Here is a 43,118-nt window from a genome sequence, read left to right on the forward strand (position 1 = left end):
CCCGGAAAGCTGTCCATGCCCGCCGCACGCGTGGCGCGGATGACGTCGGCGTCGCAATTGGGCGACAGCACCATCCGCCCGCCCGCATCGACCACCGATTGCACCTGCGCAGGCGTCAGCACCGTGCCCGCACCGATGGTCGCGACATCGCCGAAGTCGCGTGCCAGCAGGGCGATGCTGTCCAAGGGATCGGGCGAGTTCAGCGGAACCTCGATGCGGGTAATGCCGGCCTCGATCAGGGCATGGGCGATGGCGGGGGCCTCGGGCGGGGTCAGGCCGCGCAGGATGGCGATCAGGGGGCGGGACATGGCGGGGCCTTTCGGTCAGTTTGACTTGAAGTGCTGATATGCGGCGGCAAGACCGGCAAGGGTCGCATCCTCGACCGACATCATGGCGGCTGGCACGCCCTGCGCCCTCAGCGCCTGTTCATAGAGCGAGGACAGCGCCGGCGCGCCGATGATAGTAACGTCGCAGCCCAGCCACCAAGGCTTGGCCGCGGCCAGTTCCCACCCGATCAGCGTGCCCGACAGACGGGCACGGGCGACCGCTGGCGCCAACCCCTGCAGCAGCGATTCCGCGCGCAGCTGGAACAACCCGCCATAGCCGCGTTCGGGGCGGGCCATCGCGTCGGACAGTGCGGCGATGAAGGCGTCTTGGTCGCAGTCTTCGCCGCCGACCGAATGGCGCAGCACAGATTGGCCCGCGATCAGGGCGAACAGTTCGCCGGTCATAAGGCTTTTGAAGTTGCAGATCTCGCCCGCCGAGATGCGCACCCATTTCGTATGGGTGCCGGGCAGGCAGGCGATGCCGTCGAAATCGGGTGTCATCGCCAGAAGACCCGCGATCTGCGTCTCCTCGCCGCGCATCACGTCGGCGGGGCTGTCCTGACGGATGCCGCAGACGATGCGGACGGGCCGCCCGCCCGGATCGCCGGGGACGGCGACCATGCGAGGCGTTGCGGGGCAGGGGACGGGGGCATAGGGCGCCTCGACCCATCCCTGGCGCGAACCGACCATGCCGCTGGCGACGACGGGGACAGCGGGCCAGCCTTGGGTCGCCTGGTCAAGCACGGTGGCGAAATCGTCAGGCCCCAGCACGCCCATCCCCCGGTCCGAGGTCCGTCGTTCCACCACCTTGCGGCCCGACATGGCCCAGAGGCGCAGGTTCGTCGTGCCCCAATCGGCGGCAATCCAGTCTATCTCGGCAGTCACAAACGCATTCCTTCAATCACGGCGACGGTCTGCGGGAAGGCGGGCGGCAGGGCAACCCCCTGCGCCATCAGCGCCGCGCCGGTCAGTGTCACATCGCCCCGGCTGATCGCCGTATGGGACGTATGATGCCCAATCGGCTTTTCAATCATCCGCAGCCGGTAGCGCGCCTTGGGATCAAGCCCCGTCAGGCGCAGCGCAGGCGGCTGGAGGGCCGCGGGGCTTTCCAAGGTCGCGGCAAAGATCACCAGCCGCGATCCATCCGCCGCCATCTGCATCTCGGCCAGCGCCCCTTGGGGCCGGTCCAGCCGCCAGATGTCGCCCGCCAGCATCCAGTCGCGGTTGGCCTTCCACCAAGTCGTGACGCGGGTCAGGGTCTGGGCCTCTGGCTCGGTCAGTTCGCGGGGGTCCATCTCGAAGCCCATGTGCCGTTGGGCGGCGGTCCAGGCACGCAGCGCCATCGGCAGCACCCGCCCCGAGGTGTGGCATTCGCGCGGCCCCACATGGCTGCCCGTGGCGATCGCGGGCAGGAAGCACGCCGCCTGATGCTGGATGCGCAGGCGTTCCAGCGCGTCGTTGCTGTCGGACAGCCAGACCCGCGGGCAGCGGGCCAGGATGCCCGCGTCGATACGCCCCCCGCCCGAGGCGCAGCTTTCGATCTCGACCTGCGGATGGGCGGCACGCAGCCGGTCCAGCAGGTCATAGACGCCGCGCGTCTGACCCGCATCGGGGAAGGGCGTCAGGCGGTTGTGGTCCCATTTGACATAGTCGATGTCCCAATCGCGCAGGATCGCGTTCAACCGCGCGAACAAGTGGTCGCGCACATCGTCGCGCGTCATGTCCAGATGCAGCTGGTTGCGGCCCCGGATCTGATCGGCAGGTCCCAGCACCCAATCGGGATGGGCGCGATAAAGGTCGCTGTCCTCGTTGATCATCTCGGGCTCGACCCAGAGGCCGAAGCGCATGCCCAGTTCCTGTACCCGGTCGATCAGCGGCTGGAAGCCATGGGGATGCTTGCGCGGATCGATCTGCCAATCGCCAAGCGAGGTCGTGTCATCGTCGCGCCGCCCGAACCAGCCGTCGTCCAGCACGAAGCGTTCCGCCCCAAGCGCCGCCGCGCGGGCGGCGATTTCGGCCAGTTCTTCGGCGTCGTGGCGGAAATAGATCGCCTCCCACCCGTTGTAATGGACGGGGCGGGGCTGGCGGGCATGGGGCAGGCGGTCGCGGATGGCGCGCTGGAACGGGATGGACACGCTGTTCAGCCCCGCATCGCCTCGCGCCAGCAGCATCTCGGCGCTGTCGAAGCGGGTGGCGGCGGCGCGTTCCGACCCCGAGGCATAGCCCAGCTGGATCTGGCGGCGCCCCTCGGGCAGGGCCTCGACCACCATGCGGTGACCGCCCGACCAGCCGTAATGCAGGGCCATCACGTCGCCCCGCGTATGGGTCGTGCCATGGGTGGCCAGCCACAGATGCGGGGGGTGTTCATGCCCCGACCGGCCCGTCCGGGCGTCGCGGATGCGGGTGCCGTGGTCCAGATCGCTGGTCACGGGCTGGAATTCGCGCGTCCATCGGCCCGCCAGCTCGGTCAGCTGGTCCATATGCGGCGGGACGGGCAGGGCGGCAGCGGCCAGCCAATGCAGGCGGATCGGGCGATCGGCGGTCAGGCTGGCGGTGATGGCGACCAATCCGTGCGGTTGCGGTCGGATGCGGTGGGTCAGGGTCAGCCCGTCTGCCGCGTGAACCAGTGTCAGCCCATCGTCCTGATCGGCGGATTGCAGCGCCCATGCGGGTTCCAGGGGCGTGCCATCGGTGTCGAACGCCACCAGCCCCGGCTGGCCCGGAAAGCTGCGCCGCTCCTCGGGCAGCAGCGAGAGGGGCGGCAGTTCGTCCAGCATGCCGCCAGTGATGCCACCCGCACCCGCCGCCACCAGATCGCCCGGATCCTGATCGGCGGGCAGGGGCGCGCCCCAGTAATGGCAGCAGGCCATCCCACCATCGCTGCCAAAGACCAGGGTCTGGGCGTCGGTGTCGATGCGCCAAACCCTCATTTCACCGCACCCAAGGTCAGACCGGCGATGAAATGGCGCTGCATCAGGAAGAACATCAGGACCGGAGGCATGGCGGCCAGGATCGACCCCGCCGAGACCAGATGCCAGGCCGCGACCCATTGGCCGTTCAGGCTGTTCAGGCCTGCGGTAATGGGCTGCGTCTCGGCGCCCGTGGTCAGCACCATCGCCCAGAAGTAATCGTTCCAGATGAAGGTGAAGACAAGCACCGACAGCGCCGCGATGGCCGGGCGGACCAGCGGCAGGACGATGTGCCAGAAGATCTGCCATTCGTTGACGCCCTCGACACGCGCAGCCTCGATCAGCTCGCGCGGCAGGGCCTTGATGAAGTTGCGCATGAACAGCGTGCAGAACCCCGTCTGAAAGGCGATATGGAACAGCGCCAGCCCGGTGACGGTGTTGTAGAGACCCATGTTCACCGTCAGGTCGCGCACCGGCACCATCAGGATCTGGAAGGGCACGAAGTTGCCCGCCACGAACATGAAGAACACCACCAGCGACAGCCGGAACTTGTAGACCGCCAGCGCATAGCCCGTCAGGCAGGACAGGCCGACCGCGCCGATCACCGTGGGAATGGTGATGCGGAAGCTGTTCAGCAGGTATTGCGCGATGGGCGAATTGCGGAAGACGTCGGCATAATTCTCGAAGGCGATGCGGGACGGGATGCCGAAGTAATTGCCGGCGGCCAGATCGCCCGAGGGACGCAGCGAGGTCAGCGCCACCCCCAGCAGGGGCAGAAGCCACAGCACAAGCATGATCGGCAGTGCGATCTTGTAGCTGCGCTGAAAGGCGGGGGACATGGTCTGGATGGGACGGGGGAACATCGGATCAAAGCCCTCTCTCGTCGCGCCACATCTTCCAGATGAAGCCCGTGATGAAGATCATCATGATGGCGAACAGCACCACGGCAATGGCCGCGCCGTAACCCATGCGATAGCCGTATTCCGACAGCGCCTGTTCGTACATGTAATAGGACAGCACGCGGCTGGACCCGAAGGGCCCGCCCGAGGTCATGATGCTGACCAGGTCGAAGCTGCGCAGCGCGCCGATGACGGTGACGACCACCGCGATGAAGGTCGCGGGGCGCAGTTGCGGCAGCACCACATGCCACAGCATCCGCCAGCCCTTGGCGCCGTCCAGACGCGCAGCCTCGATCTGGTCGGGGGCGACGGCGTTAAGACCCGTCAGATACAGGATCATGCAATAGGCGATCTGCGGCCAGAGGCCCGCCGCGATGATGCCATAGGTGACATAGCGTTCATCCGCCAGGATCGCGACACCCGTCCCCGTGACCCATTCGATCAGCACGTAAAGCAGCCCGAAGCCCGGCGCATAGAACCACGAGAAGATCAGCCCCACGACCACCTGGCTGATGACGAAGGGGAAGAAGAACAGCGACTTGTAGATGCGGATGCCCTTGACCGTCTGGTTCAGGAATAGTGCGATCAACAGCCCAAGCGGAACCGCCAGCAGATAGAGCGCCAGCCAAAGGACGTTGTTCTTCAGGCTGGTATAGAAGGCATCGTCCCACCACAGCTCGGAATAATTGGCCAAGCCGATCCAGCGCATCGGTCCCAGGCCATCCCAATCATGGAAGGATACCCAAACCGACTGGAAGATCGGGATCAGCACATAGACGGCGAACATCAGCATGCCCGGCGCAAGAAACAGCCAGGGTGTCAGGCTGTTCCGGCGACGCGCGCGCGCTTTCGGCGGGTGGATGTCGGGAAGGGCGGTCATGCGGGACCTCCGGGGCAAGCGGGTGGGTGCAAGAAGGATGCGGGCGGTTCGATGGGGACCGCCCGCCTGATGTCAGCCGGCTTCGCGCTGGCGCACGCGCTCCAGCCGTTCCAGGATGGTGTCGAGGCGTTCGGGACGGACCATGAATTCCTGGAAGCCCTCCATCCCCGCCTTGGCCATCTCGGGGGATGCGTCGCGGTCGAAGAACTGCGCGATGCCACCCTCGGCAGTGGACAACAGTTCGAACCCGGCCTGCAGGTAGGGATCGTCGCCGACGGTGCTGTCGGCATTGATCGGCAGCTGGCCAAGCGTCTCGTTCATCTTGGTCTGCACGTCTGCGCGGGCCAGATAGGCCAGGAACAGCTTGGCGTCCTCGGGGTTCTTGGCACCGGCCGGAATGTGGATCGTATCGGTCGGAGCCTCCTCGGCGCGCGGGATGTCGGGATTGATCGTCGGGAACTGCATGAACCCAAGGGTGTCATTGGTCATGCCGCCATCCTTGAACGTGGCCGCGGCAAAGTTACCCATGACGTAATTGGCGGCCTTGCCCTGCACGACATTCGACACGGCATCCTGCCAGTCGATCGCGGCATGGTTCTTCGAGGTATAGGGCAGCAGCTTTTCCCATTCGGCGAAGACGGCCTTGACCTTGTCGTCGGTCCAGGGGATCTCGCCGCGCGTCAGCTGCATGTGCCAGTCATAGCCGTTGGTACGCAGCGACAGGTAATCGAAGATCCCCGCGATGGGCCAAAGCGCCTTCGAGCCGGTGGTCACGCAGTCGATCCCGGCCTCCTGGAACTTCGCGCAATTGGCCAGAAATTCTTCCCAGTTGTCAGTAGGTTCGACGCCGACCTGCTCGTAGACATCCTTGTTGTAGTAGATGCCCCACTGGTAATAGGTATAGGGGATCCCCCACTGCTTGCCGTCGATGGTCATCGCGGATGCGGCTGAATGCAGGCTTTCGTTCAGCCCGTTCTCGGCCCAGACATCGGAGACGTCCAGGAACTGGTTGGCCTCGACGAAGGGCGCCATGCGGTTGCCCGCGTACCAATTGGCCAGATCGGGCGCATCGGCGGTCAGGAAGTTGCGGATGGCGGTCTTGTAACCCTCGTGGTCGAAAGTGTTCACCTTGACCTTGATGTCGGGATACTCGGCCTCGAAATCCGCGATCAGCTGTTCGAAGGCAGCCTTGGGCGCGGGATCGGACGCATCCGTGTTCATCACCAGTTCGCGGGTCTGTGCAAAAGCGGGTGCGGTGGTGGCCAGCAGTGCAGCCAGCAGCAGCCCTCGTTTCGTATGGACCATGGTCTCCTCCCCATTAGGTTCCAAATAGTGAAACTCAGTTTTGAATATTGAAACTATGCTGCGAATCGATTAGCCTTGTCAACAACGGCAATGCTGCGGAGAGGAGGCCATGGCATGACGACCCCGCAACGCGAGACGTCCGATGGCACCGTGGGCCGCACGCTGGCCGTGCTGGACCTGGTGGCCGAATTCGGCCGCCCCGTCCGCTTTGCCGAGATCCTGCCCAAGGCCGGCCTGCCCAAGGCGACGCTGTATCGTTTCCTGCAGACATTGGCGCGGCAGGACATGCTGGCGTTCGACGACAACCGCCAGACCTATGCACCGGGCATGCGGCTTGTGCGGCTGGCGCATTCGGCTTGGGCGCAGTCCAGCCTTGCCCCCGTCGCGCAGGACGTCATGGACCGCCTGGCGCGCGAGATCGGGCAGACCGTGCATCTGGCCCAGCTGGACAATGGCGCGGTGCTTTACGTCGACAAGCGCAATGCCCGCCAGCCGGTCGAGATGTTCGCCCAATCCGGCAAGGTCGGCCCCGCCTATTGCACCGGTGTCGGCAAGGCGATGCTGGCCCATCTGCCCGAGGATCGTCTGGCGCAGGCCATCGCGCGACAGTCCTTCCATGCCCATACCGACCGCACCTTGAGAACGCCCGAAGCCCTGCGCGACGAACTGACCCGCATCCGCGAACGCGGTTACGCCTTGGACGATGAGGAGCACGAGGTCGGCATCGCCTGCATCGCCGCCCCCATCCTGTCGGGCAATGGCCGGGTCATCGGCGCCATATCCGTGACCACCACCACCGCCACGACCAGCCGCGAACAGCTGCTGGCGCTGGCCGGTCCCGTCAAAGAAGCCGCGGCGCAGATCGCCGCAGCCGCCGACACATGGCGGTTCCCCGAACACAAGCAAGCATGAGGTTGCCATGTCCGGCGTCCAGTTGACCCGCGTCACCAAGGATTTCGGCCCCGTCAGGGTCATTCACGGCGTCGACCTGCAGGTCGACCAGGGCGAGTTCTGCGTCTTCGTCGGCCCCTCGGGCTGCGGCAAGTCGACCCTGCTGCGCATGATCGCGGGCCTCGAGGAGACGACCGACGGCCAGATCCGGATCGAGGGCGATGACGTCACCGATGCCGAACCCGCCGACCGGGGCGTCGCGATGGTGTTCCAGACCTATGCGCTTTATCCGCATATGACCGTCGCCCAGAACATGGGCTTCGGCCTGAAGATGAACGGCCACCCCAAGGCCGAGATCGCCGCCAAGGTGGCCGAGGCATCGCGCATCCTAAAGCTGGACCCGCTTTTGGATCGCAAGCCCGCGGCCCTGTCGGGCGGCCAGCGCCAGCGCGTGGCCATCGGGCGGGCCATCGTGCGCGGCCCCAAGGTGTTCCTTTTCGACGAGCCGCTGTCGAACCTGGATGCCGAACTGCGGGTCGAGATGCGCGCCGAGATCGCCCGCCTCCACCGAGAGATCAAGGCGACGATGATCTATGTGACCCATGATCAGGTCGAGGCGATGACCATGGCTGACAAGATCGTCGTCTTGCGTGCGGGCCGGATCGAACAGGTCGGCAGTCCGATGGATCTGTACGACGATCCCGACAACCGTTTCGTCGCGGGCTTCATCGGCAGTCCGGCGATGAACTTCGTGGCGGGGCAGGTTCAGGGCGGTCAGGTCGTCACCCCGGCCTTCGATGCGCCGCTGGACCGCCAATCCCCAAATCTGATGGATGGCCGCAAGGTCGAGATCGGGTTGCGCCCCGACACGCTGCAACTGACCGATCACGGCAACTTCCGCGTCGACCTGGCCGAGAACCTGGGCGGCGTGACCTATGCCCATCTGACCGCACCCTCGGGCGAAAAGCTGGTCGTGCAGACCACGCGCAGGCTTGATCCGGCGGGCGGCGGCATGGTCGGCGTGACGCTGGACCCCGCGCAGGCCTATTTCTTCGACGCCGAAACCGGAATGCGCCTGAGATGAGCGATATCGACCTTGCCCTTGTGGGCCTGGGCACCATCGCCCGCGCCCAGCATCTTCCCGCCATCGCCGCAACGCCGGGCATGACCCTGACCGCCATAGCCAGCCGCAATGCGCAGCTGGACGGGGTGGCGAATTTTACCGACGTCCAGACGCTGCTGGACGATTTGCACGACGTCCAGGCGGTCTCGCTCTGCACGCCGCCGCAGGGGCGGTTCGAACAGGCGATGGCCGTGCTGCGCGCGGATTGCCACCTGATGCTGGAAAAGCCGCCCGGTGCCACATTGTCGGAACTGCAGCTGCTGTCCACCGAGGCGCAATCCCGCAGCCTGACGATCTTCGCGACATGGCATTCGCGCGAAGCCGCCGCTGTCGATCAGGCGCGCGACTGGCTGGCCGATCGCACCATCCACGCCACCCATATCGACTGGTGCGAGGATGTCCGCAAATGGCATCCCGGCCAGGACTGGATCTGGCAGCCGGGCGGGCTCGGCGTCTTCGATCCGGGCATCAACGCCCTGTCGATCCTGACCGCCGTGCTGCCGGGTCCGGTGCGCCTGACCGGTGCCGATCTGCATATCCCCGAAAACCGCCAGACCCCCATCGCCGCCGAACTGACCATGGATGCGGGCCATCCCGTCACCGCCCGTCTGGACTGGCGCCAGCAGGGGGCCGACCTGTGGCAGATCCGCTTCGACACCGATGCGGGCACGGCGCTGCTGGATCAGGGCGGCGCGCGCTTCAGCGTCGATGGCGAGACCGTCGCGCAGGGTGAAAACGCCGAATACGCCCGCCTCTATGCCCGTTTCCGCGACCTGATCGCCAATGGCGACAGCGATCTGGACCTGTCGCCCCTGCGCCTTGTCGCGGATGCCTTTCTGACCGGCCGCCACCACGCGGCCCCCGCATTTCAGGACCAAGACCCATGAAGATCACCCAAGTCGAAACCTTCATCGTTCCTCCGCGCTGGTGCTTCGTGAAGATCAGCACCGACGAAGGGATCAGCGGTTGGGGCGAACCCGTCCTCGAAGGTCGCGCCGCCACCGTCGCCGCCTGCGTCGAGGAGCTGTCCGATTACCTGATCGGGCGCGACCCCGGGCTGATCCAGGACCATTGGACGGTCATGTATCGCGCCGGTTTCTATCGTGGCGGCGGCATCCACATGTCAGCCATCGCGGGCATCGACCAGGCGCTGTGGGACATCAAGGGCAAGGCGCTTGGCGTGCCGGTGCATTCGCTGCTGGGCGGGCAGTTGCGCGACCGCATCCGCGTCTATAGCTGGATCGGCGGCGACCGTCCGGGCGACACGGCGCGGATGGCACGCGACTGCGGCGATCGTGGCTTCACCGCCGTCAAGATGAACGGCACCGAGGAGATGCAGTTCGTCGACAGTCACGCCAAGGTCGATCAGGTGCTGGAACGCGTGCAGGCCATTCGCGAGGAGATGGGCCCCGATTTCGGCATCGGCATCGATTTCCACGGCCGCGTGCATCGCCCCATGGCCAAGGTGCTGGCGAAGGAGCTGGAGCCCTTCCGCCTGATGTTCATCGAGGAGCCGGTCCTGTCGGAACATGCCGAGGCGCTGCGCGAGATCGCCAACCATTGTTCCACCCCGATCGCGCTTGGCGAACGGCTCTACAGCCGGTGGGACTTCAAGGCGATCCTGCAGAACGGCTTTGCCGACATCATCCAGCCCGACCCCAGCCATTCGGGCGGCATCACCGAGACCTATCGCATCGCCGCCATGGCCGAGTCCTACGACGTGGCATTGGCGCTGCACTGCCCGCTTGGTCCCATCGCGCTGGCCGCGAACCTGCAGCTGGATGCCGTCTGCTACAACGCCTTCATCCAGGAACAGTCGCTTGGGATCCACTACAACAAGGGCAGCGACCTGCTGGATTACCTGGTCGATCCGTCGGTCTTCAAATACGAGGACGGCTTCGTCGCCATCCCGCAGGGCCCAGGCCTTGGCATCGAGGTCGATGAGGCCAAGGTCCGCCAAATGGCCACCGAAGGCCATCGCTGGCGCAACCCCATCTGGCGCCATGCCGACGGCAGCTTTGCAGAGTGGTGATCATGCGACAGGTTCTGAAACTCAACGACGGCTGGATCTTCTCGGACGGCTTCGACGAAGGCCATATCGGTGCCCCGCGCGAGGGCGAAACCATCACCTTGCCGCATAATGCCGTCGACCTGCCGCTGAGCTATTTCGACGAGACCAGCTATCAGCGCCCCTTCACCTATCAGCGCCATTTGACATGGGACGACGCTTGGGCGGGCAAGCGGGTGCAGCTGCAATTCGACGGCGCGATGGCCGACAGCGTGGTCTGGGTGAACGGCACGCAGGTCGTGGCGCATGCCGATGGCTATACGCCCTTCTGGGCCGATCTGACCGACCACCTGCGCCCCGGCGACAACCTGATCACGGTGCGCGTGGACGGGTCGGAAAACCCCGCGATCCCGCCCTTCGGCGCGCAGATCGACTATCTGACCTATGCGGGCATCTATCGCGATGTCTGGCTGCGGGTGCTGCCCGAACGCCATCTGGTCAATGCGCGGGTGCTGACGCCCGATGCGCTGGCCGACGCCAAGACCGTGGTGGTACGCCCCGAAACGACGGCGCCGGGTCCGGTGCGCGCGCGCCTGCTGGATGGCGACCGCGAGATCGCCGCGACCGAGGGCGAGGGCGATCTGAACTTCGCGGGCCTGACCGGCCTGCGCCTGTGGTCGATGGATGACCCCGCACTCTATATCATCGAGCTGAGCCTGCCCGACAGCGGCGATGTCACCACCCACCGCTTTGGGTTCCGCACCGCAGAATGGACGCCCGAGGGCTTTCTGCTGAACGGCCAGCCGGTCAAGCTGCGCGGACTGAATCGCCATCAAAGCTATCCCCACGCGGGCTATGCCGCCGGACGTCATGCGCAGGAACGCGACGCCGAGATCCTGAAGCGCGACCTCGGATGCAACATGGTGCGGACCTCGCATTATCCGCAAAGCCCCTGGTTCCTGGACCGCTGCGACGAACTTGGCCTGCTGGTCTTCGAGGAAATCCCCGGCTGGCAGCATATCGGCAACAAGGCCTGGCAGGATCGCAGCGTCGAAAACGTCCGCGCCATGATCCGCCGCGACTGGAACCATCCCAGCATCGTCATCTGGGGCGTGCGCATCAACGAAAGCCCCGACGACCACGACTTTTATGTCCGCACCAACGCCGCGGCGCGTGAATTGGACCCGACGCGGGGCACCGGCGGCGTCCGCTGCATCCCCGACAGCGAATTGCTGGAGGACGTCTATACGATGAACGACTTCATCCTGGACGAATCCGAGCTGCCGCTGATCCAGCGTCCGCGCACGCCCCTGCGCCCGCGTGAGGAGGTGACAGGCCTGAAGACGCCCGTTCCCTATCTGGTGACGGAATACAACGGCCACATGTTCCCCACCAAGGCGCAGGACCCCGAGCTTCGCCAGATCGAGCATGTCCTACGGCACCTGGACGTGCTGAACGCGGCCCATGGCGATCCGCAGGTCTCGGGCTCGATCGGCTGGTGCATGTTCGACTACAACACGCACAAGGACTTCGGCGCGGGAGACCGCATCTGCCACCACGGCGTCATGGACATCTGGCGCGAACCCAAGTTCGCCGCCCATGCCTATGGCAGCCAGAAACCGCCCGCTGAGGGCGTGGTGATGCAGCCCGTGACCTTCTGGGCGCGGGGTGAGCGTAATATCGGAGGCATCCTGCCCCTGATCGTCCTGACCAACTGCGACGAGGTCGAGTTTGAATGCGCGGGCGTCACGCGCCGCGTCGGTCCGGACCGCGAACGCTTTCCGCATCTGCCGCATCCGCCCGTCATCATCGACCACCGCCACATCAGCGCGGCCGAGCTGGGCGAATGGGGCATGAGCTGGCACCCCGGCCGTATCACCGGGTATCTGGACGGCAAGCCTGTTGCCCGGCGGGACTTCGTGGCCGATCCGCTGCCGACCAAGCTGCAGATCGATCCTGACATGGACCGGCTGCCGGCCGATGCGGACATCGATCTGCGGGTGATGCTGCGGGCGCTGGATCAGGCGGGCAACCGCCTGCCGTTCCTTGACGGGGCGGTGCAGGTGCAGATCGACGGCCCGGCGCGGTTGATCGGACCATCCCTGCGAATGCTGCAAGGGGGAACCACCGGCATGTGGCTGCGCCTGACGGGGCAGGCAGGTCCGGTGACCATCACTGCGCGTCTGGATCAGTTCCCAACGGCGACGGCCACCATCAGCGTCGGCTAGGCCTTGGCCAACTTGCCCTCGACCCGGCGGAAGGCGGCCTGCAATTCGCGGCTGAATTCGCCTGGCTGGAAGCTGCGCAGGCCCGAATGGGCGGCACAGAGGTGGCGCAGGTCCTGGCACTGCGCCGCCAGTTCGTCGATCCAGGCCTTCAGGTCCTGCAAAGCATGGGGTTCGGGTTTCATCGCCTCCGCCATCGTCGGATGCAGGAAGACCCTCGGCCTGGGAAAGAAGCGCTTCAGCAGGCGCGGCACTGGCATCAGGTTGATCGTGTCATCGACATGCAGCGTGCGGCTGGCCATATGCCATGCCAGCAGCGATCCGGCATGCACTTTGTCGTTGCCGTCGATGTATTCGATCCCCCTCGGCATCGAAAACTGCAGGTCGTCCGCAAACATCGCCGCGACTTCGGCGGATTCGACAGGCTGCGGCTGCCAATCCAGCTTGGGGTGCTTTTCCCAGTGGCGGCGCGAACCATAGAGCCTAGCGTCGGGAAAATCCTGCGCGATCCCGGCGCAATGCAGGGTGTGATGCGGATGCAGGTTCAGCACGGCCCTGACTGCGCGTCCCTGATCGGTCAGCTGCATCACCCGGTCGCGGATATTGCCGGTCAGCGGATAGCTGTCCAGCATGGCAAAGCCGCCGTCCGACAGGCGCACCAACCCGGCCTGCGTGCCGACGTTCAGCACGCCGCCCAGTTTCAGATCGCCGCGGATGGTCCAGAAACCCTGGCCCAGATCGTGGATCGCCTCGGTCATGGTCGTCCTTTCGGTCTATGCGCCCGGCGGGCAGGCGCTGTCCTGATTGGCGGGCTGGTGCTGGCCCGCCTTGGCGCAGATATCGCGCAGGGCGGGCTTCATGCCCTCCTCGAGCGTGGGGTGATAGAAGGGCAGGGACAGCAGATCCATGGCGGTCAGACCACGCTCGATGGCCCAGACCAGCAGATGCGACAGATGCTCGGCCCCCGGTGCGCAGAATTCGGCCCCCAGCAGGCGGCCCTGCGGATCGGCATGAACCACCATGCAGCCCATAGCACGTCCTTCGGCGCGGGCGCGGCCTTGATTGGAATAATCCGCCCGACCCATCAGCGCACTCGGCGGTGCGATCCCGACCGAGGCATGCGGCGGATCGGTGAAGATCATCGAGAATGCGGTCTTGCGTTGATCCGGCGTCACCACCGGATATTGCGCGGCATTGCTGCCCGCGATGGCCCCCTCGTCCGAGGCTTCATGCAGCAAAGGCGCATCGGCATCCGCATCCCCGGCCATGAAGACCGGCGCATCGCCACATTGCAGCGTCTGGCGGTTGAACAGCGGCGTTCCGTGATCGTCCAACGCCAGACCGGATTGATCCAGCCCCAGCCCCTCAAGGTTCGGCGGACGCCCCACCGCGATCAGCACATGCGAAAAGACCGCCTGACCGTTGTCACCACCCGACCATTCGACCATGACGCCCCCATTCACGGGCTTGGCTGAGGTGTCGCAGCCAAGGCGCAGGGTCATGTCGTCTTCGACCGCGTGCTGCAAAGCCTCTGCGACCTGCGGATCGCGGGCCTTGCCCAAGGTGCGGGACTTGTCGAACAGCGTCACCTTCACGCCAAGACGGCCCATCGCCTGCGCCATCTCGAGCCCGATGGGACCACCGCCGATGACGGCCAGGCTTTCAGGCAGATCGGGCAGTTCAAAGATGGTCTCATTTGTCAGACCGCGATCGCCCAGATCCTTTAGCGGCGCGGGGATCAGCGTCGTCGAGCCGGTCGCGATGACGATGGCCTTGGCGCTGACCTGACGCCCGTCTTCCAAGACCAAGGTGTTCGGACCAGTGAAACGTGCGCGCGACCGGATGGCCACGCCCTCGGGCAGCTTGTCAAAGCTTTCGCGGGTGGCGGCGACGAAATGGTCACGCTCGTCGCGGACCCGCTGCATTACTGCCTTGCCGTCGATGCGCAGACCCTCGGCATGGACGCCGAAGACCGGCGCGCGGCGGATGTCATGGGCGGCATGGGCCGCCGCCAACAACAGTTTCGAGGGCATGCAGCCCGTGCTGGCGCAGAGCGTGCCCCGGAACTCGGGGTCGATCAGCAGGGTGCGGGCACCCTGCTTGCGCGCTGCGGCCTCGGCGGCGATGCCGGCGGTCCCGGCACCGATCACCGCCACGTCACAGGCCAGCCTGCCCTGATCACCGCTCATTTCAAAGTCACCGCCTTGATGTTGACGAATTCCATCATGCCGAAGCCGCCGTGTTCGCGGCCATAGCCGGAATTCTTGACGCCGCCGAAGGGCATCGAGGGTTTGGCCACGTCGAAGCCGTTGATGAAGACCATGCCGGTGTCGAAATACTTGCTGGCCAGTTCGACGGCGCGATCCTCGTCCTTCGAGAAGATGCCGCCGCCAAGGCCGAACTCGCTGTCGTTGGCGATGCGCATGGCATCTTCGTCGTCCTTGGCACGGATGACCGAAGCGACGGGGCCGAACAGCTCCTCCTCATAGGCGGGCTGACCGGGCTGGACGTTCTCCAGAACCGTCGCGGGATAGAAATACCCCTGACGGTCGGGGATTTCACCGCCACACAGCAGCTTGGCGCCCTTGTCGATGCTGTCCTGGACCTGCTTGTGCAATTCGTCGCGCAGATCCTTGCGGGCCATGGGGCCCAAACCCGTGGCTTCATCTTCGGGGTCGCCCAAGGTGACGTCCTGCATGGCCTTGGTATAGGCCGCGATGAACTGGTCGTAGACGGCATCGACCACGACGAAACGCTTGGCATTCACGCAGGTCTGCCCGTTGTTGTAGAGGCGACCGGTGACGCAGGTCTTGACCGCCAGGTCGATGTCGGCATCCGACAGCACCAGATAGGCGTCGTTCGAGCCCAGCTCCATCACCGTCTTCTTCAGCGCCTTGCCAGCCTGCGCCGCCACGATGCGTCCCGCGGCCGAGCTGCCGGTCAGGGTCACACCGCGCACCAGCTTGTGCTCGATCACCTTTTCCGAGGTGTCGTGGTCGATCAGCAGGACCGTGAACAGGTTCTTGGGCAGGCCCGCCCGTTCGATGATATCGCGCAGCATGATGCCGCTGCCGGTGACATTGGCCGCATGCTTTAGCAGGACGCCGTTCCCGGCCATCAGGTTGGCGATGGTGTAGCGCGCCGCCTGATACAGCGGGAAGTTCCACGGCTGGATGCCATAGATGACGCCGGTCGGCTGATAGGTCACGATGCCCTTGCGGCTGCCCATCACCTCGCGCGTTTCGTCGGCCAGATGGTCGGGGCCGTGATCGGCGGTCCAGTCGCAGATGGCTGCGCACAACTCAACCTCGCCACGCGCATCCTCCAGGCGCTTGCCCATCTCGGCAGTCATCAGGCGGGCGTATTCTTCCTTGCTGTTGCGCAGTTCCCGACCGATGGCGCGGATCTTCTCGGCGCGATCCTTGAGCGACACCAGACGCCAATCCAGGAAGGCCTCGTGGCAAGCCTCGACCTTTTCCAGCGCGCGATCGACGCCCTCGATGGGATAGGTGGTCAGCTTGGCCTCGGTATAGGGATTGACGGTGGTGATATTGGCTTCGGTCATGTGATGCTCCGATATTCGCTTGTCGCGTTTCGAGGCACCAACGGGACCCGCAGCCGCGCCGTTCCATGGCGGGGTCACACGGCTGCGTGACGTGATGTCGCGGTCAGACGCCGGATTGCGCCGCGGCCAGGCCCTTGGCGATGATCGGGCCGGTCGGGCGACCGGTGGGCGATCCGCCTTCGGGCTCCAGCGTGATCTCATAAAGCTGGTTGTCGCCGGGGGCGGGCAGATCGGGGCCGTGCAGCACCGTCGCCTGCGGGCCGTCCAGCACCCCAAGCGATTGCGGACCCATCTGCGCCGAGGGCAGCGTCCAGGTCTGCAGGCTGTAACCCTGCGGCACGTCGATGTCGGCAACGAAGCGAATCTGGGCGGTGTCATTGCCGTAATCGCTGACCACGGCACGCGGCTGCCCGTCGGGACCAAGCAGCACCGCCATCACGACGGGTTCGGGGCCGGGGCGCTGAAGGGCACCGCCGAAACCGAGGGCCACGCCCAGCACAAGCGCGGCAGCCACGCCTGCCATCCAGCGGCGCAGAGGTGCAGCGGGCAGATTGGCAGGGGTCGGGGCGACGGTCGGATCGCTGCCCAGCACTGGCGCGGGCGGGACAACGGCACCATCCTGCGGCGTCTGCGACACCTGATCGCGCAGGCGGGCGGCAAAGCCTTCGGGCAGGGCATGGGGCTTTGCCGACAGATCCAGAGGCATCAACGTCTCGCGCAGATGCGCCACGCGTTCAGCCAGTGCAGGGTCCCTTGCCATTACCGCCTCGAACAGTTCGGCGGCGGCAGGCGACATCAGGCCAAGCGCATAATCGTCGGCAAAGCCGGTCAGATCGTCCTGAAATCCGTTCATGACAGGCATTCCTTCAGCGAGGCGAGGCCCCGGCGTATCCATGATTTCGCGGTCCCGAGCGGGACACCCTGCCGGGCCGAGATCTCTCCGTGGCTGAAACCGCCGACATGGGCAAGCAGGATGGCCCGGCGCGCCGGATCGTCCAGCGCATCGAGGCAATCGCCAAGCCGCGACGACCCCGCCAGCATCTGCCAGCCTTCCTCGGGGACGATCTGGTCGCGGGCGTCCTGCATGCGGGTCAGTTCGTCGGGCGACATGCTTGACAGGCGGCGTCCGTCGCGCAGGATCGTCAGGCAGCGGTTGCGCAGGATCGCATAGATCCAGCCGCGTGCCGAACCCGCCGGGCCGCGCTGCTGCGGCGATTTCCGCCAGATCAGCACCATGGCGTCCTGCAGGGCTTCCTCGGCCAGGTCGTGGCGGGTCAGGATGCGCAGGGCAACGCCGAACAGCTGGGAACCTTCCAGTTCCAGAATGGCGTCGATGCCTTCCGGATGTCCCTCGGCGCAAGCCTGAACCGCCTGTTCCAGCCTGCGATTGCGCTGCTTGCCGTGATCGTCCATGAAAATACACCCCACCCCTGAATGCCGGCATCCTGCCGCAAACTGCCGATGCGCTGCAACCATTCTTGGGCAATGCGACGGTACGCATCGATGACGACTGCGTCATCGGAAGGCCCCGCTGCTTACCGTGCGTCACATTGCCACCAGCCAGCAATATTCGGCATGTTTTGCGGGCGTTTTCCTTGCATCCTTGCGGGATTGTGGCTTTGATACACGCATGTTTGATCAAAACCAGACCGGGAAATGCGTCATTTCGGCCCAGATCGGCCAATGGGCGGCGGCGTCATGCGGATGCCTGACCGGGGCTGGATCGAAAGGATTGACGATGACTTCCCTGAAAGCAGTTCTGGCCGTCACCGGCCTGGTGATCGCAGCACCTGCCGCCTATGCCGCCGACGAATGCGGCAGCCTGACTATCGCGGAAATGAACTGGGCCTCGGCAGGTCTGGCAGCCTGGGTCGACAAGGTGATCCTGGAAGAGGGTTACGGCTGCGATGTGGCCCTGGTGACCGGGGACACGGTGCCGACCTTCACCTCGATGAACGAAAAGGGCGAACCCGACGTCGCACCCGAACTGTGGGTCAACGCCGTCAAGGTGCCGCTGGAAGCCGCGCAGGATGAGGGCCGGATCATCATCGCCTCCGAGATCCTGTCGGATGGTGGCGTCGAGGGCTTCTGGATCCCGACCAAGATCGCCAAGGAAAACGACATCACCACCATCGAGGATGCCCTGGCGCATCCCGAGCTGTTCCCCGGTGCCGAAGACAGCAGCAAGGGCGCCTTCTTCAACTGCCCCTCGGGTTGGGCGTGCCAGATCATCACGGCGAACCAGTTCCAGGCCCTCGGTGCCGAGGACAAGGGCTTCGAGCTGGTCGACAGCGGATCGGCCGCGGGTCTGGACGGCTCGATCGCCCGCGCCTTCAACCGCGAGGAAGGATGGCTCGGCTATTACTGGGCGCCTACGGCAATCCTGGGCCAGTACGACATGACCAAGCTGGAACTGGGCGTCGAACATGACAAGGAAAGCTGGGACAATTGCACGGTCGTCAACAACTGCGAGGACCCGCAGCTGAACGAATGGCCCAGCTCGGACGTCTTCACCGCCGTCACCGCCGAGTTCGCCGAGAACAACGCGGTCACGATGGAATACCTGGGCAAGCGTGCCTGGTCGAACGACACGGTGAACACGCTTCTGGCCTGGATGGGCGACAATCAGGCCACCAACGAAGACGGTGCCTACTACTTCCTGGAAAACTTCCCCGAGGTCTGGAAGGCCTGGGTTTCCGACGAGGTGGCCGAGAAGGTCTCGGACGCGATCTGATGCTTTGAACGGGGGCCACGCGCCCCCGTTTCCATCATTCTTCCAAGCACCACGGATACGTCCCAAAGAAAAGAACAACACATGGATTTTGTAGATTTCCCAGAGATGAGCCGAGGCGATCTGCGTGATCTGCGCATCGCCATCGACACTGCCTTCCGCGGCTTCACCCGCGCCTATGGCGAGACGCTGGAACAGATCTTCCACCCCATCCAGGTCCTGCTGATCTTCATCGAGAACATCCTGATCAACAGCCCCTGGATCCTGGTTCTGGGCGGTCTGGCGCTGATGATCTGGGCGCTCAGCCGCAGCATCAAGATCGTCGCGGGAACCGTCATCGCCCTGCTGCTGATCGGCTATTTCGGCATGTGGGAAGACACGATGCGCACCATCGCCATGGTTGCCGTCTGCACGATGATCGCGGTGGCGATCGGCATTCCGACCGGCATCCTGATGGCCCGTTCGGACCGTGCGAACCAGATCGTGACGCCCATCCTGGACATGATGCAGACGATGCCCAGCTTCGTCTACCTGATCCCCGTCGTGATGATCTTCGGCCTTGGCAAGGTGCCCGGCGTGATCGCCGTCGTGATCTATGCGGTTCCGCCGATCATCCGCCTGACCAATCTCGGCATCCGCCAGGTTCCCGCCGACGTGCTGGAGGCAGCCGCCGCCTTCGGGTCCAGCAACGGACAGATGCTGAAGGACGTGCAGCTTCCGCTGGCGCTGCCCACCATCATGGCGGGCGTGAACCAGACCATCATGATGTCGCTGGCCATGGTCGTCGTTGCATCGATGATCGGTGTGCGCGGGTTGGGCCAGCCGGTCCTGCAGGCGATCAACAACCAGTATTTCACCCTTGGCGTGATGAACGGTCTGGCCATCGTCGCCATCGCCATCATCTTCGACCGTGCAACCCAGGCCTATGGCAAGCGTCTGCAGAAGCATCTGGAGGCCGTCCATGGATGAAGCGACCCACGACATCGAGATCCGCAACCTCTACAAGATCTTCGGCCCCAATGCCGCGGCGCATATCGAAAGCGTCAAGAACGGCATGACCAAGGAGGAGCTGAACGCCAAGCACAACCACGTGCTGGGCCTGGAAGATATCAACCTGACCATTCCGGCCGGGCGCATCCAGGTGGTCATGGGGCTGTCGGGGTCTGGGAAATCCACCCTGATCCGGCACATCAACCGCCTGATCGACCCCACCGCAGGCGAGGTGATCTTCGACAACCGCGACGTCGTTCAGATGTCGCAGAAGGAACTGCGTGATTTCCGTCGTCAGAAGACGGCGATGGTCTTCCAGAAGTTCGCGCTGTTTCCGCACCGCACGGTGCTGGAAAACACCACCTATGGCCTGCAGGTCCGCGGCGTCTCGGCCAAGGAGTGTGAGGAGAAGGCGCGGCGCTGGATCAGCCGCGTCGGCTTGGACGGCTTCGAGGACAATTATCCCAACCAACTGTCGGGCGGCATGCAGCAGCGCGTAGGCCTGGCCCGCGCCCTGACCAACGACCCCGAGATCCTGCTGATGGACGAGGCCTTCTCGGCGCTGGATCCGTTGATCCGGACCGACATGCAATCGGTGCTGCTGGACCTGCAATCCGAACTGCGCAAGACCATCGTCTTCATCACCCATGACCTGGACGAGGCACTGCGCCTTGGCGACAAGATCGCCATCCTGCGCGACGGTCGGATCATCCAGCAGGGCACAGGCGAACAGATCGTCCTGCGGCCTGCCGATGACTACATCAGCAGCTTCGTGCATGACGTCAAGCGCGGCCATGTGATCACGGTGCGCACGATCACCCGCAAGGGTCAGCGAGCCGATACGCCGATCACGCTGCCCTCGAACACGCTGCTGGAAGAGGCGGCACGGGCGATGACGAACGCCGAGGTGAACCGCGCCAATATCACCGATGGTTCGGGCGCGCATCTGGGCATGATCACCCTGTCCAAGACGGTGGCCGAGATGATTGCGCCTGACACCAGCGAAGATGACGCGCTGGAGGCTGCCGTCGGCTGAACCGGACCGACTGCCGGCATGACGAAGGGGCCGCGTTCCGACGCGGCCCCTTTGCATTTGCAATTTTACTTATCAGACGAAGTCGATCTGACTGGCCAATCCGTTCAGATCGGTCAGATTGGCAAAGACGATCATGTCGCCGCCGCCGAAGTCCAGTGCGGCCTGACCGTCGATCATCGTGCCATAGGTGTCCAGCACGCCCTGGGCATCCAGACCGCCGCTGACCGATCCGGACAGGACCAGCCGGTCGTTCTGATCGACCTTGAAGTCGGTGAAGACGTCCATGTCATCGCCAAGATCGAAGACAAAGCTGTCGGCACCGCCGCCGCCGGACACGGTGTCATTGCCCGCGCCACCATCCAGCTTGTCTTTGCCGTTGCCGCCCTTCAGCACATCGGCCCCCATGCCGCCGAACAGGCGGTCGTTGCCCTGTCCGCCCAGCAGCATGTCGGCCCCGATCCCGCCGTCCAGCACATCCTCGCCCGATCCGCCCGACAGCGTGTCCGCGCCCGCGCCGCCACGCAGCTTGTCGTCGCCCGCCTGGCCGACCATCAGGTCGTTGCCGGCCAGCCCCTCAAGCAGATCCTTGCCGCCCCCGCCAAGCACGACGTCATCCGCAGCGCTGCCCTTGATCTTGTCCGCGCCCTTGCTGCCGATGATTGCCAGACCGGGATCGGTCGGATCGGTTGGGTCCGTCGGATCGGTGGGATCGCTCGGGTCCAGCGGGATGATCTTGACGGCGGTGTTGCTGCCCTGGTTCTGGACCGCCAGGCCGGTAACCTCGCCCGTGACGGTGACGAATGTGTCCGCCTCGCCATCGCCATCGGTGTCGATCGCGATCACGCCATCGTCCAGGTCGGCGTCGTCCTGATCGAAGGTCGTGTTCTCGAAGACCAGTTCGTCATCCTCATCCATGCCCACGACGACATCGCCGTCCAGTTCCTCGGGCGTGCCTGTGGCCTTGTTGGAAATGCCCGGCGTCATCTGCAGCTCCTCGGGCAGAAGCGAGGGCGACAGGACCCCCGACGCATTCGGCACGACGGGCGTCAGAACACCCCCGCCACTGCCGCTGCCGCCACTGGACACAAGCGTCATGCTGTCGATGAACATGGCGCTGTCCAGGATGAAGTCGCCGGTATCTGCCACCCCCAACATCACCGTGTTCATCCCGGTGGTGACCGGCGCACGGATGATCAGCTTGTTGCTGAAACCGTCCCATTCGACACCGTAGGCCCCGGCGCTATTGTCAATGAAGTTCGTCGAGCCATCCGAAAGCGGGTTCACATTGGCGCTGATGACGCTGAGCGGTGTGGACGGATCGTTGTTGAACAGGGCGTAATTGACGCCGTTCACGATGATGGCGCCGACATCCACGAATGAGCTGTCAGAGTACTCGGGATATTCATCCGAACCGAAGACGATCTCTACCCGCAGCGTGTCGATCGAACTGCCCTCGCTGATCATCAGGTCGAAGTTCAGGACCGAGGCGTCATTCGTCGTGCCGGCCCCGGCAAAGGCCGCCGCCGCAACGTTGGTAAGCTGCGGGTCGCCCGGTTGCGAATGACTGACCGTGAAACCGCCACTGTTGTTCTCATCGTCCACGAAACCGCCACTCGAGAGCATCAGGCCGTCGGCATAGCTGACCGAGGTCGTGCCCGGCGCCAATCCGGCGATGTCGAAGCTGTCGACATCGAAGATGGCATCCGTGCTGCCGGTATAGGTGACATTCGTTGCCGCGCTGCCCAATTCGGACTGGACGAAATCGGTCGCAAGATCATCCGCCGTCGTTCCTGACGGCGCGGACGCCAGCAGATCGGTATAGGATTGGTAAACGCTCATCTTAGCCTCCTCGGGCTTAGAAGTTACTGGTAAAACATTGTCGGAGATTTCCCGGGTCATTCGACCGTGGAATGACACCGGGAACACTGCCGTGCAGAATATTAAGATGAATTTCAAATCTTAATCAATATAAATTGGCAAAGGCGCGCCATAAACATGCGCGCCTTTATCTTTTATGATAATTAATTAAAAATCAATGTGCTAACAAATATTGCAGGATCTATATGTTTCTCAAACTCGCATATGCCCGCGTTCCCTAGTTTCGATTCAACCTAGAAGAGTAATTTATCGGGTAAATACACTTTGCGTATATCAGGACACCCGCCGCCGTTTTCGACCGGTGGTAATGCCACGTGCGATACTCGATGCGATTTCGGCACAGGCGGTGATGCCTTGAACGAAAGGGCGGTCGTGCATTAGATAGGGGATCGAACCGAAGGCGATCCGACCCGCATATCCGGGGGTGTCGATCAGGCTGTAATCCTCGGCGACCTCGGGGAGTTCATGACCGGTCTGCTGCAGGGCCTGGCGCAGGGTGGGGAAGGGGATGTCGTTGCTGCCAAGAGGTTTCTGGCCGCGTGCATCGATGAAGACGGGAAAGCGATGGGTCTGCTTTCCGACCGTGATCAGGGTCTGGTCGTCCTGCCGCGTCATGTCGTAATCCTGCCCCAACGCCATGATCGACAGCACTCCTGCATCACGAAGCGCCAGAATGCGGCGGATCGATTCCGATGGCACGGCGGCGTAATTGTCGACAAAGACCTTCTTGAGCCCGTCGTCAAAGCGTTCCCGGTCCCGGTCCGACAGGTCAGGCACGATCTCCTCGACGACCTCATGCATGCGCAGAAGGGCATAGCGCCAAGCGACGGTGATCCGAGCTGCCTTGTTGCGCTCGACCTCGATCAGGTTCTTGCGTGCCCAACGGAAGGGATCCGAGGCTTCGCGTTCAGCGAAATAGGCATCCGCGAAGCTGTCCGCGTTCAGCCCGCCCAGGCCGATCCGCAATGCATAGGCGGGATCGGCCTGCTTCAGCTCGGCCCTGATCAGCTCGAACAGATCGTCGAGCGGCGCTTCACCCTCGGTACAGGCCGTCACGGCCTGTTCAGTCAACACCGACAAGGGTTGATAGGGGATGGGGCAATAGAAATCCGCCTCGGGCAGCAGGCCCGAACGCGACATCAGCGTGATCTTCAGATCGGGGCTATCCAGGTCAAAGTACAGATCGTCGCCTTCGCGGCGGAAACTTCCATGCTGGTTTGCAACCGCCATGGCTGCGTCGATCGAGCTGAGCGAGGTGCCCATGATGCCGACGTGCGCGGCGGGGATGGCAGCCTCGATCAGCCCGGACCATGGGCTGGGGAAATAGCTGCGGCTGGCCTCGTCCTCATCGGGGAACTGATGGCCTGTTGCCAGGATCACCTTGTCGAACCGACCTTCGAAACCGCCTTCCGTGGTGACCGTAAGGGCATCCGCGTCGCATTGGATGTCATCCACCAGTGCATTTTCGTGAATCTCTATCCGGTGACCGCATTGCCGGGCTTGCGCCACCAGCGACAGCAGCTGATCGCGAAAATATTCACCTAGAAGCAGCCGGGGCGTGAACTGACGGTCGTGCAGACCCTGCGGATCCAGCCCATAGCCGATCAGTTTTTTCTCGGGCTGCGTGCCAAGCCATTCAAGGTAGGTCGTGACCACGGGGGGTATCTCGATGCTGGCAATATTGGCCAGCATGGCCTTGTTCGCGCTGTCGGGGGAATAGGGCATGCCGATGCCCGCCCGCGGTCCCTTCTCGAACAGGGTGACGGCGATCCGATCACCCGAACGTAGCAATTGTTGCAAGGAATAGATCCCCATCGGACCGGTGCCGACGATTGCGATGCGCTTGGTCATGATGGCCCCCGTGAATGTAGGAAAAAACGCGGCCCGGATGGCGCAGTTCCTGTCAGCGGCGGTTGATAAATGTGTGGAAGGGGCCGAACGGCCGCCTCTGCCTTGAATTCCACAATATATCATCCATATACCATCCATGCAGATGGAGAACGCCATGGGACAGGTCAGCCAGCTTCGATCGAAGCAACCCGACAACGAAAAGATTACCCTCAACCTGGGGTTCGTCGATCTGGGACGGATCGACCTGTTGGTTCAGGAAGGGTTCTATTCGAACCGCAGCGATTTCATCCGGACGGCGATCCGCAACCAGTTGGACAGCCATGCACAGGCAGTCGAGCGGTCGATCGAGCGTCACGTGATGGAGCTGGGCCTGCGCGACTATGACCGCGCAACTTTGCAGGCCGTCCGCGATGCGGGGGAAATCCTGCACGTCAAGGTTGTTGGCCTGGCGCGGATCGCCCCGGATGTGACGGCGGAACTCGCCTTGGCAACCATCGGCTCGATGACCGTATTGGGCGCGCTTCAAGCGCCCGCAGATGTCCGGGCGGCGCTTGCCGACCGTATCAAGTAGCGCCCTCGAAAGGACGAAATCATGAATGAATTCCTCAAAGGCGTTCTGCGCCATGCCGGTGGCGGATCGCAGATGTCGGCGGCCAGCGATCTGGTCAATCGCACCCTTGCACGGCACGGGCTGACGGGTGGCAATGTCACCGCGGAAGGGACCGAGGGCGCGCTGTCACAGATGATGGCGCGGCTGCACCCCAAGCCCTCGGGCGCGGGGCTGACCATCCCCGAGGGCGCCCTGCTGCAGGACGACAGTTTCACCTGCGCCGCGGGAACGCGTCGGTTCCTGACCTATGCTCCGGCATCGGTCGCGGCAGAGAAGGGTGCGGTGCAAGGCATGGTGGTCATGCTGCACGGCTGCACCCAGACCCCCGAGGATTTCGCCACCGGCACCGGCATGAACACGCTGGCCGAAAGCCATCGGCTGATCGTGGTCTATCCTCAGCAGTCGCGCGGCGACAATGCGCAGTCCTGCTGGAACTGGTTCAGCCGCGGCGATCAGCAGCGAGACCGGGGCGAGCCCTCGATCATCGCCGGGATCACGCAAGAGGTTGCGGCCCGACATCAAGTTCCGGGCGATCGGATCTTTGTCGCCGGACTGTCGGCGGGCGGCGCGATGGCGGCCATCATGGGTCAGGCCTATCCGGACCTCTATTCGGCGGTCGGCGTGCATTCGGGCCTGCCGGTCGGGGCGGCTAGGGATGTGGCATCCGCCTTTGCCGCCATGGGGCAGGGGTCCGATCTGGTCATGAAGGCAAAGGCCACGCGCATGATCGTCTTCCACGGCAACGCCGATGCCACCGTCAACCCCACGAACGGAGATGCCTTGGCGCGGCTTGCGCTGGACCCCGCCGAAGCCCAGAGCCTGCAGGCCGATGAACATGGCCAGCAGAACGGGCGCGACTTTCAGCGACGCACGACCTTCGCGCCCGACGGCAGCATGGCGGTCGAACACTGGACGATCGAGGGGCTGGGCCATGCCTGGTCAGGGGGAGACGCGGCAGGCAGCTATGCCGACCCCAAGGGTCCCGATGCCAGTGCCGAAATGGTCCGCTTCTTCCTGGCCCTACCGGTCCGATAAGACTGCAGGCACGCTTGTCAGCATGGCGCGGGCTCTGCCATGCTGACGAGGGGGGGCTTTGCGATGACACGAACGAACCGACTTTTGGATCTGCTGGGCATCGACCTGCCGATCCTGCAGGCACCCATGGCCGGCGTATCCACCCCGCATCTGGCCGCCGAGGTTTCGGAGGCGGGGGCATTGGGTGCCTTGGGTCTCGGCGCCAGCGGTGTGACCGCCGCGCGTTCGGCGGTGCAGCAATTGCAGGATCTGACGAACAAGCCATTCAACCTCAATGTCTTTTGCCACGCGGACCCCATCCGTGATCCTGCGACCGAGAAGTCTTGGATCGCGCGGGCAGCGCCCTTGTTCGACCGCTTCGCCAGCCCTCCGCCAACGGCGCTTGACTGCATCTACGACAGTTTCCGCCATGATGATGCCATGCTGGAGATGCTGCTGGATCTGCGTCCGGCAGTCGTCAGCTTTCACTTCGGCCTGCCACGGCCCGACCAGATGCAGCGGCTGAAGTATGCGGGACTGGTGATGCTGGCCACGGCCACCTCGGCGCAAGAGGCGCGCATGGTGCAGGACGCAGGCTGTCACGCAGTCATCGCCCAAGGCTGGGAGGCCGGCGGCCATCGCGGGATCTTCGATCCTGACGCACCGGATGCGCGCCTGACCACGGATCGTCTGCTGCCGCAGATCATCCGGGCAGTCGACCTGCCTGTCGTGGCCGCAGGCGGGATGATGACCGGCCGGGACATCGCGCGGGTCATGTCGTCGGGCGCCGCCGGGGCGCAGCTGGGGACCGCCTTCGTCGGTTGCCCCGAAAGCGCCGCCGATGACGCCTATCGCGACCGCTTGGCGCTTGGCGGGGAAACCGTGATGACGGCGGCCATATCCGGCAGGCCTGCGCGATGCCTGGACAATGCGATGACGGAATGGGCCGCCGATGCGGCGCAGGATGCGATACCCGCCTATCCTTGCGCCTATGACCTTGCCAAGGCCATCGCACGGGCCGCCAGTGCAAAGGGGGCCACGGCCTATGCCGCGCAATGGGCGGGTTCGTCGGTGGACCGGTCCCGCGTCATGCCTGCCGCGCAGCTGGTCGAAACCCTGGCGATGGAACTGGCGCAGGCCCTGTGATGCCCGACATTGTGAGCGATGCGGCATTGCAAGTTTCGCGGCAGGGTGCAAAGCCCCGTGCAACATCAGAAAGCCGCGATCCACGGCACAATGCAGGAGCTGAAATTGACCATCACCGTCGTTGCGTCCATCCGTCCCGTTGCCGGTCAGGCCGACTATCTTTCGAAGCTGCTTGAACAGCTGATCCAGGATGTCCGGGCCGAGCCGGGCAACGTCTGCTTCGATGCCTATGTCGAAACCGATGGCAACAAGATCGTCATCTTCGAGCAGTATCGCGACGAGGCTGCCTTCAAGGCCCATATCGCCATGCCGCATACCACCGCCTTCAACGCCATCCTGACCGACATCGCCGAAGGTGGTGCATCGCAGGTCGATATCCTCAAGCCCTTCGGCGCCTGAGCGCGGCGCCGCATCGGTCGGGGGCATTGATGAGGCGCTGCGGGTGCTGCTAGTCTTGGCGTCGAAACAGACCGCATCAAGCGGCAAGGCGGGGCAGCGATGATCTCAGGAAGCAGGGCAGGGCTGGTCGTGGCGCTTGCCGCCAGCATGGTGTTGACAGCCTGCGGGGGCGGAATGCGTCGTCATACCCCGCTCAGCTGCATGGAACGGGCGATGTATTTCGAATCCAACCGTTCCAGTCGCGATGGCATGATCGCGGTGGGCAGCGTGGTGATGAACCGCGTGGCGTCCAGGCAGTATCCGAACACCGTCTGCGGCGTGGTGGGCCAGAAGAACCAGTTCGCCCCCGGCGTGCTGAGCCGCAAGATGGACAGCCGCTCGGCGCCGATGATCCGCGAGGCCGCGATCTCGGTCCTGCGAGGGGAACGCCATCCCTATATCTCACGGGCCGAATTCTTTCATACGGCGACCTATCGTGCCAATTACAACAACATGCACTATGTCCTGACCACCGGTGGCAATGCCTTCTACGAACGCCGCCGGCCTGAACTGGTCACGAGGCCGACCCCCTTGCCCGCCATCGAGGGCATCACCGGTCGCTGATCGGCGGGATGACGCCATTCGGACGATCGGAAGGCGGCCACCCCTTCGCCAAGGTACCACAATGACCCAGAACTGCCCGATCCTTCTGTCAGATGATCATGTCGCCCGCGTGGCGCTGATCGACGGACCGCTTCACAACCCCGACTGGCGCCTGCTCGAGGATGAGGATCTGGACCTTATCGCGGAACGCCTGACTGCGGGGCGTCATGGACCGATCCCGATCTTTGCCTATGGGTCGCTGATCTGGAACCCGGGGTTCGAGGTTCAGGACCAGAGGCGCGCGACGGCATTGGGGTGGCATCGCAGCTTCTCGATCTCGCTCGATCACTTCCGCGGCTCCCCCGAACAGCCGGGGCTGATGCTGGCCCTGGCCTCGGGGGGGACCTGCGAAGGGCTGGTGCTGGACATTCGCGAAGGGACCGAACGGGACTCGATGCGTGCGATCCTGCGCCGGGAACTGGTCGCCCACGAACTGGCGGCCAATGCCTGCTGGATCAGGGTTCGCACCGACGCCGGCGAACAGGATGCCCTGACCTTTTATGCCGATCCCGTCGATACGCCCACCGCCCAACTGTCGATCGAGGATCAGGCCCGTCGCCTGGCCCGCGCCTCGGGGGCGGCGGGGTCGGGCGCAGAATATCTGCTGCGCACCGTTCGCGGACTGGAACAACTGGGAATCCACGATCCATACATCTGGAAACTACAACTTCTAGTTGCGCAACAAATCGACATGGACACGGCCTGAGGCATCCCGACGCACGCAAGTGTCTGGACCGACTGAATTTTACCCGCTAGCTTGCCGATATGTATCGACAATTGCCAACTGCAGGATGAATTCATGCCGGTGACCAACTACGAAATGTATTCCGCCGCCGACATCGTCAGCGATGGCACTACGCTGAGATTGGTTGACGGCTATGACGGCTCCAATGACGTTCTTCTGACCGTCGACGATGACGACGACATCTTCGAGGGCGACCTGAACCGGGATGACGACGGCAATGATACCAACCAGTTCGGCACAGCGACGCTGTCGGACGGGACGATCATCGGCGGTCCGACGACGACCGTCTATTCGGAAAGCCAGATCCTGCTGACGGCTCCGGATGGGACGACAATCACCCTTCAGGTCATCGAAATCGATTCCGACCCGAATTCCACCATCGGGTCCGGTATCTTCGTGGGCTATCTGCCCTCGGTTCCGTTGCAAAAGGGGGTCGTCTATACCGCCCTTAGTAGAAATACGATCCCCGACAATTCGTTGGAGTACAGGACCATCGAAGGAGCCGTCTGCTTTGCCCGCGGCACGCTGATCACCACGCCCGACGGTCCCGTTCCCATCGAGGATCTGATCGCGGGCATGATGGTCGAGACGCGGACCGGACCGCAACCGATCCGTTGGATCGGCGCCCGCCACTATGACGCAGATGCGCTGGCCGCGAACGACAGGCTGCATCCCGTCCGCATCCGTCAGGGCAGCCTGGGACTGAACCTGCCCCGTCGCGATCTGCTGGTGTCGCGGCAGCACCGCATGCTGGTCAGTTCGCCCATCGCCGAAAGGATGTATGGCACGCGCGATGCCCTGGTTGCGGCGATCAGGCTGACCGACATGCCCGGCATCGACATCGACCCGACCGTCGCCGGGGTCGAATACTTTCATATCCTGTTCGACGACCATCAGGTGATCCTGGCGGAAGGCGCACCAAGCGAGAGCCTCTATACCGGGCCCCAAGCCCTCAGGACGCTCGAACCCGAGATGCAGGAGGAGATCGCGACGATTTTTCCGCAGCTTGCCGAAGACGCCCCGTTACCGGAACCCGCATGCGTCGTTCCAAGCCGGACATCCCAAAAGCGGCTGATCATGCGTCATCGCAAGAACGGCCATGATCTGCTGAGCGCGCCAGTCGCCCAAGGGTTTGCGACCGCCTGAGGACGGTCGCAACGGGGGCATGTCATCCCGTGACGGCGTGCCCTTCGCGGCGGTTGGATCTGATCGAGGACCACAGGGACAGGCCGATCAATCCGGCCCCGCCCAATCCGGTGATCACCTCGGGGATGTGAACGATGGTCTGGACGAACATGATGACGGAAAGCGCGATGATCGCCCAGAAGGCCCCGTGCTCCAGATACCGGTATTCGGCCAGCGTGCCCTTTTCAACCAGCATGATGGTCATCGAACGCACATACATCGCCCCGATCCCCAGACCGATCGCGATCACGAACAGGTTCTGCGACAGGGCGAATGCCCCGATCACGCCATCGAAGCTGAAGGATGCATCCAGCACCTCGAGATAGAGGAATGCGCCGATCCCACCCTGCGCCCCGGCCTTCGCCATCTGCTGGGACCTGTCGAGAAGCCCGCCCAGAACCTCGACCAGCAGGAACGTCAGCAGCCCCCAGACGGCGGCGTGCAGGAAGATTTCGCTGTCCACCGGGCCAAGCAGACGCGAGAACCCAAGGACGGCCAAAAGCGCAATCGCGACCTCGACCCCGCGGATCGTGGCATATTCCTGCATCCGGCGTTCCAGCCAGCGAACCCAGTGCACGTCCTTTTCGTGGTCGAAGAAGAAGTTCAGCCCGACCATCATCAAAAACGTGCCGCCGAAGGCCGCGATGGGCAGATGGGCGTCATGCATGATCCGTGCGTATTCGGCAGGCTGGGTCGCGGCCATGACGATCGCCTGCCAAGGCCCGACGCCGGCGGCAATGACCACGATCAGCAGCGGGAAGACGATCCGCATGCCGAAGACCGCGATCAGGATGCCCCAAGTCAGGAATCGTTTCTGCCAGATCGGCGACATGGTCTTGAGCTTGTTGGCGTTCACGATGGCATTGTCGAAAGAGAGCGATATCTCGAGGACCGCAAGGACCGCGCAGATGAAAAAGACGCTGACCATGCCGCCCAGGGTGCCTGTCGTCTGCCAACCAAGCACCGCCCCCAAGGCAAGACCGATGACGGTGGTGATCAACGCCCACCGGAAATAGCGCGCCATCCCGCGCGCCGTCGAAGAAACCTGTGTCATGACATGAATGTCCTGCGGCGAGTCTCGAATTGGTGCCGACATCACGAATGCGCCGCCACATCCGCCAGAGGGGCCCGGTCACCGGAGATCAGGCACAGTGGGTGCTGCGCCTGTGAAGAACATTAATCGGTTTGCTGTGCGTTTCCAAGCGCCGCCAGGCGCCTGTCACGCGATGCCGCTGCAGCAATCGCGCGGATCATTGCTTAGGCGACGCATCCTCGTCTTGGACCGGCGGTTCAAGCCCGGCCTTGTGGTCCGGCTCAATCGCCCGTCTGCGTCCCAACCAATGTGCCACGGCCAGACACCCGAGCGCCCATGCCGCACCCGCAGTCCATCCGGCCAGCACATCGGTCGGCCAATGAACGCCCAAGTATACGCGACTGATCCCGACACCGATCACGATCAGCGTGGCGGCAAGAATTAAGAAGGTCCTGATGGCAGTGCTGGACTGGGTCCGTGCCAGCAATGCGGCCAGGGTCAGATAGGTGATGGCCGCCATCATCGAATGGCCGCTTGGGAAGCTTGCGGTATAGACGTTGGAGCCATGCGGGACCAGTTCGGGCCGCGGCCGGTCGAAAAAGTTCTTGAAGGCCGTGCTTGCCAACAAACCGCCCCCGATGGCGACCCCAAGGAAAAGGGCTGTTCGGTGAAGCGTCTTCAGCCACATGAAACAGCCCGCAAAGACTGTCAGCAGGACCAGAACACCCACGCCGCCCAGGGCCGTGAAATCACGGCCCAGTTCCTCGAACCATTTCGGCCCAATCGGATCGGAGACATCCGCCGGGTTTCGCATCATCAGCATGACGGCGGTATCGAATGCCTCGGTCGATCCGCGCGTCACTTTTTTTGAAAGCTCGATGAAGCCCCAGGTTGCCATGGAGGCCATGAACATCGCCAGCAGGACGAATGACTCGGCCGCCCTTCGTACCAGATGCCAGGCACGTCGGAACATCGCCACAAGATACCCGGATCGCTTCATCCTGTCGCCCTAACCGCCGCACACCTCTGTGACAAGCGCCATGTTCCAAGCGAACCGACCGATCGTACCCTGCGCATGAACGCATCGGCGCAACACAACCGGACCACGATCAAAAAATTCAAGCGGGATAACCGATCAACGCTTGGTATCGATAGGGACAGGGCGCATTCATCATGCGGACATGGCCAAGTCCAGATCCCGTGAGGCAACTTGTTGATAAAGAGCTTTCTGTGGCCGAACCACGCGCGGAACCCGCCTGCAGCATTTTCATCCTCACCCTCCCGAAAAGCAGCGCGTCGATAGTCAATAGCTGTTGAGCGGGATCGAGTCCGACAAGCGTGACAAGCTGCACTCGCCCGGTGGGCTTGAGGAATACAGTTCCTCAAAGGTCTTTTTGAAGATGGTAGTGGCGTTGAATCCGCAAAATTGTCTTGGTTCGAATGACGGCTGCTCTGGTTGCCAAAGGGGTCATCTAATTGGTTAGCCATAGGCAGGATGAACACAAACCTAAGGGGCGGAGGTCCTTTAACCTGACTTTTTTCAAGCCGTTGGCTGCACGGATGTGGCTGCCGAACAGGGCGGCATGCGCGGGGGCAGAGTGATGGCCAGACCAAGCCATGATGTCGACTGGTTCCAACAGGCTTTAGAAGGGAAGGGGATCAAGCGATGCGCCCAAGGTCCGAAGCCGCACTGCGAGCCAATAAAGCATGATAAGCGCCGCTGAAGAGGCCTGATCGTGTTCGCAGGGCTGACGGGATGATACAAGGGTACCTCCAGTTGCCTTAGATGGTTGTTCTCGCCGCTATTATCACCATCCGCTGCAAGTTGCGCGGGTTCGCGCTTTGGTCATATGACCGCTTTAGGTGAGCATCGCGAAAACCTCTTAGCACCAGCTGCACTTTATCTATAGAAAGGGACCGAGCCTGTGCAACTGACAGACCCGGCCTCTTTACCGATCTCAACGACGGTCTTTCGCTTTCGGTTGGCTACTGCGCCTATGTCGCGAGACCATGAAACTGCGACCGCTCCGACCAAGCCGGAACGGTTCGGTCTTTACATGCCGCTCAACTGCACCATCTGATCGTCGGCCAGAACGACCTCGCTATCGTATTCGAAGTCGTTCGCAGCTTCGATATCGTCCTCCGTCATGCTGTCGACGATCAAACGCTCACCTTCGACGGTGACGCGCGACATCGGGACGGGAACCTCCTTACCACCAAGGCCAAGAAAGCCGCCGCTGCTGAGGATCAGGTTCGTTTCGCCGTCCAGATCGACAAAGGCTTCGGGGTTGCCCAATTCTTCGCCGTCTGCAGTCACCACTTCCATATCCATCAGATCGCCATCGACAACCTCCGAGCCTGTGGCCTCGGTCTGGGTTGCTTCTTCGGTGCTGGCCTGATCGTTTTGCGCTTCATCACGTGCAGCGAGACGCTGCTGACGTTCCTCGGGCGTTTCGATCACCACATTGGGCTGGCCGGACTGCTGGATTTCAACCGTCGGCTGCTTGGCGATCGTGACGGACACCTGCGGTTTGGCACCCTCGAAGGATACGTTCGGGTCGCTTTGTTCGACGTTGACCTGCGGCTCACCTTCGGCCTGGGCAATCTGCACCTCGGGCTGGTTGCCATCGACCTCGGTATCGCCGGCGACATTCTGGGCCTGTGCACTATCCGTATTGCTGGCATCGTCACCGTCGTCATGTTCGACAGGATTGCCATCGGCATCGACACCCAGGTTGACGTTCAATTCGGGATCGGCCTGGGTCACATTGACCTTCGGCTCGCCCTGTTCGACCTGAACATCGGGATCGGCGGTGCTGACGCGGACATCGGGGTTCGGGTTCAGGATATAGACGTCAGGTGCAGGGTTATCGACACGGACGATGATCTCGGGAATTTCGACGGTGACGGTCGGCTGCTTCTGGCTGACCTGAATATCGGCGGCCTGGCGCGTCACGCTGACTTCCGGCTGTTGCTTGGTCACATTGACGCTTGGCGCGGGGACCTCGACATCAACATCGGGGTCGGGGACGGAAACTTCGGCCTCGCCCTGAATGGTGGCATCCTCGGACAGGTCGACGCGCTCGCTGACCTCTTCGGCTTGGGTCTCATCAGCATCTTCTGACGTTTCAGCTTGCGCAGTCAGCTGATCTTCAAGCTTGGCGCATTCCTCGGTTCGGTCATCATTGACGGCGGTGATGACATCGTCCTGCGCGACCATGGTCGGATCTTCGACATCGCGATAAGCGCTGACCAGCATCTGGCATTCCTGGCTTTTCCGGGCAAGCGCCTGTTCATCGATATCAATCCGCGATTGCGCCATGGCCATGCCACCAAGCGGCAGGGTGATCGCGGTGCTGAGAAGAAGGCTGCGGGTCATGAAATTCATCGTGGTGTGCTCCGTCTGATCGGTGTTTGGCCCGTTCGAGCGATGCCCTGCCAACGGCGGCTTTTCGCCGGTGTTCCATGGAAAGTTCGGCCCGGCATTTGAGAATATCGGATATAAACTACTAAGAAGCGCTTATTGCTGGCCGAAACGCCCACCGTATCCGTTCATTTTAAATTTCAGGTCGCGACATATGGCGCCGGCTATTCGCGCAATTTGGCGCCATCAGCGAAAGAACGGGCAAAGGCCGACTTATCTTGCGACCAAAACAGTCGAATGGCGTTGAGACCTCAATCAGACAGGAGTTATTCTTATGGCCGCAAATCGCGATCGGGGTCGCAATGCCCGAAAGCCATCCGATATTCCTGCGAAGGGCTGGTGGGATATCCTCAAGCGGGTCAAATCCGAGATCAGCAGCGATCATGTATCCGTCGTTGCCGCCGGCGTGGCCTTCTTCGGCCTGCTGGCCATCTTCCCGGCCATCGCCGCCGTCATATCCATCGCGGGCTTCTTCCTCGATCCGGCCGATGTCGCCGGACAGCTGGATTCCCTTGCAACTCTGCTGCCCGAAAGCGCCGCCTCGATCATCCGGTCGCAGATCACGGCCGTGACCGGGGGCGACGAGACCGCGACCGGTCTTGCCGCGCTGTTTGGGATCCTGATCGCCTTTTATGGGGCGACCAAGGGCATGCTTACCCTGATGGAGGGGATGAACGTCGCCTATGACGAGGATGAGACCGGCGGTGTCGTCAAGCTTTATGCCACGGGTGCGGCACTGACTTTATTCCTGATCTTCGGCATCCTGATCGCTTTGGGCGTCATCCTGATCCTTCCCGTGGTCCTGGATGTCGTTCCCTTGCCCGATGAGCTAACGACCATAATTTCCTGGGCCCAATGGCCTGTCCTGGCCGTATTGACCATGTTCGGCCTGGCGGTCGTCTATCGTTTCGGGCCAGCACGCGAAAACGCCGAATGGCGGTGGGTCAGCCCGGGGGCCGTCGTGGCCATCATCCTGTGGCTGGCGGGCACGGTCGCCTTCTCGATCTATGCCCAGAACTTCGGCAGCTACAATGAAACCTATGGCACCATCGGCGGCGTCATCATTCTGCTGACCTGGCTGTGGATTTCGGCCTACATCGTTCTGGCGGGGGCCGAGTTGAACTCGGAGATGGAACACCAAACTCGCAAGGACACCACCACCGGCCCGGACCTTCCGCAGGGTCAGCGGGGCGCGATCAAGGCCGATACCGACCCTGACGAACTGAAGACGTCCGGAAAGCGGAACCACCGCTACGATGACGCGGTCATTTCCCGCAGACCGTCGCTGCTGTCAGCGGCATTCGGCCTGCTGGCGTTGCGGATCATGAAATCGAAGACGGCCCGAAAATAGCACTCCTAAGCGGAAGGGCAGCAAACTTATGATAAAGCCAAGGAACTGATGCTTTCATGGTTTGTTTGTATTTCGAAATCAGCGGCACCCAGCAGGACGCTGAATATCATTTAAAAGGAGTCTAGATAATGACCCAAGATTCCACCATTACAGATCAATCCAAAACTACCGATGGCACCGAAATAAAGCGCGAAGCTCAGAAACTGAGCGATACGGCACGCGACGTTGGAAAAGAAGCGTATAACCGAATTTCCGAGGCTGGAACGCAAAAGACGGAAGAGGTCAAGGACGGCGCCGCCTCCGAGATCGACAATATCTCTTCGGCCCTGCGCAGTGCAGCCGAGAAAAGTCGCGAAGGTTCGCCCCAGGAACGCACCTTCGGGCAGGCTGCCGAAGCATTGGCCGACTTCTCGGATACGGTTCGCAACAAGGATCTGGGCCAGCTTCTAAACGAGGTGAACACCTTTGCACGCAGAAACCCCATGGCTTTCCTGGGTGGGGCGGCGCTGCTGGGCTTTGCTGCCACGCGCTTTGCCAAAGCATCTTCCAGCAGCCCCGACACTGCGAATGCAACTGGCAACCACGCCATGTCGAACACTTCGGTGACTTCGGCACCCTCCGCAGCGATGCCCGCGGCGCCTGCCGTGAATACGATGCCCCGTCCTTCTGACACCGTTACCTCCACATCGAAGGAGCAGTTCTGATGGCCGATCACCGAGAAACCGGAACCGGCAATCTGATTGCCGAACTGATGGATCACGTGTCCTCGTTGTTGCGCAAGGAAGTCGATCTGGCGCGTACCGAGGTGGCGGAAAAGATGAACAGCGCCTTGGGCGGCATCATCTCAATGGCAGTGGCGCTGGTCTTCGCGATCGTCGCATTGAATACCCTCAGCGCCGCAATCGTCAGTTGGTTGGCCGAAGCGGTCGATCTGGGTGCAGGATGGGCATCGCTGATCGTGACTGTCGTCTTCGGGCTGATCGCAGTCATGCTGATCATGCGCGGCAAGAAAACCCTGCAGGCACGCAACCTCGCCCCGTCGAAAACCGGACAAAACCTGCGTCGCGATGTTGAAAGCGTCAAGGAGGCCTACAAATGACCGAACAAACTTCTGCCGAAATCCAGCGCGAGATCGAAACCGAGCGTAACGAGATGAGTCAGACGTTGAGCGAGCTGACGAACCGCCTATCCCCGGATCACCTTTTCCGCCAAGTCGGTGACCACTTTCGCGAAAACGGCGGTGAAATCAGCCGGTCGGTTGGCGAATCGATCAAGCAGAACCCTCTGGCCTTGGCGCTGACCGGTGTGGGCCTCAGCTGGTTGATCTTCGGCCAGAAAGGCTCTGCATCCAAGACGGCAGCATCCTCGACGGCATTTGATGGTTCGTCGAAGATCGGTGAGTTGCCCTCCGACGCCTCGATGATTCAACGACCCAGCTATCCCGCCTGGACGCAGCCGTCGCGTGCCGGTGACGGCGCGGCCGTCCATGAAACTGATGATCAGGGTCGCCTGTCCCGCGCCAAGGACAGCCTTGCAGCCGGAAAAGACACTTTGTCAGACCAAATGGACAATGCGAGGGCCGGGATCGCCGCGGGCAGAAACAAGCTGTCTGATCATGTAGACAGTGCGAAAGCAGGCGCAACTGGTCTGATCAGTCACGGCAAGGACCGCTTTGCCGAAATGCGTGACAGCCTGTCGCAAGGTACCGAGCATCTGTCGTCCGAGGCCCGCGAGCGTGTCATCACGGCCCGCGAACGTGCCCTATCCGCGCAGCGTGCGGCTAGCGATCGGGCCCGCCGTGGTACAGCCGAGGTTTCGAACTATTATGATCAGCAGCCACTGATCTTTGGTGCGCTGGCCATGGCCGTCGGTGCGGCTCTGGCGGGTAGCCTGCCTCGCAGCAGGTTCGAAGACCAGCATCTTGGCGAACACAGTGATCAGTTGATCGAAGAAGCAGAGCGCATCCTGCGTGACGAAACCGAAAAGGCCAAATCGGTGTATTCGGTAGTCAGAACCGAAGCAGGGGATATCGCCAGCGAAGCGCGCGATGCTGCAGACGATCGCACACCGGGCAATCAGTCGGCGGCGCGCTCGGCGCGGGACTACGTCGAAAAGACAGCTGAGCGCTTGGCAGACACAGCTGCTAACGAGGCAGATCATCAGGATCTGGGTAAACCAACATAAGGTCGACAGCTAGTACTAGCTGTGTGGAACGCCCGCGACTGCTCGCGGGCGTTTTGCGCTAAAAGACAATTCCAGCCGCCATGCAAAAGGGAAGTTTTTCCGTGGGCCATTCCCTAGGCGGATTTCCGACGCCGACAGTGACCATAGTCACATTCGGGCGCCTTTCGGTTTCTACCCTTCTGCAGCCGTTTACTGACCTTGCTCTCGTAGCCACCTAGGGCTCTCGATTGGAGCACTGATGGCAATTGGGCCGATTTGCTGGACAAGTCAGGTTCTGCGGTGCGAATGAGGCCTCCACGGTACGGGCCAATTCCTCGCAGTCTGAGTTAAAATTTTACAATCAAATGTGCTATGTTCTAAGTATAACATTTGTGGGCATCGCTACATGACCTTTCCATCTGTCTTGGCAGTGCCTTGTTTCCGGCAGATGACCTGACATCTAGGTCAAAACGGTTCGCCCTACCACGCGGTCATCATTGCGTGGGGACACGCGCAACCACTTTGATCTCAAGGTCGAACCCAGCCAACCAAGTCACGCCGACAGCTGTCCACGCAGGAAACGGTCTGGCCGGGAAATAATTCTCCTTGATTGACATGAGATCGGGAAGCTGCGCGTCCGGATCGGTGTGAAAAGTCGTGACGTCGATGATATCATCGAAGTTGCATCCTGCGGCGTGCAAGACAGCCTCGAGGTTCTTGAATGCCCGTTCGACTTGCTTGGGATAGGTCTCTTCGGGCGATCCGTCTTCGCGGCTTCCGACTTGCCCGGATACAAATAGAAGATCACCTGATCGCACAGCGGGGGAATACCCGTGCAGATCGTAAAGTGCGTGCCGCGCGGCTGCTGCAGGATATATTGCGTCGCGATTGGTCATTGGACTAATCCTTTTCTTGCACAAATACGTTGCAAAGGCCATGTGACGGCTTCTACGCAGCTAGAATTTTACATACGTTAGGTATGTCAAAACTAAATGACATACGGAACGTATGTCAATGATCTACGCTAAGATCTCGTAAAAGGATGAGCCATGGCAGGACGGACCCGCGCCGACATGATGAATGAGACACGGCAAAAACTGCTGAAATCGGCGCGCATCGCTTTTGCAAAGAAGGGGTTTCACGAGACGTCGATGGATGATCTCACATCTTCGGTGGGCCTGACGCGTGGAGCACTCTACCACCATTTCGGTAGCAAGACGGGTCTCTTCGCGGCCGTGGTCGACCAAATCGATGCAGAGATGTCTGCACGTGCCCACAGTCTTGCCAAAGGCGAGGGCACGGTATGGCTTGCTCTCTTGGCCGAGGGGAAAGCCTATATCGAGATGGCCTTGGATCATGAGGTTCAGCGCATCGTCCTGCGAGACGGCCCTGCCGTACTCGGCGACCCGGCCCAATGGCCCAGTCAAAACCGTTGTCTTGATGCGACACGCACGGCAGTTCGCCAGCTTTTGGCCGAGGGCGTGTTGCGACCTGTGAACGTCGAGGCAGCATCCCGCCTTCTGAACGGCACCGCTCTCAACGCAGCACTATGGATTGCATCCTGCGACGACCAAGCAGAGATGCTGCCGACGGCACAGGAAGCTTTCGCGATGCTTGCAGAAGGTCTGCTTGCACAATAGATCCGCAAGGCCGATGGAGGTACTGGGATCTCTGCAAAACAGCTTCTGACACTCACATTGCCATTGGATACGGCTTCCTAAGTGCGCTTCGCTTCCTTGGCAGAGTGAACCGCTCCGGGTTTACCGGAGGCTGATTTCGGTTAGTTACGCGGCCACGGCTTCTGTTTCCATAGTGGCGTGGAAGTTTGCCTCTGCTTCTGCCGGCGGGATGTTCCCGATCGGCTCGAGCAGGCGACGGTTGTTGAACCAGTCGACCCATTCGAGGGCGGCATATTCGACGGCCTCGAAGTTGCGCCAAGGACCGCGACGGTGGATGACCTCGGCCTTCTTGATCCACTCGTTCAAGGTCTGGGGCGCACAGCCGATCTTCGCGGAAATCGACATGACTGCCTGCCACCGCGATTCATGACGACCCTCGTTATCAAAGACCAACCGCACCGCGCGTTCACGCACTTCGGGGGAAAACTTGTTCGTCGTCTTGCTCATGATGCTCCATCATACTCAGGAGTTGGAGCCTCCGGCAAACCCGGCGCGGTTCAGAGCAACCAAACGAAATTCTGGAAGAATTGAGGATAATGCCCTCACCCGTCGCATGGATTTTGTCGTAAGAGCACTTCCCCTTGGATACCGCTCTTATAGCGACCTGAGCCTATTACTGTAAGTCCTGACCATAGTCCGCATATCGCTTCATTCCACCGGATACATAATTGGCCAAATTCTACATTGGACGTGTCACGGTTTGGTACCGCTCTTTTGATCACGTAATGAGCAGTAAAGAAGATGAACCATGGGCACAGGCAGGACAGATGAATTTCGCAAGAATGCAGTGCGGATCGCGCTGACGAGTGGGCTTTCGCGGCGTCAGATCGCGGATGATCTTGGCGTCGGCTTGTCTACCTCGAACAAGTGGGCGAAGGCGCACGGGGACACGGATGTAGTCTCGGCCGAGGATCACGAGCTGGCACTAGAGAACGAACGGCTTCGGCGCGAGATCCGCATCCTAAAGGCTTGTCAGGATCAGGAAACAGCCCGGGGGACTGTTTCCCCGCAGCGAGAGGAACATCCTAGATAAGGCCACCCAATTCTTCGCACGCCAAAGGCCATGAGGTTTAGTTTCGCCGAAGAACAGCGTAGGGCCTTCCCGGTCGACCGGCTGTGTCATGTGATGAATGTCAGCCCGCGCGGATTACGGGCGTTCCGGAGCCGTCCTGCCAGCCGCAGGCAACACATGGCGTCAACGCGTCGATGAGCGGCAAGGGCAATTGATGCGATAACGCTACTGTCGAGACCTTCTTCAAAACGATCAAGGTCGAACTGATCTGGCGCCGCCCCTGGGAAACCCGCCGACAGGCTGAAACGGCCATCTTTCAATACATCAACGGTTTCTATAAACCGCGCCGTCGGCACTCGACATCGGAAGGCAAAAGCCCCTTGGCCTTCGAACGCCAAGCGGCCGAAACGAGCATTGGGGGCGGCGCAAATACGTGACAGGTCCAATGTGCTTGACGCACTAACCGAGCTGTTCACCCTGCGCGGACCACCTGAATACATTAGATCCAACAACGGCCCAGAATTTTATCGCTTAGAAGGTACGGGACTGGATCGCGACGGTTGGCGCCAAGACGGCTTACATCGAACCAGGATCATCCTAGGAGAATGGATACTGCGAAAGCTTCAACGCCCGGTTCCGTGACGGGCTGTTGAATGGTGAAATCTTCTACAGATTGCGGGAAGCCAAGATCTTGACCTGCGCGCCGGAACGTCCCTCGGTTTAATGTGGAGCTTGCTCCACGACGAAGGAGCAGACGACATGAGGGAAAGCCGCTTCACCGAGGCGCAGATCATTGGGATGATCAAGGAGCTGGAAGCCGGAATGGCGACGGCGGAGGTCTGTCGCCGTCATGGGCTCAGCGCGGCGACGTTCTACAAGCTCAAGGCCAAGTATGGCGGCATGGACGTGTCCGATGCCCAGAGGCTGAGGGCGCTGGAGGACGAGAACGGCAAGCTGAAACGGCTTCTGGCTGACGCGATGCTCGACAACATCGTGCCCAAGGATCTTCTGGGATCGAAGCCATGTGTCCGCCACTGGTCCAAGGACCATGGCGAGGACCTTCATCGAGTCGTTCAACGGGAGCCTGCGTGACGAACTGCTGAACGAGGAGATCTTCGACACCCTGGATGACGCCCGCCGGAAGATCGCCCTCTGGCGCTATGACTACAATGCCGTCAGGCCGCACTCCTCGCTCGGTAACCTGACGCCGCTGGAAGCGCGCCGGACGCTTGCGTCACCCCAGGGCGCCGCTCCCGGCGCGCTTGCCCTGAAACCATCCGCCGACTACCAATCTCAAACCGGCAGACCCTCGTTATGACCGAGGGACCAAAGGGGGGGCAGGTCATGCTAGTTCGCAACAATCCTACTTTGCATCTGCGAATTATTGCTTAATAAATATAATTATGCAACAGTAGTGCAGTATGCCAATGTTCGGAGCATCTCGGCAAAGTTCGCAGCGAATGCAGGAGGAGCAAGCGCGATCGAGCTACTTAGGCTTGGATCTCTTGCTCCGTTACTTACCGCAGTTGAGAATTTTGCAAATGATGTATCCGGCAGGATAAAGACATATGAAGACTATGGTCAGGGTTCACAGTTGAACCGCGCCGGGTTTGCCGGAGGCTCCAACTCCTAGTAGGATGGAGCATCATGAGCAAGACGTGGAACAAGTTTTCCCCCGAAGTGCGTGAACGCGCGGTGCGGTTGGTCTTTGATAACGAGGGCCAGCATGAATCGCGGTGGCAGGCCGTCATGTCGATTTCCGCGAAGATCGGCTGTGCGCCCCAGACCTTGAACGAGTGGGTCAAGAAGGCCGAGGTCGACAGCGGAAAGCGCGCTGGCATCCCGGCAGACATGGCCGAGAAGATGAAGGCGTTGGAGCGGGAGAACCGAGAGTTGCGCCAGGGTGAGGAGGGTCAGAAAACAGTTCGGGGGACTGTTTTCCCGACGAACGAGATCCTGCGCAAGGCGAGCGCGTATTTTGCGATGGCGGAGCTCGACCGCCGGTCGAAGTGATGGTCGGGTTCATCGACAATCATCGCGGTGAGTATGGGGTCGAGCCAATCTGCAGGGTTCTGCCGATCGCCCCATCAACCTACTA

37 protein-coding genes, 6 pseudogenes and 1 other annotated feature (1 of these 44 cut by a window edge) are annotated in these 43,118 nt (G+C 62.3%); of the genes and pseudogenes, 25 read left to right on the forward strand and 18 right to left on the reverse strand.

Features of this window, described 5'->3' with window-relative positions:
- The 6 genes from DDE75_RS14005 to DDE75_RS14030 form a co-directional block, all read right to left on the reverse strand.
- A protein-coding gene (locus tag DDE75_RS14005; protein WP_108503014.1) for a 2-dehydro-3-deoxy-6-phosphogalactonate aldolase crosses the window boundary here: on the reverse strand, positions 1-308 show its 5' portion. It extends 298 nt beyond the left edge of the window; 308 of the gene's 606 nt are visible here — the first part of the coding sequence; the start codon lies at positions 306-308; its stop codon lies beyond the left edge, outside the window.
- Positions 309-323: 15 nt separating this feature from the next.
- On the reverse strand, positions 324-1,211 hold the full coding sequence (locus DDE75_RS14010; RefSeq protein ID WP_108503015.1) for a 2-dehydro-3-deoxygalactonokinase: 888 nt from the start codon (positions 1,209-1,211) through the stop codon (positions 324-326).
- Positions 1,208-3,256 (reverse strand): alpha-galactosidase, encoded by a 2,049-nt coding sequence (locus DDE75_RS14015; protein ID WP_108503016.1) that lies wholly within the window; start codon positions 3,254-3,256, stop codon positions 1,208-1,210. The genes DDE75_RS14010 and DDE75_RS14015 overlap by 4 nt, the downstream gene beginning before the upstream one ends.
- On the reverse strand, positions 3,253-4,098 hold the full coding sequence (locus DDE75_RS14020) for a carbohydrate ABC transporter permease (protein WP_108503017.1): 846 nt from the start codon (positions 4,096-4,098) through the stop codon (positions 3,253-3,255). The genes DDE75_RS14015 and DDE75_RS14020 overlap by 4 nt, the downstream gene beginning before the upstream one ends.
- 4 nt (positions 4,099-4,102) lie before the next feature.
- Positions 4,103-5,014 (reverse strand): carbohydrate ABC transporter permease, encoded by a 912-nt coding sequence (locus tag DDE75_RS14025; protein WP_170310956.1) that lies wholly within the window; start codon positions 5,012-5,014, stop codon positions 4,103-4,105.
- A gap of 72 nt (positions 5,015-5,086) precedes the next feature.
- Complete coding sequence (locus DDE75_RS14030; RefSeq protein ID WP_108503018.1) at positions 5,087-6,319, reverse strand: ABC transporter substrate-binding protein; 1,233 nt, start codon at positions 6,317-6,319, stop codon at positions 5,087-5,089.
- A 114-nt stretch (positions 6,320-6,433) separates the two neighbouring features.
- Between DDE75_RS14030 and DDE75_RS14035 the strand changes: the two genes are divergently transcribed.
- The 5 genes from DDE75_RS14035 to DDE75_RS14055 are packed head-to-tail and all read left to right on the forward strand — an operon-like array spanning position 6,434 to position 12,569.
- A complete protein-coding gene (locus DDE75_RS14035; protein WP_108503019.1) occupies positions 6,434-7,231 on the forward strand; it encodes an IclR family transcriptional regulator in 798 nt (265 codons plus the stop codon).
- A 7-nt stretch (positions 7,232-7,238) separates the two neighbouring features.
- Positions 7,239-8,294, forward strand: coding sequence for an ABC transporter ATP-binding protein (locus DDE75_RS14040; RefSeq protein ID WP_108503020.1), 1,056 nt, complete (start codon positions 7,239-7,241; stop codon positions 8,292-8,294).
- Positions 8,291-9,220, forward strand: coding sequence for a Gfo/Idh/MocA family protein (locus DDE75_RS14045; protein ID WP_108503021.1), 930 nt, complete (start codon positions 8,291-8,293; stop codon positions 9,218-9,220). The genes DDE75_RS14040 and DDE75_RS14045 overlap by 4 nt, the downstream gene beginning before the upstream one ends.
- Complete coding sequence (gene dgoD / locus DDE75_RS14050; RefSeq protein ID WP_108503022.1) at positions 9,217-10,365, forward strand: galactonate dehydratase; 1,149 nt, start codon at positions 9,217-9,219, stop codon at positions 10,363-10,365. Before DDE75_RS14045 ends, dgoD begins: the two co-directional genes overlap by 4 nt.
- Before the next feature lie 2 nt (positions 10,366-10,367).
- Positions 10,368-12,569: a glycoside hydrolase family 2 protein gene (locus DDE75_RS14055; RefSeq protein ID WP_108503023.1), complete on the forward strand. Its 2,202-nt coding sequence runs from the start codon at positions 10,368-10,370 to the stop codon at positions 12,567-12,569.
- Here DDE75_RS14055 and DDE75_RS14060 read toward each other — a convergent pair.
- The 5 genes from DDE75_RS14060 to DDE75_RS14080 form a co-directional block, all read right to left on the reverse strand.
- Positions 12,566-13,324 carry a hypothetical protein gene (locus DDE75_RS14060; RefSeq protein ID WP_108503024.1) on the reverse strand — a complete coding sequence of 253 codons (759 nt, stop codon included), beginning with the start codon at positions 13,322-13,324 and terminating at the stop codon, positions 12,566-12,568. The two genes, DDE75_RS14055 and DDE75_RS14060, sit on opposite strands and share 4 nt — an antisense overlap.
- Before the next feature lie 15 nt (positions 13,325-13,339).
- Positions 13,340-14,755 (reverse strand): dihydrolipoyl dehydrogenase, encoded by a 1,416-nt coding sequence (locus tag DDE75_RS14065; RefSeq protein WP_108503025.1) that lies wholly within the window; start codon positions 14,753-14,755, stop codon positions 13,340-13,342.
- Positions 14,752-16,131: an NAD-dependent succinate-semialdehyde dehydrogenase gene (locus DDE75_RS14070; protein WP_108503026.1), complete on the reverse strand. Its 1,380-nt coding sequence runs from the start codon at positions 16,129-16,131 to the stop codon at positions 14,752-14,754. Before DDE75_RS14070 ends, DDE75_RS14065 begins: the two co-directional genes overlap by 4 nt.
- 103 nt (positions 16,132-16,234) lie before the next feature.
- Positions 16,235-16,984 (reverse strand): anti-sigma factor, encoded by a 750-nt coding sequence (locus DDE75_RS14075; RefSeq protein WP_162799054.1) that lies wholly within the window; start codon positions 16,982-16,984, stop codon positions 16,235-16,237.
- Positions 16,981-17,544 carry a sigma-70 family RNA polymerase sigma factor gene (locus DDE75_RS14080; protein WP_108503028.1) on the reverse strand — a complete coding sequence of 188 codons (564 nt, stop codon included), beginning with the start codon at positions 17,542-17,544 and terminating at the stop codon, positions 16,981-16,983. Before DDE75_RS14080 ends, DDE75_RS14075 begins: the two co-directional genes overlap by 4 nt.
- A gap of 319 nt (positions 17,545-17,863) precedes the next feature.
- Between DDE75_RS14080 and DDE75_RS14085 the strand changes: the two genes are divergently transcribed.
- From DDE75_RS14085 to DDE75_RS14095, 3 genes are all read left to right on the forward strand, one after another.
- Positions 17,864-18,865, forward strand: coding sequence for an ABC transporter substrate-binding protein (locus DDE75_RS14085; protein WP_418304188.1), 1,002 nt, complete (start codon positions 17,864-17,866; stop codon positions 18,863-18,865).
- An 81-nt stretch (positions 18,866-18,946) separates the two neighbouring features.
- Positions 18,947-19,831, forward strand: a complete 885-nt coding sequence (locus tag DDE75_RS14090) for an ABC transporter permease (protein WP_108503029.1) — start codon at positions 18,947-18,949, stop codon at positions 19,829-19,831.
- On the forward strand, positions 19,824-20,888 hold the full coding sequence (locus DDE75_RS14095; protein ID WP_108503030.1) for a quaternary amine ABC transporter ATP-binding protein: 1,065 nt from the start codon (positions 19,824-19,826) through the stop codon (positions 20,886-20,888). Before DDE75_RS14090 ends, DDE75_RS14095 begins: the two co-directional genes overlap by 8 nt.
- 72 nt (positions 20,889-20,960) lie before the next feature.
- On the opposite strand, the gene DDE75_RS17535 is transcribed toward DDE75_RS14095, so the two are convergent.
- Both DDE75_RS17535 and DDE75_RS14105 read right to left on the reverse strand, forming a co-directional pair.
- Positions 20,961-22,727, reverse strand: coding sequence for a choice-of-anchor L domain-containing protein (locus DDE75_RS17535; protein WP_211659358.1), 1,767 nt, complete (start codon positions 22,725-22,727; stop codon positions 20,961-20,963).
- 312 nt (positions 22,728-23,039) lie between these two features.
- Positions 23,040-24,617, reverse strand: a complete 1,578-nt coding sequence (locus DDE75_RS14105) for an FAD-NAD(P)-binding protein (RefSeq protein WP_108503032.1) — start codon at positions 24,615-24,617, stop codon at positions 23,040-23,042.
- A 154-nt stretch (positions 24,618-24,771) separates the two neighbouring features.
- Here DDE75_RS14105 and DDE75_RS14110 point away from each other — a divergent pair, with 154 nt between their 5' ends.
- From DDE75_RS14110 to DDE75_RS14140, 7 genes are all read left to right on the forward strand, one after another.
- The gene (locus DDE75_RS14110) at positions 24,772-25,188 is read left to right on the forward strand and encodes a CopG family transcriptional regulator (protein ID WP_108503059.1); all 417 of its coding nucleotides are present in this window, start codon (positions 24,772-24,774) and stop codon (positions 25,186-25,188) included.
- A gap of 21 nt (positions 25,189-25,209) precedes the next feature.
- Positions 25,210-26,262, forward strand: coding sequence for an extracellular catalytic domain type 1 short-chain-length polyhydroxyalkanoate depolymerase (locus DDE75_RS14115; protein WP_108503033.1), 1,053 nt, complete (start codon positions 25,210-25,212; stop codon positions 26,260-26,262).
- A 63-nt stretch (positions 26,263-26,325) separates the two neighbouring features.
- Positions 26,326-27,387 (forward strand): NAD(P)H-dependent flavin oxidoreductase, encoded by a 1,062-nt coding sequence (locus tag DDE75_RS14120; protein ID WP_108503034.1) that lies wholly within the window; start codon positions 26,326-26,328, stop codon positions 27,385-27,387.
- Between the two features lie 57 nt (positions 27,388-27,444).
- On the forward strand, positions 27,445-27,786 hold the full coding sequence (locus tag DDE75_RS14125) for a putative quinol monooxygenase (protein ID WP_162799055.1): 342 nt from the start codon (positions 27,445-27,447) through the stop codon (positions 27,784-27,786).
- Positions 27,787-27,885: 99 nt separating this feature from the next.
- A complete protein-coding gene (locus DDE75_RS14130) occupies positions 27,886-28,389 on the forward strand; it encodes a cell wall hydrolase (protein WP_108503036.1) in 504 nt (167 codons plus the stop codon).
- Positions 28,390-28,450: 61 nt separating this feature from the next.
- Positions 28,451-29,134 carry a gamma-glutamylcyclotransferase gene (locus tag DDE75_RS14135; RefSeq protein WP_162799056.1) on the forward strand — a complete coding sequence of 228 codons (684 nt, stop codon included), beginning with the start codon at positions 28,451-28,453 and terminating at the stop codon, positions 29,132-29,134.
- A gap of 93 nt (positions 29,135-29,227) precedes the next feature.
- Entirely contained in the window at positions 29,228-30,319 is a 1,092-nt protein-coding gene (locus DDE75_RS14140) for a Hint domain-containing protein (protein ID WP_108503038.1), read from the forward strand.
- Between the two features lie 22 nt (positions 30,320-30,341).
- Here the strand turns inward: DDE75_RS14140 and DDE75_RS14145 are convergent, their stop codons facing one another.
- The 3 genes from DDE75_RS14145 to DDE75_RS14155 form a co-directional block, all read right to left on the reverse strand.
- Positions 30,342-31,412 (reverse strand): DUF475 domain-containing protein, encoded by a 1,071-nt coding sequence (locus DDE75_RS14145; protein WP_108503039.1) that lies wholly within the window; start codon positions 31,410-31,412, stop codon positions 30,342-30,344.
- A gap of 196 nt (positions 31,413-31,608) precedes the next feature.
- Positions 31,609-32,391 carry a phosphatase PAP2 family protein gene (locus DDE75_RS14150; protein WP_245894757.1) on the reverse strand — a complete coding sequence of 261 codons (783 nt, stop codon included), beginning with the start codon at positions 32,389-32,391 and terminating at the stop codon, positions 31,609-31,611.
- 1,053 nt (positions 32,392-33,444) lie between these two features.
- Positions 33,445-34,770 carry a PRC-barrel domain-containing protein gene (locus DDE75_RS14155; protein ID WP_162799057.1) on the reverse strand — a complete coding sequence of 442 codons (1,326 nt, stop codon included), beginning with the start codon at positions 34,768-34,770 and terminating at the stop codon, positions 33,445-33,447.
- A gap of 319 nt (positions 34,771-35,089) precedes the next feature.
- Here DDE75_RS14155 and DDE75_RS14160 point away from each other — a divergent pair, with 319 nt between their 5' ends.
- The 4 genes from DDE75_RS14160 (at position 35,090) to DDE75_RS14175 (ending at position 38,350) form a co-directional block, all read left to right on the forward strand.
- On the forward strand, positions 35,090-36,166 hold the full coding sequence (locus tag DDE75_RS14160; protein WP_108503041.1) for a YihY/virulence factor BrkB family protein: 1,077 nt from the start codon (positions 35,090-35,092) through the stop codon (positions 36,164-36,166).
- A gap of 128 nt (positions 36,167-36,294) precedes the next feature.
- Positions 36,295-36,870 carry a hypothetical protein gene (locus DDE75_RS14165; protein ID WP_108503042.1) on the forward strand — a complete coding sequence of 192 codons (576 nt, stop codon included), beginning with the start codon at positions 36,295-36,297 and terminating at the stop codon, positions 36,868-36,870.
- On the forward strand, positions 36,870-37,265 hold the full coding sequence (locus DDE75_RS14170; RefSeq protein WP_108503043.1) for a phage holin family protein: 396 nt from the start codon (positions 36,870-36,872) through the stop codon (positions 37,263-37,265). The genes DDE75_RS14165 and DDE75_RS14170 overlap by 1 nt, the downstream gene beginning before the upstream one ends.
- The gene (locus DDE75_RS14175) at positions 37,262-38,350 is read left to right on the forward strand and encodes a DUF3618 domain-containing protein (protein ID WP_108503044.1); all 1,089 of its coding nucleotides are present in this window, start codon (positions 37,262-37,264) and stop codon (positions 38,348-38,350) included. The genes DDE75_RS14170 and DDE75_RS14175 overlap by 4 nt, the downstream gene beginning before the upstream one ends.
- Positions 38,351-38,823: 473 nt before the next feature.
- Here the strand turns inward: DDE75_RS14175 and DDE75_RS14180 are convergent, their stop codons facing one another.
- Positions 38,824-39,225: a RidA family protein gene (locus DDE75_RS14180; protein WP_108503045.1), complete on the reverse strand. Its 402-nt coding sequence runs from the start codon at positions 39,223-39,225 to the stop codon at positions 38,824-38,826.
- Between the two features lie 153 nt (positions 39,226-39,378).
- On the opposite strand from DDE75_RS14180, the gene DDE75_RS14185 reads away from it, so the two are divergent.
- On the forward strand, positions 39,379-39,969 hold the full coding sequence (locus DDE75_RS14185; protein WP_108503046.1) for a TetR/AcrR family transcriptional regulator: 591 nt from the start codon (positions 39,379-39,381) through the stop codon (positions 39,967-39,969).
- A 144-nt stretch (positions 39,970-40,113) separates the two neighbouring features.
- Here the strand turns inward: DDE75_RS14185 and DDE75_RS14190 are convergent.
- A pseudogene (locus tag DDE75_RS14190) lies at positions 40,114-40,320 on the reverse strand (IS3 family transposase); the annotation flags it as partial.
- Positions 40,321-40,756: 436 nt separating this feature from the next.
- Between DDE75_RS14190 and DDE75_RS14195 the strand changes: the two are divergent.
- From DDE75_RS14195 to DDE75_RS14210, 5 pseudogenes are all read left to right on the forward strand, one after another.
- Positions 40,757-41,457: pseudogene (locus DDE75_RS14195) on the forward strand (IS3 family transposase).
- 4 nt (positions 41,458-41,461) lie between these two features.
- Positions 41,462-41,714 (forward strand): annotated as a pseudogene (locus tag DDE75_RS14200) (integrase core domain-containing protein); the annotation flags it as partial.
- 65 nt (positions 41,715-41,779) lie between these two features.
- Positions 41,780-42,040, forward strand: a pseudogene (locus DDE75_RS17715) (transposase); the annotation flags it as partial.
- 37 nt (positions 42,041-42,077) lie between these two features.
- Positions 42,078-42,338, forward strand: a pseudogene (locus DDE75_RS17870) (integrase core domain-containing protein); the annotation flags it as partial.
- 329 nt (positions 42,339-42,667) lie between these two features.
- Positions 42,668-43,118, forward strand: a pseudogene (locus DDE75_RS14210) (transposase); the annotation flags it as partial.
- Positions 42,991-43,107, forward strand: a sequence feature (AL1L pseudoknot). It overlaps the preceding pseudogene by 117 nt.

It is taken from the genome of Paracoccus indicus, from assembly GCF_003056335.1.
Taxonomy (GTDB): Bacteria; Pseudomonadota; Alphaproteobacteria; order Rhodobacterales; family Rhodobacteraceae; genus Paracoccus; species Paracoccus indicus.

What these genes read in the sequence shown, in the direction of transcription:
- DDE75_RS14015 (WP_108503016.1), bottom strand. Translation starts at nt 3,256, where the DNA reads ATGAGGGTTTGGCGCATCGACACCGACGCCCAGACCCTGGTCTTTGGC.
- DDE75_RS14020 (WP_108503017.1), bottom strand. Translation starts at nt 4,098, where the DNA reads ATGTTCCCCCGTCCCATCCAGACCATGTCCCCCGCCTTTCAGCGCAGC.
- DDE75_RS14025 (WP_170310956.1), bottom strand. Translation starts at nt 5,014, where the DNA reads ATGACCGCCCTTCCCGACATCCACCCGCCGAAAGCGCGCGCGCGTCGC.
- DDE75_RS14030 (WP_108503018.1), bottom strand. Translation starts at nt 6,319, where the DNA reads ATGGTCCATACGAAACGAGGGCTGCTGCTGGCTGCACTGCTGGCCACC.
- DDE75_RS14035 (WP_108503019.1), top strand. Translation starts at nt 6,434, where the DNA reads ATGACGACCCCGCAACGCGAGACGTCCGATGGCACCGTGGGCCGCACG.
- DDE75_RS14040 (WP_108503020.1), top strand. Translation starts at nt 7,239, where the DNA reads ATGTCCGGCGTCCAGTTGACCCGCGTCACCAAGGATTTCGGCCCCGTC.
- DDE75_RS14045 (WP_108503021.1), top strand. Translation starts at nt 8,291, where the DNA reads ATGAGCGATATCGACCTTGCCCTTGTGGGCCTGGGCACCATCGCCCGC.
- dgoD (WP_108503022.1), top strand. Translation starts at nt 9,217, where the DNA reads ATGAAGATCACCCAAGTCGAAACCTTCATCGTTCCTCCGCGCTGGTGC.
- DDE75_RS14055 (WP_108503023.1), top strand. Translation starts at nt 10,368, where the DNA reads ATGCGACAGGTTCTGAAACTCAACGACGGCTGGATCTTCTCGGACGGC.
- DDE75_RS14060 (WP_108503024.1), bottom strand. Translation starts at nt 13,324, where the DNA reads ATGACCGAGGCGATCCACGATCTGGGCCAGGGTTTCTGGACCATCCGC.
- DDE75_RS14065 (WP_108503025.1), bottom strand. Translation starts at nt 14,755, where the DNA reads ATGAGCGGTGATCAGGGCAGGCTGGCCTGTGACGTGGCGGTGATCGGT.
- DDE75_RS14070 (WP_108503026.1), bottom strand. Translation starts at nt 16,131, where the DNA reads ATGACCGAAGCCAATATCACCACCGTCAATCCCTATACCGAGGCCAAG.
- DDE75_RS14075 (WP_162799054.1), bottom strand. Translation starts at nt 16,984, where the DNA reads ATGAACGGATTTCAGGACGATCTGACCGGCTTTGCCGACGATTATGCG.
- DDE75_RS14080 (WP_108503028.1), bottom strand. Translation starts at nt 17,544, where the DNA reads ATGGACGATCACGGCAAGCAGCGCAATCGCAGGCTGGAACAGGCGGTT.
- DDE75_RS14090 (WP_108503029.1), top strand. Translation starts at nt 18,947, where the DNA reads ATGGATTTTGTAGATTTCCCAGAGATGAGCCGAGGCGATCTGCGTGAT.
- DDE75_RS14095 (WP_108503030.1), top strand. Translation starts at nt 19,824, where the DNA reads ATGGATGAAGCGACCCACGACATCGAGATCCGCAACCTCTACAAGATC.
- DDE75_RS17535 (WP_211659358.1), bottom strand. Translation starts at nt 22,727, where the DNA reads ATGAGCGTTTACCAATCCTATACCGATCTGCTGGCGTCCGCGCCGTCA.
- DDE75_RS14105 (WP_108503032.1), bottom strand. Translation starts at nt 24,617, where the DNA reads ATGACCAAGCGCATCGCAATCGTCGGCACCGGTCCGATGGGGATCTAT.
- DDE75_RS14110 (WP_108503059.1), top strand. Translation starts at nt 24,772, where the DNA reads ATGGGACAGGTCAGCCAGCTTCGATCGAAGCAACCCGACAACGAAAAG.
- DDE75_RS14115 (WP_108503033.1), top strand. Translation starts at nt 25,210, where the DNA reads ATGAATGAATTCCTCAAAGGCGTTCTGCGCCATGCCGGTGGCGGATCG.
- DDE75_RS14120 (WP_108503034.1), top strand. Translation starts at nt 26,326, where the DNA reads ATGACACGAACGAACCGACTTTTGGATCTGCTGGGCATCGACCTGCCG.
- DDE75_RS14130 (WP_108503036.1), top strand. Translation starts at nt 27,886, where the DNA reads ATGATCTCAGGAAGCAGGGCAGGGCTGGTCGTGGCGCTTGCCGCCAGC.
- DDE75_RS14135 (WP_162799056.1), top strand. Translation starts at nt 28,451, where the DNA reads ATGACCCAGAACTGCCCGATCCTTCTGTCAGATGATCATGTCGCCCGC.
- DDE75_RS14140 (WP_108503038.1), top strand. Translation starts at nt 29,228, where the DNA reads ATGCCGGTGACCAACTACGAAATGTATTCCGCCGCCGACATCGTCAGC.
- DDE75_RS14145 (WP_108503039.1), bottom strand. Translation starts at nt 31,412, where the DNA reads ATGACACAGGTTTCTTCGACGGCGCGCGGGATGGCGCGCTATTTCCGG.
- DDE75_RS14150 (WP_245894757.1), bottom strand. Translation starts at nt 32,391, where the DNA reads ATGAAGCGATCCGGGTATCTTGTGGCGATGTTCCGACGTGCCTGGCAT.
- DDE75_RS14155 (WP_162799057.1), bottom strand. Translation starts at nt 34,770, where the DNA reads ATGACCCGCAGCCTTCTTCTCAGCACCGCGATCACCCTGCCGCTTGGT.
- DDE75_RS14160 (WP_108503041.1), top strand. Translation starts at nt 35,090, where the DNA reads ATGGCCGCAAATCGCGATCGGGGTCGCAATGCCCGAAAGCCATCCGAT.
- DDE75_RS14165 (WP_108503042.1), top strand. Translation starts at nt 36,295, where the DNA reads ATGACCCAAGATTCCACCATTACAGATCAATCCAAAACTACCGATGGC.
- DDE75_RS14170 (WP_108503043.1), top strand. Translation starts at nt 36,870, where the DNA reads ATGGCCGATCACCGAGAAACCGGAACCGGCAATCTGATTGCCGAACTG.
- DDE75_RS14175 (WP_108503044.1), top strand. Translation starts at nt 37,262, where the DNA reads ATGACCGAACAAACTTCTGCCGAAATCCAGCGCGAGATCGAAACCGAG.
- DDE75_RS14180 (WP_108503045.1), bottom strand. Translation starts at nt 39,225, where the DNA reads ATGACCAATCGCGACGCAATATATCCTGCAGCAGCCGCGCGGCACGCA.
- DDE75_RS14185 (WP_108503046.1), top strand. Translation starts at nt 39,379, where the DNA reads ATGGCAGGACGGACCCGCGCCGACATGATGAATGAGACACGGCAAAAA.